Source organism: Brevundimonas sp. GW821-FHT10A07 (assembly GCF_059415785.1).
On record NZ_JBWKNX010000006.1, the window covers coordinates 54,458 to 109,394 of the forward strand.

General features: G+C 67.5%; 57 protein-coding genes and 4 tRNA genes (1 of these 61 only partly in view). 20 read left to right on the top strand and 41 right to left on the bottom strand.

What is annotated here, in order from left to right; translation table 11 throughout:
- Both AC07NC_RS06470 and AC07NC_RS06475 read left to right on the top strand, forming a co-directional pair.
- Positions 1 to 1,211, top strand: the 3' portion of a protein-coding gene (locus AC07NC_RS06470) for an alkaline phosphatase D family protein (protein ID WP_494568985.1). 376 nt of this gene lie to the left of the window's left edge; only the last 1,211 of its 1,587 coding nucleotides appear in the window; its start codon lies off the left edge, out of view; its stop codon occupies positions 1,209 to 1,211.
- Between the two features lie 30 nt (positions 1,212 to 1,241).
- Complete coding sequence (locus AC07NC_RS06475; RefSeq protein ID WP_494568986.1) at positions 1,242 to 2,009, top strand: acid phosphatase; 768 nt, start codon at positions 1,242 to 1,244, stop codon at positions 2,007 to 2,009.
- A gap of 7 nt (positions 2,010 to 2,016) precedes the next feature.
- Here the strand turns inward: AC07NC_RS06475 and AC07NC_RS06480 are convergent, their stop codons facing one another.
- The 15 genes from AC07NC_RS06480 to AC07NC_RS06550 all read right to left on the bottom strand — a co-directional run bounded on the left by AC07NC_RS06480 (position 2,017) and on the right by AC07NC_RS06550 (position 18,378).
- Positions 2,017 to 2,490: a type II secretion system protein M gene (locus tag AC07NC_RS06480; RefSeq protein ID WP_494568987.1), complete on the bottom strand. Its 474-nt coding sequence runs from the start codon at positions 2,488 to 2,490 to the stop codon at positions 2,017 to 2,019.
- A complete protein-coding gene (gene gspL, locus AC07NC_RS06485; protein ID WP_494568988.1) occupies positions 2,487 to 3,587 on the bottom strand; it encodes a type II secretion system protein GspL in 1,101 nt (366 codons plus the stop codon). Before gspL ends, AC07NC_RS06480 begins: the two co-directional genes overlap by 4 nt.
- Positions 3,584 to 4,570 (bottom strand): type II secretion system minor pseudopilin GspK, encoded by a 987-nt coding sequence (gene gspK, locus AC07NC_RS06490; protein WP_494568989.1) that lies wholly within the window; start codon positions 4,568 to 4,570, stop codon positions 3,584 to 3,586. The genes gspL and gspK overlap by 4 nt, the downstream gene beginning before the upstream one ends.
- Complete coding sequence (gene gspJ / locus AC07NC_RS06495) at positions 4,567 to 5,178, bottom strand: type II secretion system minor pseudopilin GspJ (RefSeq protein WP_291755183.1); 612 nt, start codon at positions 5,176 to 5,178, stop codon at positions 4,567 to 4,569. Before gspJ ends, gspK begins: the two co-directional genes overlap by 4 nt.
- Entirely contained in the window at positions 5,175 to 5,582 is a 408-nt protein-coding gene (gspI, locus tag AC07NC_RS06500; protein WP_494568990.1) for a type II secretion system minor pseudopilin GspI, read from the bottom strand. Before gspI ends, gspJ begins: the two co-directional genes overlap by 4 nt.
- Complete coding sequence (locus AC07NC_RS06505; protein WP_494568991.1) at positions 5,575 to 6,039, bottom strand: GspH/FimT family pseudopilin; 465 nt, start codon at positions 6,037 to 6,039, stop codon at positions 5,575 to 5,577. The genes gspI and AC07NC_RS06505 overlap by 8 nt, the downstream gene beginning before the upstream one ends.
- Complete coding sequence (gspG, locus tag AC07NC_RS06510) at positions 6,008 to 6,457, bottom strand: type II secretion system major pseudopilin GspG (protein ID WP_008263479.1); 450 nt, start codon at positions 6,455 to 6,457, stop codon at positions 6,008 to 6,010. The genes AC07NC_RS06505 and gspG overlap by 32 nt, the downstream gene beginning before the upstream one ends.
- Before the next feature lie 13 nt (positions 6,458 to 6,470).
- The gene (gspF, locus tag AC07NC_RS06515; RefSeq protein ID WP_494568992.1) at positions 6,471 to 7,688 is read right to left on the bottom strand and encodes a type II secretion system inner membrane protein GspF; all 1,218 of its coding nucleotides are present in this window, start codon (positions 7,686 to 7,688) and stop codon (positions 6,471 to 6,473) included.
- Positions 7,688 to 9,184 carry a type II secretion system ATPase GspE gene (gene gspE / locus AC07NC_RS06520; protein WP_494568993.1) on the bottom strand — a complete coding sequence of 499 codons (1,497 nt, stop codon included), beginning with the start codon at positions 9,182 to 9,184 and terminating at the stop codon, positions 7,688 to 7,690. Before gspE ends, gspF begins: the two co-directional genes overlap by 1 nt.
- A 4-nt stretch (positions 9,185 to 9,188) precedes the next feature.
- Positions 9,189 to 11,345: a type II secretion system secretin GspD gene (gene gspD, locus AC07NC_RS06525; RefSeq protein ID WP_494568994.1), complete on the bottom strand. Its 2,157-nt coding sequence runs from the start codon at positions 11,343 to 11,345 to the stop codon at positions 9,189 to 9,191.
- A complete protein-coding gene (locus tag AC07NC_RS06530; RefSeq protein WP_494568995.1) occupies positions 11,342 to 12,139 on the bottom strand; it encodes a type II secretion system protein N in 798 nt (265 codons plus the stop codon). Before AC07NC_RS06530 ends, gspD begins: the two co-directional genes overlap by 4 nt.
- 239 nt (positions 12,140 to 12,378) lie before the next feature.
- Positions 12,379 to 15,033, bottom strand: a complete 2,655-nt coding sequence (locus AC07NC_RS06535) for a TonB-dependent receptor domain-containing protein (RefSeq protein WP_494568996.1) — start codon at positions 15,031 to 15,033, stop codon at positions 12,379 to 12,381.
- Positions 15,034 to 15,108: 75 nt separating this feature from the next.
- Positions 15,109 to 16,635: a beta-helix domain-containing protein gene (locus AC07NC_RS06540; protein WP_494568997.1), complete on the bottom strand. Its 1,527-nt coding sequence runs from the start codon at positions 16,633 to 16,635 to the stop codon at positions 15,109 to 15,111.
- Between the two features lie 271 nt (positions 16,636 to 16,906).
- Entirely contained in the window at positions 16,907 to 17,416 is a 510-nt protein-coding gene (locus AC07NC_RS06545) for a hypothetical protein (protein ID WP_494568998.1), read from the bottom strand.
- Complete coding sequence (locus AC07NC_RS06550) at positions 17,416 to 18,378, bottom strand: M28 family peptidase (protein ID WP_494568999.1); 963 nt, start codon at positions 18,376 to 18,378, stop codon at positions 17,416 to 17,418. The genes AC07NC_RS06545 and AC07NC_RS06550 overlap by 1 nt, the downstream gene beginning before the upstream one ends.
- A 75-nt stretch (positions 18,379 to 18,453) precedes the next feature.
- Between AC07NC_RS06550 and ligA the strand changes: the two genes are divergently transcribed.
- A complete protein-coding gene (gene ligA / locus AC07NC_RS06555; RefSeq protein ID WP_494569000.1) occupies positions 18,454 to 20,787 on the top strand; it encodes an NAD-dependent DNA ligase LigA in 2,334 nt (777 codons plus the stop codon).
- 3 nt (positions 20,788 to 20,790) lie between these two features.
- Here ligA and AC07NC_RS06560 read toward each other — a convergent pair whose 3' ends face one another.
- Both AC07NC_RS06560 and AC07NC_RS06565 read right to left on the bottom strand, forming a co-directional pair.
- Positions 20,791 to 21,300, bottom strand: a complete 510-nt coding sequence (locus AC07NC_RS06560) for a hypothetical protein (RefSeq protein ID WP_494569001.1) — start codon at positions 21,298 to 21,300, stop codon at positions 20,791 to 20,793.
- 197 nt (positions 21,301 to 21,497) lie between these two features.
- A complete protein-coding gene (locus tag AC07NC_RS06565; protein ID WP_494569002.1) occupies positions 21,498 to 22,439 on the bottom strand; it encodes a LytTR family DNA-binding domain-containing protein in 942 nt (313 codons plus the stop codon).
- Positions 22,440 to 22,450: 11 nt separating this feature from the next.
- Here AC07NC_RS06565 and AC07NC_RS06570 point away from each other — a divergent pair, with 11 nt between their 5' ends.
- Positions 22,451 to 23,692 (top strand): acyltransferase family protein, encoded by a 1,242-nt coding sequence (locus tag AC07NC_RS06570; protein WP_494569003.1) that lies wholly within the window; start codon positions 22,451 to 22,453, stop codon positions 23,690 to 23,692.
- A gap of 230 nt (positions 23,693 to 23,922) precedes the next feature.
- Here AC07NC_RS06570 and adhP read toward each other — a convergent pair whose 3' ends face one another.
- From adhP to AC07NC_RS06585, 3 genes are all read right to left on the bottom strand, one after another.
- A complete protein-coding gene (adhP, locus tag AC07NC_RS06575) occupies positions 23,923 to 24,951 on the bottom strand; it encodes an alcohol dehydrogenase AdhP (RefSeq protein WP_008261496.1) in 1,029 nt (342 codons plus the stop codon).
- A gap of 142 nt (positions 24,952 to 25,093) precedes the next feature.
- Entirely contained in the window at positions 25,094 to 26,611 is a 1,518-nt protein-coding gene (gene exaC, locus AC07NC_RS06580) for an acetaldehyde dehydrogenase ExaC (RefSeq protein WP_008261774.1), read from the bottom strand.
- A gap of 135 nt (positions 26,612 to 26,746) precedes the next feature.
- Positions 26,747 to 27,721 (bottom strand): GAF domain-containing protein, encoded by a 975-nt coding sequence (locus AC07NC_RS06585; protein WP_494569004.1) that lies wholly within the window; start codon positions 27,719 to 27,721, stop codon positions 26,747 to 26,749.
- Positions 27,722 to 27,924: 203 nt separating this feature from the next.
- Between AC07NC_RS06585 and AC07NC_RS06590 the strand changes: the two genes are divergently transcribed.
- On the top strand, positions 27,925 to 28,347 hold the full coding sequence (locus AC07NC_RS06590; protein WP_008259611.1) for a DUF2147 domain-containing protein: 423 nt from the start codon (positions 27,925 to 27,927) through the stop codon (positions 28,345 to 28,347).
- A gap of 100 nt (positions 28,348 to 28,447) precedes the next feature.
- Here AC07NC_RS06590 and AC07NC_RS06595 read toward each other — a convergent pair whose 3' ends face one another.
- The 14 genes from AC07NC_RS06595 to AC07NC_RS06660 form a co-directional block, all read right to left on the bottom strand.
- Complete coding sequence (locus AC07NC_RS06595; protein WP_494569005.1) at positions 28,448 to 29,434, bottom strand: aldo/keto reductase; 987 nt, start codon at positions 29,432 to 29,434, stop codon at positions 28,448 to 28,450.
- Between the two features lie 100 nt (positions 29,435 to 29,534).
- A tRNA-His gene (locus AC07NC_RS06600) sits at positions 29,535 to 29,611 on the bottom strand.
- 141 nt (positions 29,612 to 29,752) lie between these two features.
- On the bottom strand, positions 29,753 to 30,472 hold the full coding sequence (locus AC07NC_RS06605; protein ID WP_494569006.1) for an energy transducer TonB: 720 nt from the start codon (positions 30,470 to 30,472) through the stop codon (positions 29,753 to 29,755).
- A gap of 14 nt (positions 30,473 to 30,486) precedes the next feature.
- Positions 30,487 to 30,921 (bottom strand): biopolymer transporter ExbD, encoded by a 435-nt coding sequence (locus tag AC07NC_RS06610; RefSeq protein WP_008259452.1) that lies wholly within the window; start codon positions 30,919 to 30,921, stop codon positions 30,487 to 30,489.
- Positions 30,922 to 30,926: 5 nt separating this feature from the next.
- Entirely contained in the window at positions 30,927 to 31,814 is an 888-nt protein-coding gene (locus AC07NC_RS06615; RefSeq protein WP_008258688.1) for a MotA/TolQ/ExbB proton channel family protein, read from the bottom strand.
- A 549-nt stretch (positions 31,815 to 32,363) separates the two neighbouring features.
- A tRNA-Phe gene (locus AC07NC_RS06620) sits at positions 32,364 to 32,439 on the bottom strand.
- Between the two features lie 63 nt (positions 32,440 to 32,502).
- Complete coding sequence (locus tag AC07NC_RS06625; RefSeq protein ID WP_008259215.1) at positions 32,503 to 32,667, bottom strand: DNA gyrase inhibitor YacG; 165 nt, start codon at positions 32,665 to 32,667, stop codon at positions 32,503 to 32,505.
- Complete coding sequence (locus AC07NC_RS06630) at positions 32,664 to 33,704, bottom strand: ribonuclease E/G (protein WP_494569007.1); 1,041 nt, start codon at positions 33,702 to 33,704, stop codon at positions 32,664 to 32,666. Before AC07NC_RS06630 ends, AC07NC_RS06625 begins: the two co-directional genes overlap by 4 nt.
- Positions 33,701 to 34,276, bottom strand: a complete 576-nt coding sequence (locus tag AC07NC_RS06635) for a Maf family protein (RefSeq protein WP_008264047.1) — start codon at positions 34,274 to 34,276, stop codon at positions 33,701 to 33,703. The genes AC07NC_RS06630 and AC07NC_RS06635 overlap by 4 nt, the downstream gene beginning before the upstream one ends.
- A 12-nt stretch (positions 34,277 to 34,288) precedes the next feature.
- A complete protein-coding gene (infA, locus tag AC07NC_RS06640; RefSeq protein WP_008261544.1) occupies positions 34,289 to 34,507 on the bottom strand; it encodes a translation initiation factor IF-1 in 219 nt (72 codons plus the stop codon).
- Positions 34,508 to 34,610: 103 nt separating this feature from the next.
- Positions 34,611 to 35,093 (bottom strand): UPF0262 family protein, encoded by a 483-nt coding sequence (locus tag AC07NC_RS06645; RefSeq protein WP_008260730.1) that lies wholly within the window; start codon positions 35,091 to 35,093, stop codon positions 34,611 to 34,613.
- Positions 35,090 to 35,590 (bottom strand): DUF2948 family protein, encoded by a 501-nt coding sequence (locus AC07NC_RS06650; protein WP_494569008.1) that lies wholly within the window; start codon positions 35,588 to 35,590, stop codon positions 35,090 to 35,092. Before AC07NC_RS06650 ends, AC07NC_RS06645 begins: the two co-directional genes overlap by 4 nt.
- Positions 35,580 to 36,869, bottom strand: a complete 1,290-nt coding sequence (gene murA, locus AC07NC_RS06655; RefSeq protein WP_154725605.1) for a UDP-N-acetylglucosamine 1-carboxyvinyltransferase — start codon at positions 36,867 to 36,869, stop codon at positions 35,580 to 35,582. Before murA ends, AC07NC_RS06650 begins: the two co-directional genes overlap by 11 nt.
- A 102-nt stretch (positions 36,870 to 36,971) precedes the next feature.
- Positions 36,972 to 37,166 (bottom strand): hypothetical protein, encoded by a 195-nt coding sequence (locus AC07NC_RS06660; RefSeq protein ID WP_008264028.1) that lies wholly within the window; start codon positions 37,164 to 37,166, stop codon positions 36,972 to 36,974.
- A 110-nt stretch (positions 37,167 to 37,276) separates the two neighbouring features.
- On the opposite strand from AC07NC_RS06660, the gene AC07NC_RS06665 reads away from it, so the two are divergent.
- Together AC07NC_RS06665 and AC07NC_RS06670 are read left to right on the top strand one after the other, a co-directional pair.
- Positions 37,277 to 37,351: transfer RNA gene (locus tag AC07NC_RS06665), tRNA-Thr, on the top strand.
- A gap of 66 nt (positions 37,352 to 37,417) precedes the next feature.
- Positions 37,418 to 38,716, top strand: coding sequence for an amino acid permease (locus AC07NC_RS06670; protein WP_494569009.1), 1,299 nt, complete (start codon positions 37,418 to 37,420; stop codon positions 38,714 to 38,716).
- 79 nt (positions 38,717 to 38,795) lie between these two features.
- On the opposite strand, the gene AC07NC_RS06675 is transcribed toward AC07NC_RS06670, so the two are convergent.
- The 5 genes from AC07NC_RS06675 to lipB all read right to left on the bottom strand — a co-directional run bounded on the left by AC07NC_RS06675 (position 38,796) and on the right by lipB (position 43,746).
- Entirely contained in the window at positions 38,796 to 40,013 is a 1,218-nt protein-coding gene (locus AC07NC_RS06675; RefSeq protein ID WP_494569010.1) for a S41 family peptidase, read from the bottom strand.
- 190 nt (positions 40,014 to 40,203) lie between these two features.
- Entirely contained in the window at positions 40,204 to 40,803 is a 600-nt protein-coding gene (locus AC07NC_RS06680; RefSeq protein ID WP_494569011.1) for a hypothetical protein, read from the bottom strand.
- A gap of 48 nt (positions 40,804 to 40,851) precedes the next feature.
- On the bottom strand, positions 40,852 to 41,346 hold the full coding sequence (msrB, locus tag AC07NC_RS06685; protein ID WP_035309738.1) for a peptide-methionine (R)-S-oxide reductase MsrB: 495 nt from the start codon (positions 41,344 to 41,346) through the stop codon (positions 40,852 to 40,854).
- 74 nt (positions 41,347 to 41,420) lie between these two features.
- On the bottom strand, positions 41,421 to 42,905 hold the full coding sequence (locus tag AC07NC_RS06690) for a hypothetical protein (RefSeq protein ID WP_494569012.1): 1,485 nt from the start codon (positions 42,903 to 42,905) through the stop codon (positions 41,421 to 41,423).
- A 124-nt stretch (positions 42,906 to 43,029) separates the two neighbouring features.
- Positions 43,030 to 43,746, bottom strand: a complete 717-nt coding sequence (gene lipB / locus AC07NC_RS06695; RefSeq protein WP_008260521.1) for a lipoyl(octanoyl) transferase LipB — start codon at positions 43,744 to 43,746, stop codon at positions 43,030 to 43,032.
- A gap of 65 nt (positions 43,747 to 43,811) precedes the next feature.
- Here lipB and AC07NC_RS06700 point away from each other — a divergent pair, with 65 nt between their 5' ends.
- The 7 genes from AC07NC_RS06700 to AC07NC_RS06730 all read left to right on the top strand — a co-directional run bounded on the left by AC07NC_RS06700 (position 43,812) and on the right by AC07NC_RS06730 (position 49,552).
- The gene (locus tag AC07NC_RS06700; RefSeq protein ID WP_008260376.1) at positions 43,812 to 44,063 is read left to right on the top strand and encodes a FliM/FliN family flagellar motor switch protein; all 252 of its coding nucleotides are present in this window, start codon (positions 43,812 to 43,814) and stop codon (positions 44,061 to 44,063) included.
- A gap of 97 nt (positions 44,064 to 44,160) precedes the next feature.
- A tRNA-Leu gene (locus AC07NC_RS06705) sits at positions 44,161 to 44,245 on the top strand.
- Between the two features lie 65 nt (positions 44,246 to 44,310).
- On the top strand, positions 44,311 to 45,729 hold the full coding sequence (mgtE, locus tag AC07NC_RS06710) for a magnesium transporter (protein ID WP_292148044.1): 1,419 nt from the start codon (positions 44,311 to 44,313) through the stop codon (positions 45,727 to 45,729).
- Positions 45,730 to 45,798: 69 nt separating this feature from the next.
- Positions 45,799 to 47,379, top strand: coding sequence for a lysozyme (locus AC07NC_RS06715; protein WP_494569013.1), 1,581 nt, complete (start codon positions 45,799 to 45,801; stop codon positions 47,377 to 47,379).
- Between the two features lie 43 nt (positions 47,380 to 47,422).
- Positions 47,423 to 48,592 (top strand): isovaleryl-CoA dehydrogenase, encoded by a 1,170-nt coding sequence (locus AC07NC_RS06720; protein ID WP_035305527.1) that lies wholly within the window; start codon positions 47,423 to 47,425, stop codon positions 48,590 to 48,592.
- A gap of 30 nt (positions 48,593 to 48,622) precedes the next feature.
- Entirely contained in the window at positions 48,623 to 48,811 is a 189-nt protein-coding gene (locus AC07NC_RS06725; protein ID WP_494569014.1) for a DUF3008 family protein, read from the top strand.
- Positions 48,812 to 48,913: 102 nt separating this feature from the next.
- Positions 48,914 to 49,552 carry an exopolysaccharide biosynthesis protein gene (locus AC07NC_RS06730; RefSeq protein WP_494569015.1) on the top strand — a complete coding sequence of 213 codons (639 nt, stop codon included), beginning with the start codon at positions 48,914 to 48,916 and terminating at the stop codon, positions 49,550 to 49,552.
- Between the two features lie 291 nt (positions 49,553 to 49,843).
- On the opposite strand, the gene flaF is transcribed toward AC07NC_RS06730, so the two are convergent.
- Positions 49,844 to 50,209 carry a flagellar biosynthesis regulator FlaF gene (gene flaF / locus AC07NC_RS06735; RefSeq protein ID WP_154725614.1) on the bottom strand — a complete coding sequence of 122 codons (366 nt, stop codon included), beginning with the start codon at positions 50,207 to 50,209 and terminating at the stop codon, positions 49,844 to 49,846.
- Entirely contained in the window at positions 50,169 to 50,591 is a 423-nt protein-coding gene (gene flbT, locus AC07NC_RS06740; RefSeq protein ID WP_035305521.1) for a flagellar biosynthesis repressor FlbT, read from the bottom strand. The genes flaF and flbT overlap by 41 nt, the downstream gene beginning before the upstream one ends.
- 155 nt (positions 50,592 to 50,746) lie before the next feature.
- On the opposite strand from flbT, the gene AC07NC_RS06745 reads away from it, so the two are divergent.
- The 6 genes from AC07NC_RS06745 (at position 50,747) to AC07NC_RS06770 (ending at position 54,903) form a co-directional block, all read left to right on the top strand.
- Complete coding sequence (locus AC07NC_RS06745) at positions 50,747 to 51,184, top strand: hypothetical protein (RefSeq protein WP_494569016.1); 438 nt, start codon at positions 50,747 to 50,749, stop codon at positions 51,182 to 51,184.
- Positions 51,185 to 51,209: 25 nt separating this feature from the next.
- Positions 51,210 to 51,407, top strand: coding sequence for a hypothetical protein (locus AC07NC_RS06750; RefSeq protein ID WP_008264396.1), 198 nt, complete (start codon positions 51,210 to 51,212; stop codon positions 51,405 to 51,407).
- 63 nt (positions 51,408 to 51,470) lie between these two features.
- On the top strand, positions 51,471 to 52,331 hold the full coding sequence (locus AC07NC_RS06755; protein WP_008261076.1) for an AAA family ATPase: 861 nt from the start codon (positions 51,471 to 51,473) through the stop codon (positions 52,329 to 52,331).
- 56 nt (positions 52,332 to 52,387) lie between these two features.
- The gene (locus tag AC07NC_RS06760; RefSeq protein WP_008264116.1) at positions 52,388 to 53,197 is read left to right on the top strand and encodes a hypothetical protein; all 810 of its coding nucleotides are present in this window, start codon (positions 52,388 to 52,390) and stop codon (positions 53,195 to 53,197) included.
- Positions 53,198 to 53,356: 159 nt separating this feature from the next.
- Positions 53,357 to 53,950 carry an HD family hydrolase gene (locus AC07NC_RS06765; RefSeq protein WP_292148061.1) on the top strand — a complete coding sequence of 198 codons (594 nt, stop codon included), beginning with the start codon at positions 53,357 to 53,359 and terminating at the stop codon, positions 53,948 to 53,950.
- Between the two features lie 2 nt (positions 53,951 to 53,952).
- Positions 53,953 to 54,903: an NUDIX hydrolase gene (locus AC07NC_RS06770; protein WP_426025262.1), complete on the top strand. Its 951-nt coding sequence runs from the start codon at positions 53,953 to 53,955 to the stop codon at positions 54,901 to 54,903.
- Positions 54,904 to 54,937: the final 34 nt, after the last annotated feature.

Here is a 54,937-nt window from a genome sequence, read left to right on the forward strand (position 1 = left end):
CCGCCCAGGGTCAGCAGAGCCCCGTCGGCCGCACCCGCACCGCCCCCGCCCCGAACGCCGACGTCGACCGCCTACGTCTGGCCGTCGCCTCCTGCTCGAACTGGGAGTCGGGCTATTTCAGCGCCTATGGCCATATGGCCGACGAGGCGCCGGACCTGACCCTGTTCCTGGGCGACTATATCTACGAATACACCCGCACCGGCGCACAGGCGGCCAATGTGGTGCGGCCCTACGGACTGGAAGAGGCGACGACCCTGGCGGGCTATCGCAACCGGTACGCCCTGCACCGGACGGACGCGGACCTGCAACGACTGCACGCCGTCGCCCCCTGTCTGGCGGTGTGGGACGACCACGAGATTCAGGACGACTATTCCGGCGTCTGGTCCAAGACACCCGGCGTCATGCCCAATGATTTCCTGCTGCGCCGCGCCGCCGGCTACAAGGCCTTCTACGAGGCCATGCCCATTCGCCGCACGCGGCTGGACGCCCGGCTGCAGATGCCGATCTATCGCGGCTTCCGCTATGGCCGGCTGGCCCAGTTCTTCATGCTGGACGGCCGGCAGTACCGCTCGAAACAGGCCTGCGCCGACGGCGTCAACGGCGGCAAGGGCCAGGTGGTCACCGACGCCGCCTGCCCCGACCGGCTGGACCCGGCCCGCACCTTCCTGGGCTTCGAGCAGGAACGCTGGCTGTACGACGGCCTGGCCCGGTCCCAGGCGCGCTGGAACATCCTGGGTCAGGATCTGGTGATGGCGGGGCTGAGGTTCGGGAACGGCGACGCCGAGACCCGCTACTGGACCGACACCTGGGACGGCTATCCCGTCGCCCGCGACCGGATGACCGACGCCCTGGCGACGCTGAAGCCCCGCAATCCGGTGGTGCTGAGCGGCGACTACCACTCGTTCTGGACCAATGACGTCAAGCGGGTCAGCGCCGATCCGTCATCCGCGACGGTGGCGACCGAATTCGTCGGCACCTCGATCTCGTCGTCCGGCCCGCCCTATGACGCCCTGATGGCGAATATGCCGAATAACCCGCAGATCAAATTCTTCGACAGCCGGGTGCGGGGCTATATGTCCATCGACATGGACCGCGACCGGATGAACACCCGTTATCGCGCCATCTCCGACGTGCGCGATCCCAAGGCTACGGTCTCGACCCTGAACAGCTGGGTGGTCGAGGACGGCCGTCCCGGCGCCGTCGCCGCCTGATTTCCCCACAGTCTGATAAGCGTAGTCTAAATGCCCCTTCTTTCCTCGGCCGGTCGCGGCCTGGCGGTCCTGTGTCTGGCCCTGAGCGGCTGCGCCGCGACACCGGACACGGCGCCGGTGTTCTGGACCGGGTTCCAGGATCATCCCCACGGTTATCTGTCCGCTGATGCAGCGCCCAACGCCGCCCGGTTCCTGCCGCCGCCGCCCGCCGCCGGATCCCTGCGTGAACAGGCCGATATCGAGACCTATCGCTCGACCCGCGCTCTCGAGGGCAGTGCGCGCTGGGCCATGGCCCAGGCGGACAATGAGATCGAGACCCCCTCGGCCCCGCGTGTCTTCGCCCCGGCCCTGGGCGTGACCTTCGACCCCGAGCGCGTGCCGACCCTGACCCGTCTGCTGGGCCGGATGCTGGGCGACCTGGAAACGATCCAGACCCCGGTCAAGAAGGGCGCCCGCCGCCCCCGGCCTTTCGTCGCCGAACCGGCGGCCACCTGTATCGCGCCCCAGCCCTGGCTGACGGCCAGCGGCTCCTATCCGTCGGGCCACGCCGCCCTGGGCTGGGCCTGGGCCCTGGTCCTGTCGGAAATGGCGCCGGACAAGGCCGACGAGATCCTGGCGCGCGGCCTGGCCTATGGCGACAGCCGGGTCATCTGCGGCGTCCACTACCCCAGCGACGTCGAGGCCGGCCGGGTCGTCGGCGCCGCCCTGGTGGCCAGCCTGAAGGCCGACCCTGACTTCCAGGCGGATTTCATCCAGGCCCAGCGCGAACTCCAGACCCTGCGCGCCGCCCGGCCCTGATCCGGCTTCAGGTCGAGGGCGCCAGCGCGCCCTCGACGCTGATCGTCGCATCGGCGTTTTCGACGACGTTCAGCGTCGTGGCCTCGACCTTGCGGTCATGCAGGGCCGCCAGCCAGCCGAAGGCCGCCGCGCTGGAGACATTGGTCAGGCTGAAGCCCAGGCCGCCGTCCGGCGACATGCCCATGACCGGCGTCACCCCGGTGATCGAACCGACCTCGGCGACCACCGCAGAGACATCGACGTCGCTGCTCGCGGCGTCTGTCCGCACCATGCGACCCGTCGCCGTCTGAACCAGGGCCAGATCGGCCTCGGCCACAGCCCGCGCCTCGGCCGCATCGGCCCGCCAGGCCCAGGCCGGACGAACGATCAGCAGCCAGACCAGAACGGCGGCGATCGCAAGCCCCATCACCGCCAGCATCCGCTGCTCGCGCAGGGTGCGACCGTCCCACCAGGCGGCGGCTTGAGACATCAGGCCGTTCATGCGGCGCCTCCCACGATGATTTCACTGACCACCCGCCCGCCGTCCTCGACGGTCGAGGCGTCGGACATGGCCAGGCCCGAGGCGGCCAGGGCGGTCCGCAAGGTCTCCAGATCCGAAAAGGCCGGATAGCTGACGGTCGCACGCACCCCCTGGCCGGGATCGGCGCTCAGACTGTCCAGCTCCGCGCCCTCGACCTGTTCCACGGCGGCGAACAGGGCGGCGCTGACCGAGGCCAGTCCGCCCGGCGGCGGGGCCACGGCGATCTGGCGACGCGCCGCCTCCATCGGATCGCTGGCGCGGGCGGCGTCGGGCAGGGTTTCGGTGATCAGGGCCAGGGTCCGGCGTTCGGCCCGGTCGGCGGCGACCTGATCGCGCGCGCCGGCGGCGAGGGTCAGGATCAGGGGCGACACCACCAGAGCCGCCGCCAAACCGGCCGCCAGCCGCCAGCCGCCCGCCCGAACCTCGCGTTTGCGCTCCAGGCCCGACAACAGATCGACGGCCGGCGCCGCCGCTGCGGCCGCCAGCAGCCGCTCCAGCGTCTCGGGATCGTCCATGCGGATCAGGGGGCGCCCGCCCGCCACCGCCTCGACCAGATCGGACTGGACCGTGGCCGCAAAATGCGCGCTGCGCAGCCCCATGTCGGCCCCGAAGACGGCGGCGCTCAGAGCGTCGTCGGCCGGCGCCGGCAGGATCAGACAGTCGGGCACTATGGCGACAGGGGTCACGCCCAGAGCGGCGAGATAGTCGATCCACGCCTCCAGCAGACCCGCGCCCACGGCGGCGACCAGACGCGGCCCCTCGCCCGCGACCGGCCCCAGGGCCACGACCGTGCGCTCGGGATCGCCGGCCAGATCGTCCTTCAAGGCCCAGCGCGCCGCCGCCCGCACCTGGGCCGTCCCGCCGACCGGCAGGTCCAGCCAACGCACCAGGACATCGGCGCCGGGAGCGACGGCCACCGTGCGGACATCGAGCGTCGGGGCCGAGTCTTCCAGCAGCAGGGAGCCGCGTTGGAGCACGCGTCCCCCGGCGTCGAACGTCAGGAAGGGCGCCGGCATCGAGGCCGCCGGGGGGATGATGACGATACGGGTCTGGCTCATTCTTCAGGGGTCCAGCGGCGAATGACAGTACGCACGCCGCCGTCCGGCGCGGCGTGAATCAGGGCGGTGCGGACGGCGTGGGCGCCGCCATAGTCGATATCGACCCGAAGATCGAAATAGCGCGTCGACAGTGAGACTCTCCCGCGCGTCTCATCATCGGGCGTGAAACCCTTGAGCGCCGGCTGGCTCCAGAAGGCGTCGACGCTGGACCAGCCCAGCGCCGGGCGGGCGGCGATGGCGGCGCGCGCGCCCTGAAGCCCCAGGGCGCCGCGCGTCAGCATGACCAGAAGGGGCGCCTCGGCCGGGCTCAGGGTGTTGATGTTCAGCGTCGTCTGGGTGGTCGCCGGCAGGGCGCAGACATAGGGGCGCAGCCGCCGATACAGGGCGTCGTCCATATTGGCGACCGCCCGCATCTCGCTGACGTCCGCCAGGATGACGCCGCCGGTGCGATACGGCGTGGACAGGCCGGCGTAACGGGCATCCTCGGCCCCGCCGGGTGAAGCCTCGGCGTCATTGTCCATCCAGTCGGTCAGGGCGGCGGCCGCAGCGGCCATCCGGGCGCGCGACAGGCCGAGGGCGGCGCCCAGGGCGACGAACTGTGTCATGGCTTCGGGGCGGGGAAACAGGTCCTCGTTCTGGCCGAAGACCAGGCTGTTCAGGTTGAAACAGGCCTGGCCGTCCGTGACGACGGCGCGGATCGCGCCCTCCTCCACCGGAAACTCCAGCACCCGGCCGTTCCAGCGCGGCTCCAGCGGGGTGCGGGCGGGATCGATCTTGACCAGGTCGGCGATCTGGCGCCGCGCCAGGCTTTCGGCGCCGGCGGCGTACCACTGGGCCTGGGCCTGGGTCTCGGCGTTGGTGGTGCGGCGCACCGAGAAGCGCACGTCGTCCAGAATGGCGACCGCCACGACCGCCATCACCGCCACCAGCAGCAACACCGTCAGCAGGGCCATGCCCTCGCGCGATCCCCGCAGCCGTCTCATGCGGCGGCGACCAGGAACAGTTGATCCAGGCGGCCGAAACCGTCCAGGGTCATGACGATCCGCACCGCGTCCGGCAGCGGCCGGTCGCTGGTCGAGATGAAGGCCGGCGCCTCCGACCCATTCTGGATGAAGGTGACGGTCGCGTCCTTGACCCCGCGGTACAACACCTGGGGCGGCCCCGCGCGGGCGCCGTCCAGATAGGGAGAGACGCGCCGCTCCAGCCGCCCCTCGACCACCCGGTATTCGACCCTTTGCAGCGACGGGCGCGGCGCCGCGTCCGGATTGGACCACCCGTTGCGAACCAGGACCAGAATGGGATCGCCGGGCGTCTCCTGCCCCATCAGGGCGCGCGGCAGGGGCCGGCCGGTCGGGCCGCGCGTGCGACGCGGCGACGCCTGGGCCAGATCGGCCTTCAGCAGGGCGCGCGTCCGTTGCAGATCGCCGATGCGGTCGGTCTCGGCGCGGATGGCGAATTTGGCGTCGATGGTCTGGCTCAGCACCAGGGCGCCGGCCCCGGCCAGCAGGGCGAAGATGGCCAGCGAGACCAGGACCTCGACCAGGGTGAACCCCGCCCGCCCCTCCCGTGACTTCGTGCGCGGCGCCCTCATGCCCCGGCCGCCCGGAACAGGACGCGGTCGGCCACCTGGCCCTCGTCGGTGAAGACCCGCACGTCAATCCGACCCATGCCGGGGACTTCGGTCCCGGTGACGACGCGACGCCAGCGCCAGACGCGGCCGGCCATCTGGGTTTCGCCGCTGACTTCGCCCACCGGCAGGCTGGGCGCGATCATGGCGTCGGCCGCGACATTCTCGGCCACCAGACCGCCCAGGGTGCGCGCCTCGACGCGCACGGCGGAACGGGTGCTCTCGCCGGACAGGTTCAACAGGGCCATGGCCGCCAGGGTGAACACCGCCAGGGCCACCAGCATTTCGATCAGCGTAAACCCGGCGCGGGCGTGTCGAGCCCTGCCGCCGGCCGGACGACCACGCGCTGCTGAGGCGGAATCAATCATGGATCGACACCTCGCCCGCGCCGTCGACCGTGACGGTGCGGGACTGGTTGTCGCGGGTCAGGCGGACCCGGGCGGGGTCAGCCACGCCGGTGGGATCGAAGACGATGCGCACAGGGTCCGCCGGCGCCGCGACGCCCTCGCCCCAGGTGCGGGCGATGAAGACGCCGTTCAGCGGCGTCCAGACGGCGCCGTCGAAACTGGAAAAACCATAGCCGGCCGTGTCCGCATCCGCCGCCACCGGCCGATTGGTCAGGATCGCCTCCTCGCGGGCGCGCGAGAGCCGGGCGGCGAACTGCTCCGCCTCCAGACCCACGGCCGGGCGGGGATCGGGCAAGGACAGGGCGACCGCCCCGGCCGCCAATCCGATGACGGCCACCGTGACCATCAGCTCGACCAGGGTGAATCCAGAACGGCGACGCTGAAGCCTAGCCCTGCCAGTTGCCGAGGTCCGCGTCATTGCCCTCGCCCCCTTCCTTGCCGTCCGCCCCCAGGGAGAAGACGTCGAACTGCTGGCCGTGCGCGCTCTGGCGACGATAGCGGTAGGGGTTGCCCCACGGATCTTCGGGCAGGCGACGCACATAGCCGCCCTGGCGATAGCGTTCCGGCTGGGCCAGGCCGGCCGGCGCGGACACCAGGGCCTCGAGCCCCTGCTGGTCGGTGGGGAAGTTCAGATTGTCCAGGCGATAGGTCTCGATCGCCTGCTCCAGAACCGAGATGTCCGCCTTGGCCTTGCCGACCATGGCCCGGTCCTGGCTGGGCAGGACATTCAGCGCCACCACGGTCGCCAGCAGGCCGATGATGACGATGACCACCATCAGTTCGACCAGGGTGAAACCCTGACGCTTCTTACGCTTGTTCTGATTTTCTGACGTCATCACTAAACTCTCCTCACCCCATCGCCAGGGTGTTGATCTGAAGTATGGGCAGCAGGATCGACAGGACGATCATCGCGACCACCCCGCCCATGACCACGATGATGGCCGGCTCCAGCAGGCTCAGCATCACGGCGGTGAAGGTCGCGAACTCACGTTCCAGATAGTCGGCGGCCCGTTCCAGCATCGGCTCCAGCCGTCCGCTGCTCTCGCCCGAGGCGGTCATATAGACCAGCAGCGGGGGAAAGACGTCGGCGCGGCGCATGGCCGCCGACAGGCCCCCGCCCTCGCGCACCGCCTCGCCCATGGATTCCGTCGCCTGACGCAGGGCCATGTTGGACACGGTGCGGGCGGTGATGGTCAGGCCCTCCAGCACCGGCAGGCCCGCGGCGATCATGGTCGACAGGGTGCGCGCCATCCTGGCCCCATGCAGGTCCCGCGTCAGACGGCCGATGACCGGCAGCCTCAGCATCGTCTGGTCGATCCGCAGGCGGATTTCGGGTCGGCGTCGCGCGACCACGCCCGCGACGATCAGCCCGGCCAGCAGCAGCAGGAACAGCCAGCCCCAGTTCCGCATCAGATCCGACACGCCGATCACCAGCCGCGTCAGCAGCGGCAGGGTCTGGTTCATGCTCTCGAACTGATCGACCACCTTGGGCACGACGAAGGTCATCAGAATGGCGATCACGCCCAGAGCGACCACGGCCAGGACGCTGGGATAGACCACGGCGGTGATCACCTTGCCGCGCACCTGCTGATCCCGCTCCAGCCCGTCGGCCAGACGTTCCAGGATCGGCTGAAGCGCGCCCGACTGTTCCCCGGCCGAAACCATGGCCCGGTACAGGGGCGGGAAGGCCTGGCCCTGCAAGGCCATGGCGTCGGACAGGCGACGCCCCTCCATGACCCCTGCATGCACGCCTTCCAGCACCCGCCGCACCACCGGCCGATCGGCCTGAAGCGCCAGGGTGCGCAGGGCCTCTTCGATCGGCGAGACCGAAATCAGCGTCGCCAGCTGGCGCGTCGTCAGGGCCAGGGTCTTGGCGTTCAGGCGGTCGCCCCGGCCGGCGCCGCTCGTCCGCTCGGCACGCGCCGCGATCCGGGCCGGCGTCAGCTCCAGCGGCATCAGCCGGCGCTTGGTCAGCCAGCCGCGCGCCGCCGCCTCGTCCGAAGCGGTGACGGCGCCGGAAACCGTCCGCCCCGCCGCATCGACGGCCACATAGTCGAAGGCCGCCATCAGGCCGCCTCCGCCGGATCGGTCGCCGTCTCCTGGCGGGCGACGCGCACCGCCTCCTCGACCGAGGTCACGCCGTCCAGCACCAGGGCGCGGGCGCGTTCCGTCAGGGTTCCGCCTCCGGCGAAGGCGGCGGCGACCACGGCGTCCTCGTCCGCCTCGGCCGCGATCAGACGCCGCACGCGGTCGTCGATCTTCAGCACCTCGTACAGGCCGATCCGACCGACATAGCCGGTATTGCCGCAATGGGCGCAGCCGTGCGGGCGCCAGACCTGCACACCCGCCTTGGCGCCGACCAGTTTCGCCGTCTTCTTGTCGGCGATCTCGGGCGTGCGGCAATGGTCGCACAGGCGCCGCACCAGCCGCTGGGCCACGATCAGCCGCAGGGTCGAGGCCAGCAGGAAGGGCTCCACCCCCATGTCGCGCAGCCGCGTCACCGCCCCCGCCGCGTCATTGGTGTGGACGGTGGACAGCACAAGGTGGCCGGTCAGGGCGGCCTGGACCGCGACCCCCGCCGTCTCCACGTCGCGGATCTCGCCCACCATGACCACGTCCGGGTCCTGGCGCAGGATGGCGCGCAGGCCCGCCGCGAAGGTCATGCCGACCTTGGTGTTGACCTGGGTCTGGCCGACGCCGTCGATGGCGTATTCGACCGGATCCTCGACCGTCAGGATGTTGCGCGTCTGGTCGTTCAGCAGGGCCAGGCCGGCGTACAGGCTGGTGGTCTTTCCCGAGCCCGTCGGCCCGGTGACCAGGATGATGCCGTTCGGCTCGGCCAGGGCGGCGCGGAAGGCGGCCAGGGCGTCGGGCGCCATGCCCAGACGGTCCAGGGTCAGGCCCGCCTGATCCTTGTCCAGAATCCGCATCACCACCCGCTCGCCGCCGCGCGACGGCAGGGTCGAGACCCGCACGTCCAGCGTCTTGCCGCCCAGGGCCAGGGGGATGCGCCCGTCCTGCGGCACGCGCTTCTCGGCGATGTCGAGCCGCGCCATGACCTTGATGCGCGACACCAGCAGCGGGGCGATGCGCGGGTTCAGGCTCAGGGCCTCGCGCAGCACACCGTCGATCCGCATTCGCACCAGCAGGGCGCTCTCATAGGTCTCCAGGTGGATGTCGGACGCGCCGGTCCGCACCGCCTCGGCGATGATCCCGTTGATCAGCCGGATCACCGGCGCATCGTCGGCCGTATCCAGCAGATCGGCCGCCGCCGGGATGTCGTCGATCAGACTGTCCAGCCCGGCCGGCATGTCCAGATCGTCGCCGTCGGTCGCCGCCAGATGGTCGCCGGCATAGACCTCGGACAGTTGGCGGTCGAAGGCCGCCTGGCTCAGGGCCTCGACCGCGAGGGGGCGCCCCAGGACGCGCCGCGCCTCAATCAGGGCCTTGGGATCCGCCCCCTCGCGCAGACCCACCCGCGCCACCTCGCCGGCGTCCAGCAGCAGGACGCCGTGTCGTTTGGCGAATCCATAGGGCAGGCTGGGGCTGACCAGGGTGATCATGGGATCAGTTTCCGGTCGGCGGCAGGGGCGCGGCCTCGACCGGGGCGACGGGGGCGCTCACTCCAGTCGGGGCGATCACCATCGGCTGGCCCGTCGCCGGGGCGGCCGGCGCCTGGGTCCGCATATAGTCCCGCACCAGGGCGTCCAGGCTGGGCTCGCGATCCGGCTGCACCGCCTGCTGCTGGTCGCGCATATAGCCCCAGCGATCGGCGGCCAGGCCTTGAGCCTCCTCGCGGGTGCGGACGATGGTGGGACGCAGGAAGACCATCAGATTGGTCCGCCCGCGCTGACGGCTGTTCGACCGGAACAGGGCGCCGACGCCCGGCAGGTCGCCCAGGCCGGGGATCTTGTCGGTCGAGATGATGTCGTTCTGGTCCAGCAGGCCGCCGGCGACCGCGATGTCGCCGTCATCGACCACCAGGGTCGTCTGCAGCTCGCGCTTGTCCAGCACCAGGTCCGTCGCGCCACGGGTCAGCCCGCCGTTGATCGCCGACACCTCCTGGCGCAGCGTCAGGGTGATGGAGCCGCCGGCGTTGATCTGCGGCTTGACCGTCAGCCGCACGCCGATGTCCTTGCGGTCGGTCGTGGTGAAGGGGTTGGAATTGCCGTCCAGCAGGGTCTGGCCGGTCGTGATCGGCACCTCCTGCCCGACCAGGAAGGTCGCCTCTTCGTTGTCCAGCGTCATGATCGACGGGGTCTGGAGCAGGTTGGAGCCCTTGTCGGTCTTGGCCGCATTGATGATGAAGCCGAACAGGCCGTCGCCGACCTCGACCCCGGCGCCGCCGATAAAGCCGTTGGCGCCCACCAGACTGTTCAGGGCCAGGGTCTGCAGCTGTTCCCGCAGCGGATCGTCCTTGTCCAGCTGCCCGGCATAGGCGCCGCCGGCCATGTTCACCAGCGGGGTGGCGTTGGCGGTGTAGTTGGTCAGACCGACGCCGTTCTCGCCGCCGTACAGCCACTGGACGCCCAGCTCGCGCACTGCGTTGTCGCTCAGCTCGACCACGATGGCCTCGATCAGCACCTGCTGGCGGCGCACGTCCAGCCGCCGAATGACGTCGGCCAGGGTCCGCTGCATGTCGGCCGGCCCGGCGATGACCAGGGCGTTGGCGCCGGGGAAGCGGGCGATGGTGGCGCGCTGTCCGGTCGCGGTGACAGTGGACGAACCGATGGCGCCGCGGTCCGCGTCCGCTCCGCCCAGGCTGGAGGCGGCGCGCGACAGGCCGCTCGACGCGCCGTTCGTCGATCCGGTCGGGGCGGTGCGCAAGCCCTGGCTCGCGCCCGTCGAGGCCGTGACCGGCTGGCCCACCACCTGCTGCAGCACCGGCAGAAGCTGCTCGGCGTTGGCGTGTTCCAGGAAGACGACGTTCACGTCCTGGCTGGCGCGCGAGCGGCCGTCCAGGTCATGGATCAGGCCGCGCACGCGGGCCAGGGCCTGGCCGTCGCCGCGCAGGACGATGGAGTTCGAGCTTTCCACCGCCGTGACGGTGACCATCCCCTGCCCGCCGCCGCTCGGCGCCGCCATCACCTGCTGCAACACCCCGGCGATCTCGCGCGCCGAGGCGTTTTCCAGCGCCACCACCTCATAGCTGGACCGGTCCACGTCGATCCGGCCGATCAGCGAACGGATACGGGCCAGATTGTCGGCGAAATCGGCGACAACCACGCTGTTGGCGCCGGGATTGGCCAGGACCTGGCCCTGGGCCCCGACCAGCGGCCGGATCGTCTCGGCGGCCGAGGCTGCGTCGATGTTGCGCAGCTGGAACACCTCGGTCGAGAAACGTTCGGCCCCGACCGTCGACGGCCCCTGGGCCGCGCCCTGGGCCGGGCTGATCCGATAGGCGCCCGACTGGGTCGGGGTGACGACCAGGCCGTTGGCCCGCAGGGTGGACAGGAAGACCTCGAACATCTGGGCGCGGCCCAGCGGCCGATCGCTGGTCACCGTCACCGTTCCTGTCACGGCCGGATCGACGATGAAGGTGCGGCCGGTGGTGCGGGCCACGTCCTGGATGAAGGCGCGGATGTCGGCGCCCTGGACGTTCAGGGTCTGGCGCGCCTCCTGGGCCATGACGGGCGCGGCGGCCAGAGGGGCCTGCAGGGCCAGGACGGCGGCGAGGGCGCCGACGCCGGAACGCTTCAGGCGATTGCGCAGAGAGGCGGTCATGGACGCGTCCTTATGGTGGTGGTGCGCGTCTCGCCCGCGCGCTCATATTGGATGTCGGCGGACGGGGCGCTGGCCAGCTGGCCGCGCAGGGCGCCGATGGCCTGGGGGCTGTTCAGCGCCACGCCATTGACGGACAGGATGACGTCGCCCGACTGGAGCCCGGCGCTGAGCAGCTCGGACGCATTGCCGGCTGACGAGACGGTGAAGCCGTTGACGCCCAGCCCCTGGATCCGGGGCCGCAGCGCGGCCTGGGCCATCAGCCTTTGAGGATCGACGATCGCGCCCTGAGACGAGGCGGGCGCGGCGGTCGGCGGGGCCACGACCTGGGGCGTCGACGGCGGCGGGGGCGGCGCAGCGGCCCCGGCGGGCGTGTCGGCGAATTCCAGACGGCTCAGGGACTGGCCCCGCGCCAGGGTGACGAAATCCGCCCCCACCGCCTGCAAGACCAGGCCGGGCTCGACCTCCTCGCCGACGCCGACAGACAGTTGACGCCCGTCCGCAAGACCGATGATGGCCGATCCGCCGCCGACGCCGCCCGCGCGCACGCCGAACAGCCGCATCTGGCTGGCGTCCGCGCCCGAGGCGCCGGCCAGGGCGCCCTGCCCGCCTGTGCGGAAGAAGGCGTCGAAACGCGACAGAATACTCATGTCCACCGGCCCCGCCGGGGCCGTGGCGCCGGCCGGTTCGGGCTTCGGCTGAGGTCCTGCGAACAGCCAGACAAGCCGCCCCGTCTGAACCAGCAGCAGCAGGATCAGCACGACCTCGACGATGCGACGCAGCGGCAGACGACGCATACGGTCGGTCACCGAAGAGACGTTAAAACTACGGATAGCCGCGATCACGACGCCATGCCTGTTCCGACCCCGACGGCCATCCCGCGATCTAGACTAATCGTCCGTATGCGGGCCGCACCGAAGTGTGAAGACACGAAGAACATCTGGTGACAGATGCGATCTATACGGATCATTCAAGAACGAAAACGACCGGAAGGCCAAGGCCTCCCGGTCGCAAACGCGTCAGTTGTTTTTCAAGATCAGAAGCGGGCGGTCAGGCTGACCGAGGCGCTCTGGCCCAGGTCGTAGTTGTTGACCCGGATCTTGTTGCCCAGTTCTTGGTATTCGTCGAACTCGGTTCCCAGCAGGTTCCGCAGTTCCAGGGCGAAGCCCATGTCGCGGGCCATGACGGTGAAGTCCTTGCGATAGACGAAGTCCAGGAACACGCCGGGCTCCTGGATGAAGTCAGGCTCGCGGCTCGCGCCGGTGCCAGCGCCGCGGGCGGTGATCCGGTCGCTGACATAGTTGACGATGATCGTCGCCTGCGAGCGGGCCGTATCGTCTTCCCAACCCAGTTGCAGGTTGGCGACATGGTCCGACTGGCCTTGCAGACGGCTGCCGTCCTGAATGAAGAAGGACGCCTGTTCCGGCGCACCTGCCCCACCCAGGGTCAGGACGGTGTCGCCCTCGCCCACCTTAACCTCGGAGTCCGAGTAGGTGTAGTTGGCCTGCACCAGCCAACGCTTGTTGGCGATGAAGCTCATGGTCTGGTCGGGGAACTCGAAGTACTTCTTCACCTCGACCTCGGCGCCCATGATGGTCGCCTTGGGCGCGTTCAGATACGACTGCTGGCGCTGGTTGCCCACTTCGACGATGACGGATTCAACCGGCTTGTCCATGTCCTTGTAGAAGACGCCGGCGGTGATGAACTGCTGGCGGGCGAAGTACCATTCGTACCGCGCGTCCAGGTTCAGCAGTTCGGTGTCCACCAGATAGGGGTTGCCGATGAAGATGCGGTCGCTTTCCGGATCGGTATAGGCCTGGGGCGCCAGTTCGCGGAACTGCGGACGGCCGATCGTCTGCGACACGCCGAAGCGCAGTTGCTGATCCTCGGCGAAGTTCCAGGTCGCGGTCAGCGAAGGCAGCCAATACTGTTCTTCGATCTCGGTGGCCTCGTAGGTCGAGGTTCCGCCGAACACGTCGCGCGGCGTGACGCTCTGCTGACCGTCTTCGAAGCGGACGCCGACCGTGGTGCGGACCAGCGGGATGATTTCCGCATCGACCATGGCGTAGGCGGCGTTGACCTTCAGCTCGGCGTCATAGGCGCTGGCGCCGTTGCTGCCGGCGATTTCACGCAGCTGCAGCGTCGTCGGATTGATATTGTAGTCCGAGAACAGATAGTCGATGCGCGACAGGCGCTGGCTATCGGTCAGGCCGTTGACGGCTTCGAACTGCAGATCGTGGCGGCTGGCTTCGCGGTTGTTGTCGAGGGTGGCGACGCCGGCGCTGATGACGGCTTCGCGCGCCGAGGACAGCGGCAGGGTGTAGGCCACGTCCACGCCGCCGGAGACGATATCGTCGTCCAGTTCGCTGAACGAGATCAGATTGCCCTGAACGTTGTGAATGTAGTCGCCGTTCGCATTGACGCCGTACTGGAAGCGCGACTCATAGGGCGCGTCCCGCGACGTCTTGGCATAGGCCGCGCGCCAGTCGATCTCCAGCGCGCCATCCATGAACTGATGTTCGCCGGCCAGCTGGCTGCTCCAAAGCTGGCGCACGAACCATTCCGTATAGTCGTTGCGGATGACGCTGCCGCCGGCGTCGAAGTCCGGACCGGCCACCGAGCGGGCTTCCTTGGTCGTGTTGCGGACGTACAGGTTGGTCCATTTGACCTCGTGGTCGGCGTTCGACAGCGACAGACCGCCGAGGAAGTTCAGGCGAATGTCGTTCTGGTTCGAGTCGACGTCATAGGTTGAAACCGGCACCAGGACTTCGCCCTGGAACTGGCCCTCTTCCTGGACGCCGCCACGGGCGCGCCAGCTGTTGTCGTATCCGGCGACGGCGATCAGGCCCAGGGTGCCGAAACCCGTGTCCTGCGAGAAGCCGCCCGCCAGTTCCACACCACCGTCGATCGGCGTCTTTTCGCGTTGCAGCAGGCGCAGCGGCGCATTGACCAGCGACTGCCCCATGGTCTGGAGTTGGTCGGCGGTGAAGTTGGCGCTGTTGATCTGCTTGCCCTGGTCGAAGGCGATGGCGATGGCGCCGGGCACTTCGCGGGTGTCGTCGTCAAAGCCGGTGAAGTCGGTGCGCGACCCGTAATAGATCAGGTTTTCCTTGCCGGTGGATTCGGTGTTTCCGCCCAGCGACAGCTTCATGTTGAAGAAGGGTTCGTTCGGGGCGTCGATGGTGTGCAGATCGATCACGCCGCCGCCGAACTCGCCGGGGAAGTTCGGCGAATAGGTTTTCTGAACCGTCACGCCGTCCAGGATGCTGGAGGGGAACAGGTCCAGGGGCACGACGCGCTGCAGCGGCTCGGGGCTGGGCAGGGGCGAACCGTTCAGCATGGCCGAGGAATAACGCTCGCCCAGTCCGCGGACGTAGATGAACCGGCCCTCGACGATCGACAGGCCGGTGACGCGGGTCAGGGCGGCGGCGGCGTTGCTGTCGCCGGTGCGCTCCAGATCCTCGGACATCAGGAAGGCCGCGACTTCGGAGCTCTCGCGGTTGGGTTCGGGAATATAACGGCCCAGGACGACGATCTCGCCGACTTCGGTCGCCTGCTCCTCGACCTGTTCGGCCGGGGTTTGCGCGGTCGGGGAAGTCGTCGGGGCCGTCTGGGCGAACGCCAGGCCGGGTGCGATCAGCGCACTGGTGGCGAGAAGGACCCCGCTCAGGGTCAGAGTAAGTCTATTCATGGTCTGCGCCTTGAAGGGGTCAGGAAACGCGAAGAACCGGCGGCGACCTCATGGTCGCCGCCGGAACTGTCATCGTCAGCAGGTCGAGCCGGAGGTCAGGCCGCAGGTCCAACCCTGCCACCAGGTGTCCTGAGCGTTCCGCACAGCGCCGATGTAGGTCACGCTGTCGAAGAAGCCGTAGACGGTCTTCGGATCGACCGCCGTCACGGCGTTTTCATTGGCGCCGTTGATGAACGCCAGGTTCTGGTTCGTGATGGTCGTGCCCGAGGCCGGAGCGGTCAGGGTCGAGGTCCCCAGCGCCGTCACATTGGTGTTGCGGGCGTTGGTGAAGACCGCCGTCGAGCGGGCGACGTGGGCCGGACGATACGAAACCGAGCAGGACATGAAGATCGAACGCAGCGACGGCGTCGAACCGCTATCGAAGCTGGTTTGGGTGTCGCCGTCGGCGATGTCGAAGCAGCCGGCGACCGAGCCCGTCGTCGAGGTGGCGACGATATTGATCAGGTTCGGGTTGGTGCCGGTGTCGAAGTGCATGACCGTGTGAGCGTCAGTCGGAGCGTTCCGGCCGACCAGGGTCCAGTTGGCGATCTTCGGCTGCGACAGATAACGCGAGGCGTAAGGCGTCGAGGTCGGGGCGGACGAGAACTCGAAGCCGGCCGAACGGCTGGTCGAGTTCGGGGCGCGCTGGGTCACGATGCCGAACTGGGCGCCGCCGCGCCAGCCGGTGTCGGTGTCCAGACCATCGTCGTCGGCGCCGTTGATGACGATATGCTTCAGGTTGGCGTTGCCGCCGAAGATTTCAATGCCGTCGTCCGAGCTGTTGTACGACTGGATGTGGTCCAGAGTCGTGCCCGAGCCGACACCGGCCAGGGTCAGGGCCTGAAGCTCGTTGCCGGTCGCGATTTCGAAGCCGGAGTACTTGATCTGGATGTAGCGCAGGCGGCCAGAGTTGTCGGCCGGGGTGTTGCCGCCGAAGAAGGCGTTGGTGCCCTCGACCTGACCGGTGCAGGTGACCGGCGCGGTCAGTTGGCAGTTAGCCGCAGGCGCGCGGCCCGCGAGAACGATGCCGCCCCACTGACCTTGCGAGGTCGGCGTGGTCGTGCCCTCGACGTCCTGGCGGCTGGTGAAAACGATCGGGTTGGTGGCGGTGCCTTCGGCGAAGATCTGCGAACCGCGATTGACCAGAAGATAGTCGCCGCCGTTGGAGGCGAAGACCTTCACGCCCGGATCGATCGTCAGGATGCCCTGCGTGCCCGTGGTCGAGGCCGGATCGACGCCGCGGTCGGTGCCGACTTCGGTACGGCCGCTGATCGCGTAGATGGTGCCTGCGCGAACCGACAGGGTCAGGTTGCCCAGAACCTGGGTCGGCAGTTGGCAGACGCGCAGAGTGCCGTTGGCGATGGTGCCGACGTTGGTCAGGCCGGTGGGGCAGTCGGCGGCGGGGGTGCCGGGCGTCGGCGTCGTCGGCGTGGTCGGCGTGCCGCCGCCGCCGTTGCCGAAATCGCCCTCGCCAGGCGAAGCCACCTCGGCGGAGCCGCAGGCGGCGAGCGCGAGGGCGCTGGCCGCCGTCACGAGAAGGGTCTTGAGCTGAAGGCCGGTCATCGTCAGTCCACCGTGTCTGGTCAAAGAGCTATGACAGGGGACGACCGAGCTCATGCCCGGCCGTGATGACGTGATCGTCCCTCCTGCCCGGCTCCAGTCATTAGGGATGCTGTGTGACGGCGCATGCGCCTCGGTATGAAGGTTCGGCGGAGATTTTGCGGAGAAATAGAATCTGTTTTACGACGATTGATCTGCCTTCCGATCAATACGTCACATCGAATACGTCCGATGTCGGAGGTTGCAGAGGCGCAGCCGCCGAGCTTCTGTCCGATCAGTCGCCGTTCCACCAGCCCAGGTTGAACGGGATACTGTGGCCCTTCACCGTCATGGCGCCGGTGATCACCGGGGTGCGGTCGCCCAGATTGCGGCGTGCGGTGGCCAGTGCGCCGGGATCGATGCGGGCGTCCAGAACGAGTTGTCTCCCATCGGGCATGACGCCGACGAAATGCAGGCGCTCGTCGGTCAGGTCATAGGCGCGCGGCGTGATCTGCACCGCGCCGTCCGGCCCCGACAGCGTCAGGATCAAGGGTGCGCCGCCCCTCTGCGCCGCTTCCCACGCCTCCAGGGCCGAGGCCTGGCCAATGAACAGGCTTTCGACCCGCCAGCCTTGTGTCGGTTCGGACACCGGCCGATAGTCGCCCGAGATGTCGCCTTCGAGCCGATGCTGGAAGGACGCCGTGGCGGCGGGCGCCGTCGCCGTGGACGCCGGGGCGGTGTCGCGCCGCTCACAAGCCGCAAGCGCCGCCAGACAGACCAGGGCTGGAACCAGAAGACGCCGCATCACCGATCCAGCGAACGGTCCAGGGCGCGGAAGCCGGCGATGGCCAGTTCGGTCGCCGCAGTGAAGACCTCAGGCCTGATCCGCTCGAAGTCATCGGTCGGGCGGTGATAATCGGGGTGATAGTCGATGCCCATATAGAGGAAGGGCACGCCCTTGTCGTGGAAGGCGCCCTGGTCCGACGCCGAGACCCAATTGTTCTCCCCCTCGTCCTGCGGCGTATCCTTGCCGAAGGCGAAACTGACCGGGCCGACCGCCGGCAGGGGCTCCAGGATCGGGCGCAGGTTCGGGTGCTGGTATGTGCCCGTGACCCACAGATGCCCGTCGGTCTCGGCCCGCGCCGTCATGTCGAAGTTCAGATTCAGGGCGATGGATGACAGGGGCACGGGCGGCGCCTTGACGAACTCGCGCGCGCCCAGCAGCCCCCGCTCCTCCCCGTCGAAGGCGACCAGCAGCACGCTGTGCTCCGGCGCCTGGGCCTTCAGCCGTTTGGCCAGCTCCAGCATCGTGGCGACCCCCGAGGCGTTGTCGTCGGCGCCGTTGTAGATCTGGCCGTCGTGCATGCCGACATGATCATAATGGGCGCTGACCACAATGTAGCGGTCGCCCACCCGGGTTCCGGGGATCAGGCCCAGCACATTGGCCCCGCGATAGGCAGCCGGCCCCTGCGGCGACGGCCCCGTCCCCTCGAACGGCTGCAGCCGCCCGAACGGCGCGGGCGCGACGCCCAGCGCCTCGAGTCGCGACACCACATAGGCCCGCGCCCGCTCCCCGCCCGGCGTGCCGGTTCCCCGCCCCTCCATATCGTCCGCCGCCAGGATCCGCACGTCGTCCAGCAGTTGGGCGTACTGGGCGGCAGGCACGGCGGGCGTGGGCGAAGGCGGACTGATCGGCTCGACGCAGCCGGCCAGGACCAGGGCGGCGCATCCGCCGAGCAGAAGGGATCGGGCGGCGGCGGACAGCATGGACGACTCCGTAAACGATGATTCAGCCTAGCGTGCGGATCGCCCGGCGTCAGCCCGTGGTAATGAGACGACGACATGTCCAGCGCGATTCCCCCCTTCCCGCCCGTCGAAGACCTGACCGCCGAAACCGCGGCGGAGGAGTTGGCCTGGCTGGCCGCCGAAATGGCCCGCCACGACGCCCTCTATAATGAGGCGACGCCCGAGATTTCCGACGCCGACTACGACGCCCTGCGCGCGCGGAACCTGGCGGTCGAGACCGCCTTCCCCGACCTGGTCCGCCCCGACTCCCCATCGCACAAGGTCGGCGCCGCCGTCTCCAGCCAGTTCGCCGAGGTCCGCCACGGCGTGCCCATGCTGTCGCTGGACAACGCCTTCGACGAGGGCGAGGTGCGCGACTTCGTCGCCCGGATCGCCCGTTTCCTGAAACTGCCGGCCGACGACCCCATCGCCTTCGTCGCCGAGCCCAAGATCGACGGCCTGTCCGCCAACCTCCTCTATGTCGACGGCCAACTGACCCTCGGCGCCACACGAGGGGATGGCCGCACCGGCGAGGACGTCACCGCCAATCTGAACACCATCGCCGATGTGAAACAGACCCTGGCCGGGGACGACTGGCCCGACCGGATCGAGATCCGGGGCGAGGTCTACGCCCCAAACGACGCCTTCGCCGCCTTCAACGCCGCCGCCGAGGCCGAGGGCCGCCGCACCTACGCCAACCCCCGAAACTTCGCCGCCGGCTCCCTGCGCCAGAAGGACGCTCGGATCACCGCCAAACGCCCGCTGAACTTCTTCGCCTACGCCTGGGGCGAACACTCCAGCGACTTCGCCGAGACCCAGTGGGAGGCCCTGCAAAAGCTCAAGGCCTGGGGCTTCCCGGTCAACGCCCGCTCGCGTCGGGTCGAGGGCGCGGAAGGCCTGATCGCCGTCTATCGCGAGCTGGAACGCGACCGCGCGACCCTGGGCTATGACATCGACGGCGTGGTCTACAAGGTCGACCGCCTCGACTGGCAGCGCCGCCTGGGCTTCGTCGCCCGCAGCCCCCGCTGGGCCATCGCCCACAAATTCCCCGCCCAACAGGCGACCACGGTGCTGGAAGACATCGACATCCAGGTCGGCCGCACCGGCTCCCTGACGCCTGTGGCCCGGCTCCACCCCGTCACCGTCGGCGGCGTCGTGGTCAGGAACGCCACCCTGCACAATGAAGACGAGATCGAACGTCTGGACGTCCGCATCGGCGACACCGTCCGCCTGCAACGCGCCGGCGACGTCATCCCCCAGATCCTGGGCGTGGTCCCCGACCTGCGTCCCGCCGACGCCGTCCCCTATGTCTTCCCCGACAAATGTCCGGTCTGCGGCTCCGAGGCGGTGCGCGAAGGCGACGAGGTCAAGCGCCGCTGCACCGGCGGCCTGATCTGCGACGCCCAGATCGTCGAACGGCTGAAGCATTTCGTCGGCCGCCGCGCCTTCGACATCGAGGGCCTGGGCGAGAAACAGCTGGCCGCCTTCAATGCGCGCGGCTGGATCAAGGAGCCGGCCGACATCTTCCGCCTGGCGCGCGACGAGGCGCGGCTGAAGGAACTGGAACGCGAAGACGGCTATGGCGAGACCAGCATCCGCAACCTGGTCGCCGGCATCGACGCCCGTCGCGTCATCTCGCTGGACCGATTCCTGTTCGGCCTGGGCATCCGCGACATCGGCGAACAGACCTCCATCGTCCTGGCCCGCGCCTTCGAAACCTGGCCCGCGCTGAAGGCCGCCTGTCTCCAGGCCGCCTCGGGCGTGCCGTCCGACGCCTGGACCGCCCTCGCCTCCGCCCACGCCATATCGCCCCGAGTCCTGACCCTGATGGCCGAGGCGACGCCCCCCGCCGCCGATCCCTGGCCCGAGGCGACCATGGACATGAAGATCAGCCAGGCCTTCCCCGGCATGGCCGCACCCGCTCGCCGTTCGCTGGCGACGATGACCAATGACTGGTCCGGCCTGGTCGAACTGGCCCGCATCGCGCACGAGGAAGGCCCGTCCGAAATCCTGAACCAGATCGCCGGCGTCACCGGCGTCGGCCCCGTCGCCGCCCTGGCCCTGGCCCACTTCTTCCACGAGCCCCACAATCTTCAGGTCGTCGCCGCGCTCGAGGCCGAGCTGACCCAGATCCTCGACGCCGAACGGCCCAAATCCGACACTCCGGTCGCGGGCAAGACCGTCGTCTTCACCGGCGCCCTGGAACGCTTCACCCGCGACGAGGCCAAGGCCCGCGCCGAAAGCCTGGGCGCCAAGGTCTCGGGTTCCGTCTCCAAAAAGACCGACTACCTCGTCGCCGGCCCCGGCGCCGGCTCCAAGCTGAAGGACGCCGAGAAGCACGGGGTTCAGGTGCTGACCGAGGATGAATGGCTGGCATTAATCGGCGGATAGGCGTCAGGGGATCGGGAAGCCCCAGGTTTTGGGGTCAAACGGATCATCTCCCGGCGCCAAGTCGTCAAGGCGTGTGGGACCTGCCGTGATCAAGACCGCCCGTAATTCACTCGAGAGCCGTCCCCGGGTAATATTTTCCTCAATCAACAGCAGGCCATCGGCGGTCACGCATTGCGCCTGGCCAATATCCTGCACGCCGGGCCTGCCGTCGATCCAGTGGCAGTCCCGACCGAGAACCGTTTCCGGCGTTCGTTCGATCCTTGGCTTCTCAGTCGGTGCTGAAGCCGTATTGTGGCTGGCCCACATCCTCGTGTGCCCCTCCTGCGCGTCCCATTGCGCTGACCAGACGACGCTTCGATCTGCGTTCTCAAGAGTTCTGCGGCGCTCGCCGTTGGAGACTTCCTCAAAAAAGCTCCAGTCGCCGCGATGCATGATGGTCCGACGAATTGAACCGACGACTAAAGATCGCCCCTCCATAACGACACGATAGTCGCTCTGCCCAGGCAGGATCACGGGATTACCCGCCCGCGCAGGCGCTCGGGCGGCGCACCCTGCTGCCAGGCCCAAAGCGACCAGAATAGAACCGTAGAGCATCCTCTTCATGCTGCCAGAATAACGCGTCTGGATTGCGCAATGCTTACCCTGTCCGCAAGCAAATCACCTCGACCGGCCCAGGTCCTGACCGAGGACGAATGGCTGGCCTTGATCGGCTAACCCCGCAGGGTCGCCAGGGCGGCGGGATAGCGGCGTGACAGGGGCGCGTTGACCGCCCCCAGTTCCACGGTCCAGTCGCCGGAGCCGTCGGGCTGCAGGCCGGTGACGCGCTCTGCATTCACCAGCCACGAACGATGGACGCGCACAAAGCCGAACCGCGACAGTTCGGCCTCGACCGCCGCCAGGGTCGCGCGCATCAGCGGACGCCGCCCGTCCGCCAGCAGGAACTCGACATAGTTCCCCGCCGAACTGACCGCCAGGATGTCGGCCAGGGGCGCGCGGATGATGCGGGCCCCGTCGCGGACGTCGAAACTGACCGGCCGCACCGGTTCATCGCGCCGCCGCCGCAGATAGGCGATCAGCACGAAGCCCCCGACCAGCAGGACATAGGTCACCAGGTCCTTGCGCAGCTCATAGCTGAACCGGTCGCCGAACTGATAGGCGCCCGCCCCCATGACGGCGTAGCCCAGCTTTCTCAGCGCCACGAAACCGCTGACGTGCACGGCCGAAAAGGTCAGAAGCGCCGCCAGATGAATCCCGGCGAACCGCGCCTTGGGCCGCCATCCCTCGCCCGCCGCCTCGTCCGGCGGCGCCAGACTGGCGGCCAGCCAGGGAATCCAGATCGCCGCCATCAGGGTGATGGCGCTGGACACCTCCCAGACCATGGGCTTCCAGGCCGATACATCCGGATTGTCCGCCTGGGCCGTCAGGACATTGACCGGCGTGTTGATCAGCGAAAAGGCCAGGACCGCCAGGGCGCCGCGCCACAGATCGCGACCGTTCAGGCGTCGCGCCATACGCGACCACCCGCTCGTCACGACACGCGCGCCGTTCGTCCCGACGCCCCCGGCGCCGTCCCCGCCCGACGACCGCACGGCCCCGGACGGTTGCCGACCCGCCCGTCGTTCCGCGACGACGGGGCCTGCATCATTCGCCATGGAGTTCTCGCATGTCTGTTACGCCCCCGCTCGTGTCGCCGTCCGCGATGACGGGCCGACGATACGATCTGGACTGGATTCGCGTCGGCGCCTTCATGCTGCTGATCCTCTATCACGTCGGCATGTTCTATGTGCCCTGGGACTGGCACGTGAAGAGTCCGCGTCAGATCGAGGCGCTCGAGCCGATCATGATGATGACGGGCCCGTGGCGGCTGACCCTGCTGTTTCTGGTCTCGGGTTGTGCGACCCGATTTCTGGCGGACGGGTTCGAGGCGCGCGGCCAAAGCGGATGGGCGCTGGCCGGATCGCGAACCCTGCGCCTTCTGCCGCCGCTCCTGTTCGGCATGTTCGTCATCGTGCCGCCCCAGAGCTATTACGAGATCGTCGAGGCGGCCAAGGGCCTGGGGATCGCCGACCCCGCGCACGGACCCGTACTCAAGGACTTCTGGGTCAGGTACGCCACCTCGACCGGCCACTGGTGCGACGCCGACGGCTGCCTGACCACGCCGACGTGGAACCACCTGTGGTTCATCGCCTATCTGCTGCCCTACAGTCTGTTGCTGGCGGTGATGATCGCCTTGCCGGCCGTCCGGCGCGCCCTTCAGGCGGCGGGGAATCGGGTCTTTCGGGGATGGGGGCTGCTGGTCTGGCCGGTGCTGTATCTGATCCTGATCCGCTGGTTCCTGGCCCCCCGGTTCGAGATCACCCACGCCCTGACCGACGACTGGTACAATCACGCCCTCAGCTTCGGCGCCTTCCTGTTCGGCTATCTGATCGCCCGGTCCGAGGAGGCGCGCCAGACCCTGATGCGGCTGCGCTGGCCCGCCCTGATCATCGCCCTGTGCTGCTGGGCGGCCTGGGCGACCTATGCCTGGGTCTATCGCGGCGACGTCAATCCGTCCGAGCCGCTCAGACAGGCGATGCGGATCGCCTATGCGCTGGATCAGGCGGGCTTCATCGCCGCCATCCTGGGCTTCGGCGCACGATGGCTGAACCGGGACGCTCCGGCTCTGCGCTATCTCTCGGCAGGGGTCTTCCCCTTCTATATCGTCCACCAGACGGTGACGGTCGTGGCGGCCTATAATCTGGCCACGCTCCACCTGCCGCTGGGCGTGGAGACCGGTCTGCTGATCCTCATCACCGCCCTGGGCTGCCTCCTCGCCTACGAGGTCGCGCGCCGGATCGGATGGCTGGGCCTGTTGCTGGGGGTGAAGCCGCAGAAGGCGGGGCGAACCGCGCGGTCGCCCGCCTGATGCGAGGGCTGGGACGGCCCAGCCCTCCTAATTCCGCAACAAAACCATCGCTGGATCAGCGGCTTGAAATTGATTCAAGCCGCCGACCCATCACGTTCGCAGACGGGCTTATGATCCCGCCCAGGTCTTTGACATCGCGATCGGACAGCCCCGACGCACCGGCCCTGAACGTCGGAATTAGACGAAATAGACGAAATAGACTCCATTTTTTGGAGTGGACCGCGTCTATCTCAGATCGTCATGACGATCCGGCCCTCGATCTGGCCGTCGCGCATCCGCTGGAAGATGCTGTTGATGTTCTCCAGCGGTTCGACCGAGACCGTGGCCTTGACCTTCTCGTCGGCGGCGAACTGAAGCGCCTCCTGAAGGTCCAGACGGGTGCCGACGATGGAGCCGCGCACCGTGGTGCCGTTCAGCACCATGTCGAAGATCGACAGGGGGAAGTCGCCGGGCGGCAGGCCGTTCAGGGCCACGGTCGCGCCGCGCGAGGTCATGTTGACCGCCTGTTCGAAGGCCTTGGGCGAGACGGCCGTAACCAGCACGCCCTGGGCGCCGCCGTCGGTCTGGGCCTTGATGTCGGCGGCGGGGTCGTTGGACGTCTTGGCGTTGACCGTCACGGTCGCGCCCAGCCGCCGCGCCAAGTCCAGCTTGGCGTCGTCCACGTCCACGGCGGCGACGTTCAGCCCCATGGCCTTGGCGTACTGAACCGCCACATGGCCCAGGCCGCCGATGCCCGAGATCACCACCCAGTCGCCCGGCTTGGTGTCGGTCATCTTCAGCCCCTTGTAGACCGTCACCCCGGCGCACAGGATCGGGGCGATGTCGGTGAAGCTGACATTGGCCGGCAGATGGCCGACGTAGTTGGGGTCGGCGATGGCGTATTCCGCAAACCCGCCGTTGACCGAATATCCGGTGTTCTGCTGGTCATGACACAGGGTCTCCCAGCCGCCCAGGCAGTGTTTGCAGTGGCCGCAGGCCGAGTAGAGCCACGGCACCCCGACCCGGTCGCCCTCCTTGACCAGAGTGACCCCCGCCCCCACAGCCGAGACATAGCCGACGCCCTCGTGGCCCGGAATGAAGGGCGGGTTCGGCTTGACCGGCCAGTCGCCCTCGGCGGCGTGCAGATCGGTATGACAGACGCCAGAGGCCTCGATCTTGACCTGAATCTGGCCCGGACCCGGCTCGGGGACCGCCACCTCTTCGATGGTCAGCGGCTGGCCGAATGCGCGCACGACTGCGGCCTTCATGGTTCTGGACATGGAACATCCTCATCGATTTGGGGGAACGGGCGGACCGGAAGCAGGACACCGGCCCGCCCGCCTGGGAGTTAGCTCTCCGGACAGACGGATCAGAGAGCGATCGGAGAATGGCCGATCCGGAACCGGCCATCCTTGATGCAGATCAGAAGAAGCCCAGTTTGTCGGGGCTGTAGCTGACCAGCAGGTTCTTGGTCTGCTGATAGTGGTCCAGCATCATCCGGTGGTTCTCTCGCCCGATGCCGGACTTCTTGTAGCCGCCAAAGGCCGCATGCGCCGGGTACTGATGATAGCAGTTGGTCCAGACCCGACCGGCCTGGATGGTACGACCCGCGCGATAGGCGGTGTTCATGTCGCGCGACCAAACCCCGGCGCCAAGGCCGTATTCGGTGTCGTTGGCGATCTCCATCGCCTCTTCGAAGGTCTTGAAGGTGGTCACGGCCAGGACGGGACCGAAGATCTCCTCCTGGAAGACCCGCATGTCGTTGGTGCCCTTGAACACGGTCGGCTTGACGTAATAGCCGCCCGACAGGTCGTCCGGCAGCAGCGACTGTTCGCCGCCCGTCAGCACTTCGGCCCCCTCGTCCTTGCCGATCTGCAGATAGCTGAGAATCTTCTTCAGCTGCTGTTCCGACGCCTGGGCGCCGACCATGGTGGCCGGGTCCAGCGGGTCGCCCTGGACGATGGCCTCGACCCGGGCGATGGCCTTGGCGATGAAGGCCTCATAGATGTCTTCATGGATCAGGGCACGGCTCGGGCAGGTGCAGACCTCGCCCTGGTTCAGGGCGAACATGGCGAAGCCTTCCAGGGCCTTGTCCAGGAAGGCGTCGTCGGCGTCCATCACGTCCTTGAAGAAGATGTTCGGCGACTTGCCGCCCAGCTCCAGCGTCACCGGAATGATGTTCTTGGTGGCATACTCCATGATCTTCTGACCCACGGCGGTCGAACCGGTGAAGGCGATCTTGGCGATGCGCGGATTGGTGGCCAGGGGCTCGCCCACCTCGGCGCCCGTGCCGGATACGATGTTCAGCACGCCTGCGGGCAACAGGTCCTGGATCAGTTCGATCAGCAGAAGGATCGAGGCCGGGGTCTGTTCCGCCGGCTTCATCACGATGCAATTGCCCGCCGCCAGGGCCGGGGCGATCTTCCACGTCGCCATCAGAATGGGGAAGTTCCACGGGATGATCTGGCCGACCACGCCCAGCGGCTCATGGAAATGATAGGCGACCGTGTCGTGATCCAGCTCCGAAATCCCGCCTTCCTGCGCGCGGATACAGCCGGCGAAATAGCGGAAATGGTCGATGGCCAGGGGAATGTCGGCGGCCAGGGTCTCGCGCACCGGCTTGCCGTTGTCCCAGGTCTCGGCCTCGGCCACGGCCTGGAGATTGGCTTCGATCCGGTCCGCGATCTTGTTCAGGATGACGGCGCGCTGAGCGACGCTGGTCTTGCCCCAGGCGTCCTTGGCCGCATGGGCGGCGTCCAGGGCCAGTTCGACGTCGGCCGCGTCCGAGCGTGCGACTTCGCACAGGACGCGGCCGTTCACCGGGGAGGTGTTCTCGAAATAGCGGCCGTTGACCGGCGGGACCCACTGGCCGCCAATGAAATTGTCATAGCGCGTCTTGAACTTGGGGGTCGCGGCGCGCGCGAATTCGGGTTTGGTCATGAAACACTCCTAACGTTCCCTCGGGCGTCGATTGCCGACGTCGTTGGGACGGGAAGCTCTGCCTGCCCCGGCCGATCCGCCAGACGGGCCGTTCATGGTGCAGCGCACACCTGTCGCACGCCTGCGACAGTCGGCTCAGTGAGGTTCGCGCGAAAGCCCCAGCCGGTGCAGCTTGCGATGCAGGGTCGCACGGCTGATCCCCAGGGCCCGCGCGGCGGCCGAGACATTGCCCCCGTTGCGCGCAAGGGCGCGACGCACCGCCCCGCGCTCGGCCTCCAGCAGCTCCGTCTCGACACAGCCCGCCCCCAGGACCTCGGACGCCGCCAGTTGGGCCGCGATCCGCTCGTCGGTGATGGACAGGGCCAGGCGGGCCGCGCGGGTGGCGCCGATCACCAGGTCGTCCCGATCGACCGCCAGCAGGGCCGCCGTATTCCGCTCGACCGGATCTCCGGCCAGGACGATCCGCGCCTGGGAGAAGGCCTGACGAAAGGTCTGGGCCTCGATGGCCCGCGCCGCATCCGCCACGGCCGCCGCGATCAGGCCCAGCACGCCCGCGGTCGCATCGGCCCGGCAGGACGAGACGTCCAGCAGACCGGCGAGGCGTCCCAGATGATCGTGGATCGGATGGCTGGTGCAGCTCAGGGCCGTGTTGCGGGTATGGAAATGCTGGTCCCGATGGATGGTCAGGGGCCGGTGTTCCGCCAGGGCCGTGCCGATGCCATTGGTGCCCTCGACCGCCTCGGACCATATGGCGCCGGGCCACAGCCCCCAGCGGCGAAAGATGTCGTCATCCGCCGCCGCGCCCCGGCGCTCCAGCGGCACCCCGTCGGCATTGGTCAGCAGGATGCAGCAGCCGGTGTCGCCGACGGCCAGGAACAGCCGATCCAGCACCCCTTGCGCCGCCCGCGTCATCGGCTCCATGGCCTGGCGCGCCTCATGCAGTTGCGCCTCGGTCAGGGTCTGGGGACGGCCGCCGTCCTCGGGATCCAGGCCGTACAGCGACATGGACCGACGCCAGGATGCGGCCAGGGCCGAACGCGCCGGCTCGGCGCCGTTGTCGAGCGCCTGTTTGATCAGGCTTCCGTGATCGTTTCCTGGCCGATCGCCCATGGTGTCTCCCAAGGCTTGTTTCGCCAGATCAGACGCTTGCCGCGCCACAAGGTCAAGGCGACCCGGCTAAACGCCACGAAAGCTTCCCTAAGGTCCGGTTTTCATTGGCGATAGGGGATCAGTTCAGCCTTGTTTTGAACCGAAACCCGGATCACCCTGCATATCAACGGGTCGCCGAACCGGCCCGAGAAAAGGGAACGACCATGAAGACCAAGATCATGCTGGCCGCCGCCGCCCTGGCGGCTGCGCTCGCCTCTCCCGCCCTGGCCGCGGATCCGACCGGCCTGTGGCAGACCCCGACCAACGGCGGCCAGGTGCGGATCGCCCGTTGCGGCCAGGCCCTGTGCGGAACCCTGGTGACGTCGAACCATATCCGGGCGGACGCCGACGTCCGGGACGAGCATAATCGCGACACCGCCTTGCGTAGCCGCACCCTGCGGAACCTGCCGATGCTGACCGGCTTCACCGGCGGCCCGACCGAATGGCGCAACGGCTCGGTCTATAACCCGGCCGACGGCCGCACCTATCGCGGCACCATCACCATGACCAATGACAACAGCCTGAACCTGCGCGGCTGTGTCGTCGCCCCCCTGTGCAAGACCCAGACCTGGACCCGCATCCAGTAGGCCCGCCCCAGACAGACGAAGGCCCGGCCGGATCGCTCCGGCCGGGCCTTTTCATGCCTGCCGTCAGGCTTGACGGATCGGCCTCGGGCGGCCTGCGCCCCTAGCGGTTCAGGGCCGCCCGCGCCGCCTCGGCGTAGCGGTGGCCCACGGCCGCGCCCTTGGGGAAGACCGCATCAATGCGCGCCAGGTCTTCCGGCGTCAGGACGATGTCGGTCGCGGCGGCGTTCTGTTCCAGAGTGGCGACGCGGCGGGTGCCGGGGATCGGAACCAGATCCTCGCCCTGGGCCAGGACCCAGGCCAGGGCCAGTTGGGCGGCGGTCACGCCCTTGTCGGCGGCGATGGCCTTCACCGCCTCGACCAGATCCAGGTTCTTCTGGAAATTCTCGCCCATGAAACGCGGATTGGTGCGGCGGAAGTCGTCCGCCTCCAGATCGTCGATGGACTTGATGTCGCCGGACAGGAAGCCCCGACCTAACGGGCTGTAGGGCACGAAGCCGATGCCCAGTTCCCGCACGACCGCGAACAGTTCGTCTTCCGGGTCCCGCGTCCACAGCGAATATTCGGTTTGCAGGGCGGTGATCGGATGGGTCGCATGGGCCTTGCGCAGGGTGTCCGGCGCGGCCTCGGACAGGCCCAGGAAGCGGACCTTGCCCTCCTTGACGAGTTCGGCCATGGCGCCGACCGTCTCCTCGATCGGCGTGTCGGGATCGACCCGGTGCAGGTAGTACAGATCGACGTGATCGACGCCGAGACGCTGAAGACTGCCCTCGATGGCGCGGCGGACATTGGCCGGACTGCCGTCGACCAGAAGCTTGGAGCGGTCGGCGTTGTAGTTGATGCCGAACTTGGTGGCGATGAAGGCCTGATCGCGCCGGTCCTTCAGCGCCTTGCCGACCAGGACCTCATTGGTGTGCGGGCCGTACATCTCGGCCGTGTCGAACAGGGTGACGCCCAGGTCGAGGGCGCGGTGGATGACGGATATGGACTGGCCCTCGTCCGCGCCGCCGTAGAAGGCGCTCATGCCCATGCAGCCCAGGCCTATGGCCGAAACCTCGGGACCGTTCAGGCCCAACTTGCGCATCTTCATTGCGCTCTCCTGTCGATGTGGGGGATCAGCGTTCAAAGACGCCGACGATCAGGAGATGGTCACTGCAGCGGCGGGCCGCAAGCCCGGCCGCGCTGCGCGATGGTACCGCCTCTCAGGCTTGAACTGAGGACCTCCGGTTCCACAAACCGGCGCTCTAACCAACTGAGCTAAGGCGGCCCGCGCGTCGCGAGGCGCGTTCTCTACCGGGACTGCGGCAGGGGATCAAGCGGCTTCATCAGATTTCGTCACCGCGCGGCATAAAAGAAAAACGCCCCGGAGATCGCTCTCCGAGGCGTCTGTTTTCTTCGACGGAGCGCCTTACCCGAGGGTGAAGGGCACCCGGACGCGGAAGGTGGCGTCCTGGGCCGCGCCATCGACGGTACGCGGGGACAGTTGTCCACGCTGAACCACGCGAACAGCGGCGCGACCGAAGCCCATACCCGCAGGCTCTTCCGACACCACGCGGCAGTTCGCCGGAGAGCCGTTAGACCGAGCGGTGCACTCGACCGTGGCTGATCCGCTGATTTCTCGTTCCAAAGCACGGGACGGGAAATCATCTGCGGTCGGACGCGGCTGGCGCGACCACTGCACGTTCGTGATCGTGGACGGACGCGGCGGAGCCGGCGGAGCCGGAGGCGGCGGCGGTCCAGGAATGTTCACGGGCGGACCGGTGTACTCGACCCGGTCTTCCTTCTTCGTCGGCGTGATGTTCACCGGCGGAGGAGGCGTCACGTTCGGAACCGGGGCCGGCACCCGCACCTGAAGCTTGGGCGGAGGCGGCGTATCCGTCGGCGGAGGCGGCGGGGGCGGAGGCGGCGGAGGCGGCGGAACCGGCTCGACCAACTCGACCTCGACGGACTCGTCGACGTAGTTGAACTCCTTGAGTTTGAACTTCGACTGCTGAAGGAAGAAGATCAGCAGGGCGAACAGGAGGGTGACGATCAGAAGGCAGACGATCAGGACGGGGTAGGAAACCCCCATGAAGCCCTTCTTCTTGGGTACGTCGTAACGACTGCGATGATATGCGACGTCTGTCATTCTATCTCCGCACTCTAGCTCGTCGCCTGGTCTTCGCCGACCAGTGCAACGCTGTAGAAGCCGTTATCCTGCAAAGCGTTCATGACCTGCATGAAATCACCATAGCGGGTGTTTTGGTCGCCCCGAATGAAGATCCGCTCATCGGCCGGGTTCCGGGATCCGATCTGCTTCAGCAGATCTTCGCCCAGAGAGCCGACGCTGGTCGGGAAGTCGCCCACAAAGACGTCGCCGTCGTTCTGGATCGAAATATAGACCGGCTTGGGCGGGTTCGGAGCCGCCTTAGCGACGGCGATTGGCAACTCGACCGGCACCGACACGGAAGCGAGCGGAGCCGCGACCATGAAGATGATGAGGAGGACCAACATGATGTCAACGAAAGGCGTGACGTTGATATCGCTGTTGGCCTCGACCTTGTTGCCGCCGCCGCCCGATTTAATCTTGGCGGCCATCCGTCTTACGCCCCCTTGTCGAGCTGACGCGAGATGCCGTTCAGCAGCTCGGCGGCGAAGCCATCGGCGCGGGTGCCGTAGGCGGCGATGCGCGTGTTGAAGTAGTTATAGAAGACAACGGCCGGGATAGCGGCGAACAGGCCGATACCGGTGGCCAGCAGGGCCTCGGCGATACCCGGAGCAACGACGGCCAGGTTGGTCGTGTTGGATTCCGCAATGCCGATGAAGGAGTTCATGATGCCGTAAACGGTGCCGAACAGACCGACGAACGGACCGATCGAGCCGACCGAAGCCAGGAACTGCTGGCCGCCCGACAGGCGCAGGGCCAGACCGGATTGAACGGCGGCGACGGCGGCCTGGGCGCGGCCCAGGGCCGAGTCGAGGTGATCGCCCGTGACCGAGAGACCGGCCTGACGCGACATTTCGACTTCTTCGGTCGCCGCAGCGGCCATGTCGGCCAGCGGGTTGCCGTCGAACTCTTCTTGCGTCGAGACGGCGCGCATGTCCGCGATGGTGCGGGCGCCGCGGAAGTTTTCGAGGAAGTTGTCGGTCTTGCGGTTCAGCGCGCCAAACTCGAACAGTTTGATGAGCAGCAGGGTCCAGGACAGGATCGAGGCCAGCAGCAGGCCGATCATGACGACCTTAACGATGACGGTCGCTTCCATGAACATGGAGATCGGGGTGATGCCGGCGCCGTGTCCGCCGCCGACGGACTCGTTCATGGTTTGCGGGTTGGCCGCGTCGGCGGCCGGAGCCATCGCCGTCGGGGCTGCTGCGGGTGCAGCGGCCGGGGTCGGCTCGGCCGGGGCCTGGGCCAGGACCGGCGAGCTCGCCATCAGCACGGCGGCGCCGGCCATGGCGAGAAGGATGTTCGTCTTTTTGCTGTTCAGCATAATTCGCCAGTTCCTGCTTGGTCTGACTCGTGGAACCAAAGGTGCGGCCGTGTCAAAGAGCCGCCCCCCAACCTGAAAATGTTTCCTTCAACGCCCCGCGTCCCATCGGGATCATCCAGGCGCTGAATTCTTTGATGGAGACGCGTCCGGTTTCCCGCACCGCCCCCGTATTCGAACCGCCGGAGAACACGTCTCCTAAGAATCCGTCTGACGCCTTTGTGGGAGGACGTCCTACCCCCTTTGGCGAACCCTTACCGGAGCGTCAAGGGAGAACAGCCGGATTTCACCCGCCGGGCGAAGTTCGAGCAAGTCTTGCTCCTTTCGACCGCCAGCAGGCCAGAAAGCGACACTTTTGTGATGATTTCGCCGCGATTAGCGCAAGCTTGTTCGAAAGCCATAATCCGGAGGAGTTTTTTACTCCTCTGAGAGCGTTTCTCAGATCATCCGCCCCCAAAGCAGTCGATCAGCATCGTTTCAGATGACGCCGTTCCACGGAACGAGGCGCTTAGGCTTGGTCATTTCAGGGAAGGTCGGCCCGCCGACGAAAGATGGTGCCTGGAGGCGGGTTCGAACCACCGACACGCGGATTTTCAATCCGCTGCTCTACCAGCTGAGCTATCCAGGCGCCGACGCGGCGTCGCGAGAGGCGGGTCTATAGGCGAGCCGTTTCCGCCTGTCCAGCGTCGTTTCAGTCCTTTTCGCCATCATCTTCGGCGCCCTCGTCCAGGGCGGCCGGGATGGCGTAGCCGCCCGTGAACCAGCGCTGCAGATCCACTTCCGAGCAGCGGCGCGAGCAGAACGGCTTGTACTTGGGATCGGCGTCGGCCTTGCGGCAGATCGGGCAGGTGCTCATCGATCAGGTCCTTCGATACGTCCACACCCGCGCCGCACATCGGCGTCGGCCCGCACCGAGGCGCGCGGCCCCATCCGGGCGGCCAGGGGGCCAAGAAGCGCGGCCTCGTCCGGCGCACAGCGCGCGACGACGCGCGCAGACCGGGTGTCGGACAACAGTCGTCGGCGCAGCGCCCGGGCCAGGGCCAGGACTTCGGTCTGGACCGACGGCCGGCGGCCGGCCTCGAACAGGATCTCTTCTATAGGGGTCCGCCGCCAGGGCAGCGACATCTGCAACAGTCCGAACCGGCTGATCGGACCGAACACGGCCTGGTGTTCATGGGAGAAGGCCGCGCGGGCCGCCTTGTCCCCGGCGGCCGCGTCCTCCGCATCGCCGACCAGGTCGACGACGATCAGCCCGCCCCAGTTCCGCAGGCTGATCAGCCGCGCGGCCTGGTTCAGCCCCAGGCGATTCGCCGCCGCCCGCGCCTGTTTCGGATCACGCCCCGTCCCGGCCGTATGATCAATGTCGACGGCGATCAGGGCGCGGGTGCGTTCGATGGCGAGGTCGACGCCGTGGGAGTTGAAGACATGGCGGGACGCCAGAGCCTCTTCCTCCGCCTCCGTCACCGCGTCGATGGCGGCGAGGCCCGTGGTCAAGCCCCCGCCCCCGGCGAGGTCCCGCAGCTGGGCGGCGATGCTGGGCGCGGCCTCCAGCAGGCGGGGCGCCCCCTCACCCGGCCCAAGGCGGCGCAGGACCGCGCCCTTGCCGGCGCGCGGCTCGGCGACGACCGTCGCCTCCAGCCGTTCGCCCTGGGTCAGACGTTCATTGCGATGGAAGGGCAGAAAGGCCGGCGCGCCGGCGCCCAGATCGACGAAGGCGCCGCGCAGGCCGGGATTGATCTCGGTCACCCGGCCGACGGACCGTGCGCCCAGGCGATGCTGGGGCAGATCGCCGTCACGATGGATCAGCAGATGAGTATAGCGGCCGTCACGCAGGACGGCGCCGCGGGTCTCGCCCGGCGCTTCATCGAGGAAGACCTCGATCTCGCCGCTCATGCCCGCCAGCCGACGCCATGCAGCAACTGCACCGCCTCATAGAGAGGCAGGCCCATGACGGCGGGATGGCTGCCGACGATTCGCTGAACAAAGGCCCCGGCCGGGCCCTGGATGCCATAGCCCCCGGCCTTGCCGCGCCAGTCGCCGGTGGCGACATAGGCGGCGATCTCGTGGTCCGACAGGGGCTTGAAGCTGACGCGGGTCTCATTGACCCGCGACGACAGCTTGCCGTCGCGCACGACGGCCACGCCGGTGAAGACCCGGTGATTGCGGCCGGACAGCAGCTTCAGGAACCGCGTCGCCTCAGCCTCGTCCGCCGCCTTCTCCAGGAAACGTCGTCCCACGGCGACCACCGTGTCGGCGGCGATGACCACCGCGTCGGGCCGTCGCGCCGCGACCACCTGGGCCTTGGACGTGGCCAGACGTTCGGCGAGGCGCGGCGGCGTCTCGCCCTTCAGCGGCGTCTCGTCGATGTCGGCGGGATCGATATGGTCGGGCGTGATCCCGACCTGCGCCAGCAGTTCGATGCGGCGCGGGCTGGCCGAGGCCAGCACCAGCTCAGGCCGGCTCATACGAGCCGTCCCTTACTTGAAGCGATAGGTGATGCGACCCTTGGTCAGGTCGTAGGGGGTCATTTCCACCAGAACCTTGTCGCCGGCCAGCACGCGGATGCGGTTCTTGCGCATCTTGCCCGCCGTGTGGGCGATGATCTCGTGGTCGTTCTCGAGCGTCACGCGAAAGGTGGCGTTCGGCAGCAATTCGCTGACGGTGCCGGGAAACTCGAGCAGTTCTTCCTTAGCCATGCGGCCTCTCACGCCCGTTGAATATGCGTTCGACCCCACGCCGGGCGGGCGCGAGGGGCGGAATGGAGGGGCCTAATGCCCGAAAATGCAGAGATAGTCGAGGTCAGCCGCGACGGTAGAGGGCGCACAAGAGCGTAAACAGCCGTCGCGCCGTCTCGTGATCGACGATGATCTTGCCATCCAGCCGCGTCTTCAGCTGTTCGGCCCCCTCGTTGTGCAGACCGCGCCGGCCCATGTCGACCGATTCGATCTGGCTGGCCGACGAGCCGCGCAGGGCCTCGTAATAGCTGTCGCAGATCATGAGATAGTCCCTCAGCACCCCCTTCAGGGGCGTCAGGCTGATGGCGTAGGTGCGGGTGAAACCTCCGCCGTCGATGTCGAACACCAACCGGTTGTCCTGCAGCGACAGTTTCAGCCGATATCGTCCGCCCCCCTCTGCATCGTCAGGCGCGCCGACGGGTTCGAAACTGTTCTTCTCGACCAGGTCGAAGATGGCGACGCGGCGTTCATGCTCGATCTCGGCGGTGGCGGCGGGAAGCGTGACCGTGTCCAGCTCAACCGAGACCAGCTTGTGGACGCCGCTCATGCCGCGCTCCCTTCATCGTTTTCAGGCGCGCTCAGAGGGACCGCATCCAGATGCGTCGGGGCGATCCGCGCCGGCCAGCGCTCGGAGATGTCGGTCACCACGGCGTCCAGGCATTCGACGTCGATCCTCAGATCGCCGCCGCCGGCGAACATCAGGATCACCCGTCCGCCCGGCGCCTCGGTCGGCATGAAATCCAGGGCCAGCAGTTCCAGCGAGGCGTCGGGGCTGCGCGACAGGCGCCGGCTCTTGACCGCCAGCACGTCCCCGAACTGCATGGCGCACATCACCCGCGTCCCGCCGCACTCCCAGCAGAAGCGGCTGAAGGCGATGGTCAGGGTGCGGGCGCCCTTTTCCCAGACGATGTCGACCGGCCGCAGGATGGCGTCCTGAAGCGCGGCGGAGATGATCTGCAGATCGTCGGCGTCCTCGGCCAGCAGGCGCAGCGGTTCGACCGGCGCCTTGGCTTCCGTGACGACGCCGTCGATCTCAGTGCTCATCACCTGTTCCTTTAATCCGTCGGATATCCGCCCCGCACGCGCCCAGCTTCTCCTCCAAACGCTCGAACCCGCGATCCAGATGATAAACCCGGCCGACCGTCGTCTCGCCCTCGGCGACCAGGCCGGCGATGACCAGGCACATGGAGGCCCGCAGGTCGGTGGCCATCACCTGGGCGCCGTGCAGCCCCTCGACCCCTTTGACCTGGGCCTCGCCGGCGTGAACCGAGATCTCGGCTCCCAGCCGGGCCAGTTCCGGCACATGCATGAACCGGTTCTCGAAAATGGTCTCGCGCACGGTGCTGACGCCGTCGGCCGTGGTCATGAGGGCCATGAACTGGGCCTGCAGGTCGGTGGCGAAGCCGGGATAGATGGCGGTCTCGATATCGACCGCCTGCAACCGCACCTTCGGATCGCGCTTGATCAACACGCCGTCGGCGGTGGGCGACACGTCGACGCCCGCCTCGATCATCTTGTCGGTCAGGGCCCCGATCAGCTCGGCCCGCGCCTTGGTCAGACGCACCTCGCCCCCCGCCATGGCGGCGGCGACGGCGTAGGAGCCCATTTCGATTCGGTCGGGAATCACCGACCAGGTCGTCCCGTTCAGCGACGAGACGCCGGTGATGGTCAGGACGTCGGTGTCGATCCCCTCGATCTTCGCCCCCATCGCCGTCAGGCAGCGGGCCAGGTCGCCGATCTCCGGCTCGCGCGCGGCGCGGCGCAGCACGGTCGTGCCCTGGGCCAGCACGGCGGCCAGCAGGGCGTGTTCGGTGGCGCCGACCGAGACGAAGGGAAACTCGATCTCCGCGCCCTTCAGACCGGACGGAGCCTTGGCGGTGACATAGCCTTCATCCAGCTCGATCTCGGCGCCGAGCGCGGTCAGGGCCTGGAGGTGCAGATCCACCGGACGGGCGCCGATGGTGCAGCCGCCGGGCAGCGACACCTTGGCCTCGCCCGTGCGGGCCAGCAGCGGGCCCAGCACGTTGAACGAGGCCCGCATCTGCCGCACCAGATCATAGGGGGCGAAGGTCGAAGTCAGGGCCTTGGCGTGGAACAGACTCTCCTGCCCGTCCGCGCCGTCACGCTCGGTCACTTCAATGCCGAACTGGCGCAACAGCTGGCCCAGGAAGCGGGTGTCCGCCAGACGCGGCATATTGGTCAGCAGCAAGGGCTGATCCGTCAGGATCGAGGCGGCCATCAGCTTGATGGCGGAATTCTTGGCGCCGCTGACGGGAATATCCCCGAAAAGCTGGGCGCCGCCCTGAATGGCGATGCTGTCCATGACGTCCTTAAGCGCGCCCGAAGTAAACGCCTCGGGGGGAGGGTTCTCTAGCAAGCCGGCGCGCGCTTGCCAAAGGGCGGAACGGGCGCGGGCCGATGACTTTCAGTTGCTGTCTTTCGGCGGGGCGGGCGTGCGGGCCGGCGCCTTGCGACGTCGCAGGTTGGCGCGCAGGGCAGAAGCCAGGCGGATGGCCCGGTCCGCCTTGGCCCGTTCGACCTCCGACGGCGCCGAAATCTCGGGGGGCGAGGCCGCTGCGGCGGCGGGCGGCGTGTCGGCGTCAGGCGGGGGACGAGTCATGTCCGGATCATGCCGCGATCAGGAGCCGTGTCCAAACTTTCTTTCAGATCGTCAAAAAGCCGCTTCCCTCCCCGGAAGGGTTTGGCTATACGGCCGCTTCCTCAGTCGGGGCCGCCGTAGCTCAGTGGTAGAGCGCATCCTTGGTAAGGCTGAGGTCGTGGGTTCGATTCCCCCCGGCGGCACCATCTGAGACTGAAAAGGCCCGGCGCAAGCCGGGCCTTTTTGTTATGCGCGATCAGGAGAAGACCGGCATGATCGACACGCGGAAGACGGAACCGCGCAAGCTGGGCTGGGCGCTGGCCGCCCTGCTCGTCACCGGAAACATGATCGGCTCGGGGGTCTATCTGCTGCCCGCCTCCCTGGCCTCGGTCGGCAGTTCCAGCATGGTCGGCTGGGTCGTGGCCGCAATCGGCGCCCTGCTGCTGGCCGGGGTCTTCGCGGGCCTGGGGCGCAGGCTGCCCGCCGCCGACGGCCTGTCGGGCTATGCCGAACAGGGACTGGGTCGGTTCTTCGGCTATCAGGCCTCGATCGGCTACTGGGTCGGCAACTGGCTGGGCAATGTCGCCATCGCCGTGGCCGCCACCGGCTATCTGGCGCATTTCTTCCCGGTGCTGGCGGAACGCTGGCCCAGCGCGATCTGCAATATCGCCCTGCTGTGGCTGACCACCTTCCTCTATATGGCCGGACCGCGCGCCGTGGCGCGTTTCGGCGGTCTGTCGCTGGGAATCGGCCTGATTCCCCTGGCCATAGCCGCCGTCGCCGGCGCCATGGCCTTCGATCCCCAGATTTTCGCCGCCTCCTGGTCGCCGGACGGCGCGGGGCTGGCGGCCAGCGTGCCCGCCTCGATGGCGTTGATCTTCTGGGCCTTCCTCGGCTTCGAGAGCGCCGGGGTCGTGGCCCAGCGCCTGAAGAACCCCGAGCGCGACGTCGGCCGCGCCACCTTCGCCGGGGTCGGCCTGGCGGCGGTCATCTATATCGCGGTCAGCGCGGCGATCTTCGGGGTGATTCCTGCGGCCGAACTGGCGAAATCCAGCAGCCCCTTCGCCGATGTCGCCGCACGGGTGATCGGCGGCGGTGCGGCGGGCTTCGTCGCCGTCTGCGCCATCGCCAAGACCCTGGGCACCCTGGGCGGCTGGATGATGCTGACCGGCGAGACCGCCCGCGCCGGGGCCCGCCAGGGCTTCCTGCCCCGCGTCTTCGGCCGGGGGGCCCTGACCCCGCCCGCCAATCCGCTGATCCACGGCGGCCTAATGACCCTGATGGTCCTGATCAGCGCCCAGCCGCGCCTGGCCGGCCAGTTCAGCCTGCTGATCGGCGCGACCACCGTGCTGTTCCTGATCGCCTACGGCCTCTGTTGCGCCGCCCTGTTCCGGTTCAGCGACCGCTGGCCCGCGCGCCTGGCCGCCCTGGGCGGCCTGGGCTTCTGCGGCTGGGCGGTCGTCATGTCGGGCTGGACCTTCCTGGGCATAGCCCTGGCCTTCTTCGCCGCGACGACCGTGGGATGGGCGTTCGTTCGTAAGATGGACGATCCGGCGGGTATGCCTGTCTAAAGATAGGAATGCCCGTCGAGAACTTCGGCTTGGAGTGGTGAACCGATACTCGTTTCGGTGCGGAGGGGGCTCAGGGCCGCTACCTACTGCCACACAAGAATTGTTGGGCGAGGATAAGCGGGTCCTGTCCATCCAGTGCCTCGATGTCCGGGCGTAGACGCCAGCGAGGATTGCCTTGTGCGTCGTACACGGGCTCGGCCGAATACTGGGCGTCGATCCCTGTCCTATCCAGGCGCAGCGGAAATACGGCGGCGCCGAGCCCCATCATGGGACTACCGACGATGACCCCGCGCCCTAGACTCTTCATGCCCATGGGGAAACCTTCCGCCATGCTGCCGCTCCAGCGGTCCACCACTACGGCCACGGGCCCGTCGAATGTGAATGGGCCTTCGGGGCCGACTGTCTCGACCCAAGGTTCGCTAAGGCCTTCGCCTGCGCGGCGCCGCATCATGGCGTAGGGCGCCGCCTTCCGGATGAAGCGTCCCATGATTGGACGAGCGACAGCTGTGTCGCCACCGCCGTTCCCCCGGACATCCAGAATCAGGGCGGGGCAATTGCGCAACTCGACAAGCGCCGCGTTGAATGCCTCAACCACGGCGTCGTTGGCGAAAGACCGAATGGTGATCAAGCCGATGCCATCCTCCAGCCTGCGCCATTCGACATCGGATGAAGACGATCGGGGTGTAGTCGGGATCACGAGATCAATCCGCTTTCCACCCGTTCGCTTGACGCGATAGCGCCGGGGTTCACCCCGTGTCCCGGCGACCGCGCGACCTGCAGCGAATGCGACGGCATGATCGTCCGCGTTCGTCAGACACCTGGGCATTCGGGACTGGACGGCGTCGGCGATGGAAACACCGTTCACAGCCTCAATGATATCGTTCCGCATCAGGCCTTGCGATGCGGCCGCGCCGCCGTCCTGCAGCGCCACGACCCGGGCCTCACCAGCGGCGTAGGCGACCAAGACGTCCGAAATCGCGCCACGCGGGGTCCCAGGCGGCATGTCGGAGACGCCCGTATGCGGATCGTAAAGTTCAAAAGCCGCCTCCGCGACAATCGCGGCGAAATCATCACGGCTGGCTGCCTCAAGCGCCAGCGGTCGGTAGACACGCCGAACCTGCTCCCAGTCCGTCTGCTTCTCGCTAAAGAAGCAATAACGATCACGCAGAGTGGTCCAGAACTCATCGAAGTCCTGGGTAAAGGTTATGTCACGATCGGTTGCGGCCAGGAGGCGCCCTGCGGGCAAGCTGGCTGCTGCCGTGCCCAGCGCGGCAAGCAACACGCGACGTCTGTTCATCTTTGCCCCTCGCTCTCTGCGAGGTTTTTGCCGCTCTGATCGGCTGCTGGCCAGTTAAACCTCGGTAATATCGCGGAACGAAGAATGCCTGTTCTCTGCCCAGGTGTAGAGAAGCGGACTCCCGCTATGTCCGCAACGGGTCGAACTGCGACCTCGGCGCAGCCTAAAACTGGAAGATGCGATAGCCGTCTCAATCGTGAGCCGACAACCCCCGCCGCCACGAATCGCGCTCATCGGCGTCCTTGTCCTTGCTCCAGCTGAACCCCATCGACAGCGACTTGCTGGTCGAATCGGCGCCGTAGCCGCGGCCGGACCAGCCGCCGTAGGGAGAATAGAAGCCCGGCCCGCGCAGGCCGTATCCGCCGCCGTAGCCGTAACCCCAGGGCTGGTTGCGGCCCTCGCGATAGGCCAGGTCCAGACGGCCGTTTTCGCCGACCGGCAGGGACACCGCCGCGCCATAGCTGCGGTAACCGCCTGTGCCGATGCCCGCCTCGACCATGCCGTGCATCTGGCGGTCGTCCTGAGGGCCGGGCGCGGGGGCTTCGTCGAAGCTGGCGCCGGGGGTGCGGCTGTCGATCCAGTGCTGGATCTGCTGTTCAGTGGTCAGGCCGTGGGGCGCGGCGTCCTGGGCCGTGGGGGCGGCGACGGCGGCCTCGGGCGCGGCGGCCATGGCCTGGGCCAGGGTCGGAGCGTTCAAGGGCGCGGTCGTGACCACGCCGTCGGGATCGCCGCCCGACATCGCGCCCGGCATCGTCAGAGCCATACCCGCCAAGAGTCCTGCGATCAGCATGCGCCGCCTCCGTTCGAAATCATCCTAGCACAGCGAATGCGGCCAAGGTCAGGCGTCCCCGTCGCCGCGATGCAACGGATCCGGCAAGGGTTCCCCCTCGGCCACGAAGCTCAGGGCCACCGAGTTGATGCAGTAGCGGTTTCCGGTCGGCGGCGGGCCGTCGGGGAAGACGTGGCCCTGGTGGCTGCCGCAGCGGGCGCACTGGGTCTCGATGCGGACCATGCCGTAGCTGGTGTCGCGGATTTCATGGACATGGGCCGGATCGACCGGCTCGGTGAAGCTGGGCCAGCCGGTGCCGCTCTCGAACTTGGTGCGGCTGCGGAACAGGGGCAGGCCGCATTCGCGGCAGCAGAAGACCCCGGCCCGCTTCTCGCCCAGTAGGGTGCCGCAGAAGGGCGCCTCGGTGCCGTGCGACAGCAGGACGCGCTTCTCCTCGGGGTTCAGGTCGGCTTCCAGCCGGGCGCGTTCGGTGTCGTCCGGCGGGGTCAGGTCATAGCCGGAGGGCGATCGCAGGCGGTCGGACGGGGGGGCGAGATCGGTCATGCCTCCCAAATAAGAAGGGGCGGGCCGAGGTTCCACCCCTGCCCGCCCCCGCAGTCCGTTCGATCCGGACGATTTTACTGGAACAGAGTTCCCACCCAGGCGCGGACAGCGGCCTCGTCGGTCGGATCGCCGGTGTAGGCCAGGCCCTGGGCCGGGGTGAAGGGCATGTCATTGCCGCGCTGGCGGGTCATCCAGGCCTTGTGACCATAGCTGAGGTCCGCATAGTTGGACGGCAGGCGCAGGACGGTGGGCTCGATGAAGATCGAGTCCTCGGCCGTCACCGATCCGGCCAGGCGCACGTTCGGCAGACGGGTCAGCAGGTCCAGCGTGTCCAGGCAGCCGCTGGTGCAGCCGCCGTCCACCAGAACGATCACCGGACCGGCGACCGGATTGGCCGTGCCGGCGTCCGGAACCGACGGGCGGCCCGGCAGGGTGAAGGTCGCCTGACCGGCGGCCAGGGCCGAGTCGAAGGCGGCGACGATGGCCTGGGTCTGTTCGATGACTGCGCCCGATTCCTGCACGAAGCGCGGATCGGCCTGCATGCGGTTCAGGGTGTCGACGAACCACTGACGGTTGGTCGGGGTGGCGCGATAGGTGATGGAGCCGGCCTCGGGCTGGCGGCTGACGGTGAACTCGGGCGTCCAGATCCGGTTGGCCAGGCCATAGCCCCGGCCCGTCGCGTTCAGCGACGCGCCATTGGCGCCGCGCAGGTCGATGACAAAGCCCTGTGGCCCGCGGAGGGCGGCCAACTGGCCTTCGACGGCGGCGTAGAAGGCGTCCCAGCCCGCTTCGTCGGCCAGACTATGGACATGGACCCAGGGACGGCCGTTGACCGTCTCGATCGCCAGGGGATTGGCCGGGGGCATATAGACGGTGGCGCGATAGGCGGTTTCCAGCGCTCCGGCCTCGACGGGTTGGGGCTGCATCTGGAACTCACGCTCCCGACGGCCGACCTTGAAGGTGCAGAGCGACGGCACGCCGCTGGTCAGCGGATTGTTGCGGTTCCACAGCAGATAGGGCGCCGTGCGGACGCGGCCGGCCTCGGTCGTCAGATCGCCTTCCCAACGGTCCAGACGTTCGTCGGCCAGTTGCGCCGCAGTCTTGTCGCCGCATTTCACCAGGGTCGAGCCGACCGGCGGAAGGCTGCGTACGCCGGGCTTCACATAGGAGACCACATATTCGCCGTTGCGCCACGCCGTCGTCAGACCCGGCCAACCGATGGCGAAATAGGGACCCAGACCTTCGTAGGTGGGGCGGGTCGCGATGTTCGAATCGCGGAAACCGTTGGCGTAATAGCGCAGCAGATAGGCGTGGCTGTCGCCGCTGTTGACGCGGCCCGCCTTGCTCTGGGCGTCGGCCAGGCCGGTGTCGATCCAGGCCCGGAAGGCCTCGCCCGGCGCGCCGGGCACGACGGCGGCGGGGTGGTTGGCGGCCAGGACGTCATGGACCGTCTGCAGGTCCTGCTGCGCAAGGGCGCGGAAATCCTGGGCGGAGGCGGCGCCGGCGGCCAGTGTCAGGGACACGACGGCGGCCGAGGCGGCGGCGATCAGGCGGTTCATGGAGGCTCCTGGGCTTGGGCGATAAGCTGGCGCCGTCGTTAAACCTTATGCCTCCCACGCTTGCCAACCCCCGCCGCCGTCCTTTCGCCCAAATGTCATACCGATTGCGGCGAAGCGGCGCAGGTCAAAGGGGGGAAGCCGTTTCGACGGTCGCGCCGAAAAGATGATGAAAACTGGTCTTCAGCGCCGCGTCCGCCTCGTCCATGGTGGCCAGAACGCCCAGATCGACCAGGCTGGTGACCCCGTGCTCCTGGATGCCGCAGGGCACGATGCCGCCGAAATGATCCAGATCCGGCTCCACGTTCAGGCTGACGCCGTGGAAGCTGACCCATTTGCGCACCTTGACGCCGATGGCGGCGATCTTGTCCTCACGGCTCCAGCCCGCGCCCTTGCGCTCGACCCAGACCCCGACCCGACCTTCGCGCACGTCGGCCGTCACGCCGAACTGGGCCAGGCCGCCGATCAGCCATTGCTCAAGCCCCCTGACGAAGGCGCGCACGTCCCGCCCGCGCCGGTTCAGGTCCAGCATGACATAGGCCACCCGCTGGCCCGGCCCATGATAGGTGAACTGCCCGCCCCGCCCCGTCCGGTGAACCGGGAAGCGGCCGGCGTCGAGCAGGTCCTCGTCCCGCGCCGACACCCCGGCGGTATAGAGGGGCGGATGTTCCAGCAGCCAGACCATCTCGCCCGCCTCGCCCGCCGCTATGGCGGCGACACGCGCCTCCATGAAGGCTTCGGCGGCGGCGTAATCGACAGGGCGGGTCGCCACCGCCCATTCGACGGGGCGGTCGTCGTCGCGACGCAGCTTCTGAAGTTCAGGACTTAACGGCTCGGCAAGCATAAGGCTTCAATGTGCAGCTTGAGGCGTTTCCGCAAGGGACGACCTCATAGTGAACGAGAGCGCCCGTGTCCCAGATCAACGCCGTCGACGTCGAAATCTCAGTGGTGCTGGGCCGTATGGTGCTGCCGATGTCGCAATTGCTGCGCATGGGTCGGGGCGCGGTGATTCCGCTGGACGCCTCCGAAGGCGACGAGGTCTGGATCCTGGCGAACAATCACCCGGTCGCGCGCGGCGAGATCGAGATTCGCGACGACCGGATCGCAATCACCGTGACCCGATCGGCCGACCTCTACGACTTCATGGCCGGTTCGGCCTGACGTATCCACAAGCTGAAACGCACAAAGCGCGACAGGGCTGAAAAGAGAGCCTTTCCTTTTCCGGCGGCTTCGTCTATTCGCCGCCGCTCCGATGCGAGCGGTCGTGGCGGAATTGGTAGACGCGCAGCGTTGAGGTCGCTGTGGGGCAACCCGTGGAAGTTCGAGTCTTCTCGACCGCACCATCTGGCTAAACAGGGCGATTCATCGGCTAACTACGGCTGGACATTCTACCAAGGGAGGCGACCACGTGAGCACCACGGACTCCGCCTTCGCTCCAGCCGAAGCGCCTGATAACGAAGACCACGCCGCCCTGGACGAGGACTATGTCCTCACCCCTCAATTCGTCGAGAAAGTCGTGGACGCCGCCGACGACGGCGACGGCATGCGGCTGCGCTCGCTGCTTGAGGATCTGCACCCCGCCGACGTCGCCGACCTGATGGGCTTCCTGACCTCGGAACACCGCGCCGTCGTGGTGCTGTGGCTGCCGCCGGAGCTGCTGGCCGAGACCCTGCCCGAACTGGACGACGGGATTCGGGAAGAGGTGCTGGAACGGGTGCCGCACGGCACCCTGGCCGAGGCCCTGCAGGAACTGGATTCCGACGACGCCGCCGCCGTGGTCGAGGACCTTGAGGACGACCAGCGCGAACGCGTTCTGGCGGCCATGCCCGACGTCGATCGCGCCGCGATCGAGAGCAGCCTGGGCTATGATGAGGAGTCCGCCGGCCGCCTGATGCAGCGCGAGGTGATGGCCGCACCCCAGTTCTGGAGCGTGGGCGACACCATCGACCACATCCGCAAACAGGGCGACGACCTGCCGGAGCTGTTCTTCGACATCTATGTGGTCGATCCGCTCAACCGCCCCGTCGGGGGGGTGCCGATCAGCGGCCTGTTGCGCGCGCCGCGCAGCGCGGCCCTGGCCGACCTGATGGAGCCGATCAACGAGATCGCCGTCGATCAGGACCAGGAAGAGGTCGCCTATATCTTCGAGAAATATCACCTGATCTCGGCCCCGGTCGTGGATGCGGCCGGTCGGCTGGTGGGCCAGATCACCGTCGATGACATCGTCAACATCATTCAGGAAGAAAACCGCGAGGACATCCTGCGTCTGGCCGGTGTCGCCGACGAGGATCGCGGCTCGTCGGTGTCCGAGATCGTGCGCGGTCGCGTGCCCTGGCTGGCGATCAACCTGGCGACGGCCGCGCTGGGCGCCAGCGTCATCGGTCTGTTCGAAGGCACCATCCAGCAGATCGTCGCCCTGGCCGTGCTGATGCCCATCGTCTCGGCCATCGGCGGCAACGCCGGGACCCAGGCCCTGACCGTCACCGTCCGCGCCCTGGCGACCCGCGAACTGAACTCGGCCAACGCCATGCGCACCTTCCTGCGCGAGCTGGCGGTCGGCGTCGCCAACGGACTGGTTCTGGCCCCCCTGATCGGGGTCGCGGCGGGGTTCTGGTTCCGCGACGAGGACTGGCGGATCGGTCTGGTCATCGGGGCGGCCATGATCCTGAACCTGCTGGTGGCCGCCTGTATCGGCGTGCTCACGCCTTTGACCCTGTCAAAGCTGAAGTTCGACCCGGCCGTCTCGTCGGCGGTGTTCGTCACGGCCACGACCGACTTCTTCGGTTTCCTGATTTTCCTCGGTCTGGCCACCATGGTTTTGCTGTAGAAGCCTGGCCCCATGTTTGCTGAGACGTGGCCCTGGGCCGCGCCGCCGTCTCGCTTTGGGGCAACACCTGTGTCTGACACGCCGAAACCGACCAAGATCTCTCGCGAAGGGGTCATTCTGATCAAGAGCTTCGAGGGGTTCCGCCCTCGAGCCGTTCAGCGCGCCGACGGCCGCTGGACGATCGGCTATGGCCATACCCGTTCCGCCCGCGAAGGGCTGAGCGTGTCCGAGAGCGACGCCGAACTGCTGTTGCAGTACGACCTGATCCCGGTGGTTCGCGCCATCGGCTCCGTCCAGGCGCCGCTGAACCAGCATCAGTTCGACGCCCTCGCCAGTTTCGCCTTCTCGGTGGGGGTTGATCGTTTCACGACGTCAGACGTCCTGGCCCGATTGAACGCGGGCGCGCCTGACGAAGCCGCCGAGGCCCTTGGCGGCTGGTCGGACGACACCGAGATCGTCACGCCGCCGCGACGCCGCGCCGCCGAACGCGCCCTGTTCGTCGCCAATCCCGACGCGCCGGTTTCACTGGCCGACCTTCTCGCCGCGCCCCTGCCGCCGGTGGCCGCCACCCTCGTGGAACGCACCGTCGAACCGGAGACGCCGGTTGAGGGGGGCACGTTCGAAAACACGGATGTCGCGCCCTTCCCGGCCTTGCCCTCGGCGCCCCTAACGAGAGCGGCGGCCGTCGCGGTTCTGCTGGGCGAAGACCAGGACGGTCTGCTTCCCGTCGCTGCCGACGAGACGCCTCCGGCGCTTGAAGTCGCGCCGGTCGAAGAGGAATCGACCCCGGACGTCCTGATCGAGACAGACGTCGCCGAAGAAGCCGAACCGGCGAAAGAACCGGAGCCGCGCCCTTCGCCGCCCGCACCTCAGATCGACAAGACGGCCGGCGTCGCCGCCTTCTACTCCCCCTACGCCGTGCGCGCCCACGGCCCGCTGCTCGGCTTTGGAGCGGGACGCGTGAACGCGAAGCCGGAGGCGACCGCCGCCGCCAATGACCTCGCTGCGCAAGACGTCGAGGTCGAGGCGACGGAAGACCGTGCGGTCGAGACTTCATTCACCCCGCCCGCGGCCCTGCCCGACCCCTCGCCAGGCGAAACAGCGGTCGCCGGCGAGGAGGTTTCAACGCCTGAGCCGGCTGTAGAACCTGCGACTTCAGAAGACGCGCCTGAGACGTTTGAACAACCGCAAATGATCGCCGAGCAGGCGGTCGAAGTCCCGGTGTTCGCCGCCGCCGCGCCGCCGCAGGATCCGATCCCGCTTGAACTGACGGCTGATCCTGTCGCGCCACAGGAATCGTCGAACGCCCGCCAGGCATGGCCCGAGAGCCGCGAGGCGGTCGATCCTGACCAGACGCCTCTGTTCGGGGCGGAAGAGAATTCCGCGATCGAGGAAGAGATCCAGGCCGACTATGCTCCGGTCGCGCCCACCGCTCAGCAGGGCAGTTGGAGCGAAACGGCGACCTTTCTGGTGATGGGCGGCATCGGCATGCTGTCGTTCGGCGCCGCCATGGCCGCCTTCCGGCAATCCTCCCGTTCGAGCGACGAAACGCTCCTGATCGGCTGGGTGCTGGCCGTCATCGCCCTCGCCTGCGTCGGGGTATCGGGCTACAATCTTTACAAACGCTGGGGCCGCGCCGACCGCGCCTAAGACTGTTTTGCGAAAGAGGATGCGCGATGCTACCCCTTTGCGCATGAGCATTCCCTTCGCGCCGCAATCCATGGAATTCAGCCTCGGCGAAAACGCCGACGCGATTCGCGAGACGACCGCCCGCTGGGCGGCAGATCGCTTGGCCCCCCTGGCGGCTGAGATCGACGCGACAAACACCTTCAGGCGCGAGCTCTGGCCCGAGATGGGCGAACTGGGCCTGCACGGGATCACGGTCGAAGAAGACTACGGCGGCCTGGGCCTGGGCTATCTGGAACATGTCGTGGCGATGGAAGAGGTGTCCCGCGCCTCGGCCTCCATCGGCCTGAGCTACGGCGCCCACTCCAACCTGTGCGTCAACCAGATCCGCCGCTGGGGCACGCCCGAGCAGAAGCGGAAATATCTGCCCAAACTCATCAGCGGTGAACATGTCGGCGCGCTCGCCATGTCCGAGGCCGGATCCGGCTCTGACGTGATGTCGATGCGGACGCGGGCCGACCGAAAGGGCGACCGCTATGTCCTGAACGGGACCAAGTTCTGGATCACCAACGCCCCCCACGCCGACACCCTGGTCGTTTACGCCAAGAGCGATCCCGACGCCGGATCAAAGGGCTGCACCGCCTTCCTGATCGAGAAGGGCATGAAGGGCTTCAGCGTCTCCAAGAAGCTGGACAAGATGGGCATGCGCGGCTCGGACACCGCGGAACTGGTGTTCGAGGACTGCGAGGTGCCCGAGGAGAACATCATGGGACCGGTGGGGGGCGGCGCCGGCGTTCTGATGAGCGGCCTGGACTATGAGCGCGCGGTCCTCGCCGCCGGCCCGCTGGGCATCATGCAGGCCGCCCTGGACGTCGTCCTGCCCTATGTTCGCGACCGCCAGCAGTTCGGCCGACCGATCGGATCATTCCAGCTGATGCAGGGCAAGGTGGCGGACATGTACGTCGCCCTGAACAGCGCCCGCGCCTATGTCTATTCGGTCGCCCGCGCCTGCGACGCAGGCCTGACCACCCGCTACGATGCGGCGGGCGCCATTCTGCTGGCTTCCGAAAATGCGGTGAAGGTCACGCTTGAAGCTGTCCAGGCCCTGGGCGGCGCGGGCTACACCAAGGAATGGCCGGTCGAACGCCTGGTCCGCGACGCCAAGCTGTATGACATCGGCGCCGGCACCAACGAAATCCGTCGCTTCCTGATCGGTCGGGAACTGCTGGGCGGCTGACGGCTTCTTCCGGGCGGAAGGAGACATCCCATGCCCGCAAAATCCGCAGCTCAGCAAAAGGCCGCCGGCGCCGCCCTGTCGGCCAAACGCGGCGACACGCCCAAGTCCGAACTCAAGGGCGCTTCGAAATCGATGGTGGAGTCCATGACCGAGAAACAGCTCGAGGAGTTCGCCCACACCAAACGGAAGGGCAAGCCCGAGCACGCGGCGAAGAAATAGGCGCCGCGGGTGCGATTATTCGGCTTTGTTGCCGTTCGGTAAGTGGCGGTGAAACCTCTGTGCGCCTAGATGGCGCGAACCCCCTTTCCCGAGCCGCGCCTGATGCCCGCCCAACCGCCTCCGAACGACGACCTGCGGCTCTTCTCGGACGTGATCGAGGAGCTAGGCGAAGGCGACGATCCCAAGCTGAAGCTCGAGGAGTTGGTCGCGGCCTTCGGCGAGCGCGGCTTCGGGGCGATGATCCTGATTCTCTCGATGCTGGCCCTGCTGCCTTGGCCGCCAGGCGGCAAGGCGGTGTTCGCGGTTCCCATCATACTGATGTCGCTGGAGCTTGCCTTCCAGCGCAGTTCGATCTGGCTCCCACGCTGGGCGCTCCGCACCTCCATCAGCCGTGCGGCCTATCGCGCGGGGGTGTCGCGAATCATGAAGACGGTCCGTTACGTCGAGAACCTGACCCGACCGCGCATCCCGTTCCTGACCGGCGAGGTGGCCGATACGGTCACCGGTCTGGTCTGCGTGATCCTGGCGCTGATCATGGCTCTGCCGATCCCGTTCGGCGACGCCCTGCCCGGCATCGCCCTGGTCTTCTTCGCCCTGGGCATGATGCAGAGGGACGGGATCGCCATCCTGCTGGGCGCGCTCGCGACCGGCGGCTGCGCCCTGTATCTGTTCCTGATCTGGCGCACGGTCTTCGAAGTCGCCCACCACGCGGCCGGCTGGTTCGCCCAGATCTTTCACTGAAGTCAGACAAAAGGGCCGCCGCGGTGCCGCGACGGCCCTTCATTGTCTGACCGCGAACGGCCGGACCGCAACACTCAGCCTGAACAGCGCCAAACAGCCCGACGGGCGTTAGCGCCAACCAAAAGGTCAGGCCCGGACCTCTCCGAGGACCAGGGTCGCGGCCACCGCACGCGATTGATGACAATGAGACACTGGATCACCTCCTTTCGACTGTTCAACAGAGATCTGAAAGGTAGGTCGGTTCAACAGCTTGCAGCAACAGGCTTCGCGATTTCGTGAAGAAGGGCGCGTTCAGGCCGCCTGCTGCGCTCCCGGCGCCAATCCCTGCATCATCATGCGGTTGATCTCGATCAGGTCCTGGAACGTCTCTTCGCCGCGCATGACAGCGGAGGAGTGGCGATTGACGAACAGGCTCAGGGAGATGATCTGCGCGCGCAGGGACGCCGGCAGCACATTGGCGGGATCGCCGCAGTCCGAAGCCAGGGTCGACCACAGACGCCGGTTCCAGTCCAGCGCGTCGATACGCGTGGCCAGATCCCGTTCATCGACCGTCGAGGCATGCACCAGCGCGCGCGTGACCTGGCCGAAGAGCCGGTACTCCAGGTCGCGCGGCGTCTCAGCCCGCGACGTCGCCGCTTTGTAAGCTTGAAGCGACATTCAGAACCTTTTCTTCGTATTCGACAATCTTACGGGCCGCCATCAGGGCCTTGTAGTATTCGCGCGCCAGAACGTGACGCGAGGCGGAGACGCATTCGGCGAGAATGGCGGGGTTCTTGGTCGCGCCCATGAACTCGGAGATCCGCAGCGCCAATTCGTCGTAGAATTTCGCTGCAGAGGCCTCTTCCAGATACATCATCATGATCGGGAAATAGATCCGGCGGGCGGGGGTGGTGACCTCCTCCGCCTGCATGATGTCCTTCTCGCGCAGCACGCTGGCGCGGTTCTGAAGAATCAGCACCCCGCGACGGTCGCCGTTCTGGACCACCGCGCCGTTCAACACGAACCGCTCGCCGGGTTTCAACGACAGCTTCAACGCCATGGACGACCGAACTCCCCAATAGGTCGGAACCGGTCAATCTTGGACCGCACCTGATGAGTCGAACCTTAATGCGAGAGGGTTAACCATCTCTTGTCCCCCCGTACGCTGGAACACCTAACCACGGCTGACGTTTCCTCTTCGCAGAGGAGGCGCACATGCCGGACAACGATTACCAGGACGACCAGGAGCAGTCGGAAGTCTTCGACGAAACCCATGTCGACGACGAGGGAGAAGGCGACATCCTGCTGGACGAGGCCGAACAGGTGCTGGACGTCACCCAGGCGGACGGCGACGCCGACGAGGATGAGTTCGACGAGGACGATCTCGACATCGACGATCAACTCGCTCTCGACGGGATCACGCGCGAAGCCGACGCCCTGCTGGGCATGGATGGCGAAACCCTGAGCCAGTCTGACGCGGACAGCAACAATCTGCGCGCGGACGATGAGGTCGAGCTGGTCTATTCCGGCCTGATGGAAAACGAGCGCGGGGCCCAGGCCAGCGCCGCCCACTGGGAATCCAAACGTCTCGACGACGACGACATTGAACAACTGGGCTACGCGCCCGATCAAACCCCTGATCCGGCCCCCTGAGCCGCCAATCCCTTAAGGAGACGACATGAACGATCCCCACGCCAAGGCCGACGCATCCACCGATACTCCCTATGCGAAACGAATCGTCGCCGAGGAGGGCAAGACGGACCAGCTGAAGGACAAGGTGCAGGAGGCCGAAAGCCGCGAAGAGGCTCTGGTGGACGAAGGCGTCGAAGAGACCTTCCCCGCCAGCGACCCGGTGTCAGCCAAACACATCACCTGATCGCTGTTCATACCCGATCCGATCCGCTAACCCGCTTCGTGACATTCACGGAGCGGGTTTTTCATGGGCCGGTTCGAAGGCACCGATCGCTACATCGCCACCGCTGACCTCAAGGTCGCGGTCAACGCCGCCGTGGCGCTGGAACGGCCTCTGCTGATCAAGGGCGAACCCGGGACGGGCAAGACGGTTCTGGCCTATGAGATCGCCAAGGCCTTCGACGCGCCCCTGATCACCTGGCACGTCAAATCGACGACCAAGGCGCACAACGGCCTGTATGAATACGACGCCGTCAGCCGCCTGCGCGACAGCCAGCTGGGCGATGAGCGGGTTCACGACGTCCGCAACTACCTGAAGAAGGGCAAGCTGTGGGAGGCCTTCACCGCCCCGGCCCGCCCCGTGCTGCTGATCGACGAGATCGACAAGGCCGACATCGAATTCCCCAACGACCTCCTGCAGGAGCTCGACCGGATGGAATTCTATGTCCAGGAGATCGACGAGACGATCCGGGCCGAAATCCGCCCCATCGTCATCATCACCTCAAACAACGAGAAGGAGTTGCCGGACGCCTTCCTGCGCCGCTGCTTCTTCCACTACATCCGCTTCCCGGACGCCGAGACCCTGTCGGCCATCGTCGATGTCCACTTCCCCGGCATCAAGCCCCGCCTGGTCGCTGAAGCCCTGAAGACCTTCTACGAGATCCGCGACACGCCGGGTCTGAAGAAGAAGCCGTCCACCTCGGAACTGCTGGACTGGCTGAAGCTGCTGCTGGTCGAGGATATCGACGCCGAGACCCTGAGGGAGAAGACGCCGAACAAGCTGATCCCGCCCCTGCACGGCGCCCTGTTGAAGAACGAGCAGGACATCCACCTGTTCGAACGGCTGGCCTTCCTGGGTCGGCGCGACGGCGGCCGCCCGGGCGGTTGATCGGCATTACCGCGATTTCACTGGATCGAAGCCGCCCAGCGCCCACAATAGCAAACATGAGCGTTACCGCCCCGTATCGTCTTCTGACCGCCGGCCTGATGGCCGCAAGCCTGAGCGCCGGCCTGGCGGCGTGCGACGGCGAAAACGCGGTTCGCATCACCACCACCACGACCACCTCGCCGGACGACACGCCCTTGGGCGTACTGAAGGTGGTGGATGGCCTGCAATGCCCGGACGCCCTGAACGTCCTGACCCGCAAGGGATCGGCCAGCCCCGGCGGCGGATCCTGCACCTATGGCGGGCCGCGCGGGTCCGAGGTGGTTCTCTATCTGGTCAAGCTGGACGGTCGTTCGGCCGATCAGGTGCTGCGGGACTACGAACGCCGCCTGTCCGATGAAATGCCGCAGGCGGCGGTGCGGATCGACGCCCGCGAGCGTCAGACGGGCGAAGACAAGACCTCGGTCGAGGCGCCGGGCGTCAACATCAGGACCAAAGGCGAAGACGCCACCGTCAGCCTGCCCGGCATCCACATAGAGACCCAGGGCGACAACGCCTCCGTCCGTATCGCCGGCATCAACATCCAGTCCAAGGACGGCCAGGGCGTGCGGACGGAGACCAGCAACGTCAGCGTCCAGTCCAACGGCGAAACCACCCAGGTCCGCACCCAGGCGCCCGGCGACGCCACCCGCATGACCTTCCTGCTCGCCGACGACAATGTCGAAGCCGGCGCCTGGCGTCAGGTGGGGTTCGTGGCGCGCGGTCCGGTCGGCGGCCCCCTGGTCATCGCCACTGTGCGGTCCAAGGCCACCAACGACCGGGTGTTCGAATCCGCCAAGGATCTGGTCGCTCTGAACGTCGGGAACTGACGGTTTTCCACGCTGGATGCGGCGCTGATCGATCCGATTCGCCCTTGCCGCCTTGATCCCCGCGCCGCTTTGCGTCACCTGACCAGCCCACAAGCCATCAGGATCGACGATTTGGCCGAGCGCCCCAAGAAGAAGACCGAAGTCCGCGCCTGGCAGCGCATGCTGTCGGGCCGACGCCTGGACCTGCTCGATCCCTCGCCCTTCGACATCGAGATCGAGGACATCGCCCACGGCCTGGCTCGCGTCGCGCGCTGGAACGGTCAGACGATCGGCGAACACGCCTTCTCGGTCGCCCAGCACAGTGTCGTGGTCGAGGAGATCGCCGCCCACATCAAGCCGGGCCTGGATCCCAAATGGCGCCTGGCCGCCCTGCTGCACGACGCCTCGGAATACGTCATCGGCGACATGATCTCGCCGTTCAAGGCGGCCCTGGGCGAAGGCTACAAGGATTTCGAGGCCCGGCTCGAGGCGGCCATTCACGTCCGCTACGGCCTGCCGCCCAAGACGCCGCAGACCATCAAGACCCTGATCAAGAAGGCCGACAAGGCCTGCGCCTTTTTCGAGGCGACGCAGTTGGCCGGATTCAACGAAAAGGAATCCCTGGGCATCTTCGGCTCGCCCCCGCCGGGCTACAGCCTGGTCATCGAACCCCAGCCGGCCTCCATCGCCCAGGCCCGTTATCTGGAACGCTATCAGGTCCTGGCCAAGGCGGTCGGTCTCCTGCCCGCCGACGACGCCTGGCATACGGAATAGGCATGGCGGGACCGGCGGATCAGGGCGTGCGCATCGGCCTGTCGGTCGTCGTCATGGCGCTGAAGGACCGTCGGGCCGTGGTCCTGACGACCCAGGCCGAGGACGGCGCCCGCGCCCTGCCCTTCGGCCCGTTCGATCCCGTGCGCGACCGCACGTTCGAACGGGCTCTGCGCGACTTCGTGACCGACCAGACGGGCTTCCGCCTGGGCTTCGTCGAACAGCTCTACACCTTCGGCGACGCCGGTCGCGCCACGCCCCGCGCCACCCCCACTCCAGACCAGAGGCGCGAGGTCTCGGTCGGCTATCTGGCCCTGACCCCGGACGCCGCCCAGGGCCAGACCCATGACGCGCACTGGGACGCCGTATTCGACTTCTTCCCGTGGGAGGATCGTCGCGCCGACAACCCCGCCCTGCACGCCGCCCTGGTCGAGGGACTGACCCGTTGGTCGGGCGCCGACGACCGCCGCACGGCCCGCGCCCGCGCCCTGTTCGCCCTGACGCCCGACCACCGTTGGAACGAGGAACGGGTGCTGGAACGCTATGAGCTCCTGTACGAGGCGCGACTGGTCGCCGAGGCCTGGCGCGACGCGCGCCAGACGCCGCCCGAGGCCTCGGCCCTGCTGCCCGGCGCGCCCATGGGATCGGACCACCGGCGCATCCTGGCGACAGGTCTCGGCCGGCTGCGCAGCAAGCTGAAATACCGCCCGGTCCTGTTCGACCTGACGCCCGGCCTCTTCACCCTGTCGGAACTCCAGGCCGCCGCCGAGGCCGTCTCGGGCCTGACGCTGCACAAGCAGAATTTCCGGCGCGGCGTCGAACGCACAGGCCTAGTCGAACCCACCGGACAACTGTCCTCGACCACCGGCGGACGCCCCGCCGAACTGTTTCGATTCAAGGGCGTCGACCCCCAGACGGGCGCCGCGCCGGGCCTGTCCCTGCCCGCGCAAAGATAGCGTCCGATTTCTTTCACAGACCGCTTGCGATGCG

Coding starts and splice junctions, on each gene's coding strand:
- AC07NC_RS06745 (WP_494569016.1), top strand. CDS start 50,747: ATGCCGGACAACGATTACCAGGACGACCAGGAGCAGTCGGAAGTCTTC.
- AC07NC_RS06680 (WP_494569011.1), bottom strand. CDS start 40,803: ATGCTGATCGCAGGACTCTTGGCGGGTATGGCTCTGACGATGCCGGGC.
- AC07NC_RS06750 (WP_008264396.1), top strand. CDS start 51,210: ATGAACGATCCCCACGCCAAGGCCGACGCATCCACCGATACTCCCTAT.
- gspD (WP_494568994.1), bottom strand. CDS start 11,345: ATGACCGCCTCTCTGCGCAATCGCCTGAAGCGTTCCGGCGTCGGCGCC.
- AC07NC_RS06730 (WP_494569015.1), top strand. CDS start 48,914: ATGCCCGCCCAACCGCCTCCGAACGACGACCTGCGGCTCTTCTCGGAC.
- AC07NC_RS06595 (WP_494569005.1), bottom strand. CDS start 29,434: ATGAAGATGCGCAAGTTGGGCCTGAACGGTCCCGAGGTTTCGGCCATA.
- ligA (WP_494569000.1), top strand. CDS start 18,454: ATGTCCAGCGCGATTCCCCCCTTCCCGCCCGTCGAAGACCTGACCGCC.
- flaF (WP_154725614.1), bottom strand. CDS start 50,209: ATGTCGCTTCAAGCTTACAAAGCGGCGACGTCGCGGGCTGAGACGCCG.
- AC07NC_RS06760 (WP_008264116.1), top strand. CDS start 52,388: ATGAGCGTTACCGCCCCGTATCGTCTTCTGACCGCCGGCCTGATGGCC.
- AC07NC_RS06480 (WP_494568987.1), bottom strand. CDS start 2,490: ATGAACGGCCTGATGTCTCAAGCCGCCGCCTGGTGGGACGGTCGCACC.
- AC07NC_RS06550 (WP_494568999.1), bottom strand. CDS start 18,378: ATGCTGTCCGCCGCCGCCCGATCCCTTCTGCTCGGCGGATGCGCCGCC.
- AC07NC_RS06615 (WP_008258688.1), bottom strand. CDS start 31,814: ATGCTGAACAGCAAAAAGACGAACATCCTTCTCGCCATGGCCGGCGCC.
- flbT (WP_035305521.1), bottom strand. CDS start 50,591: ATGGCGTTGAAGCTGTCGTTGAAACCCGGCGAGCGGTTCGTGTTGAAC.
- AC07NC_RS06720 (WP_035305527.1), top strand. CDS start 47,423: ATGAGCATTCCCTTCGCGCCGCAATCCATGGAATTCAGCCTCGGCGAA.
- AC07NC_RS06675 (WP_494569010.1), bottom strand. CDS start 40,013: ATGAACAGACGTCGCGTGTTGCTTGCCGCGCTGGGCACGGCAGCAGCC.
- gspE (WP_494568993.1), bottom strand. CDS start 9,184: ATGATCACCCTGGTCAGCCCCAGCCTGCCCTATGGATTCGCCAAACGA.
- gspL (WP_494568988.1), bottom strand. CDS start 3,587: ATGAGCCAGACCCGTATCGTCATCATCCCCCCGGCGGCCTCGATGCCG.
- AC07NC_RS06660 (WP_008264028.1), bottom strand. CDS start 37,166: ATGACTCGTCCCCCGCCTGACGCCGACACGCCGCCCGCCGCCGCAGCG.
- AC07NC_RS06630 (WP_494569007.1), bottom strand. CDS start 33,704: ATGAGCGGCGAGATCGAGGTCTTCCTCGATGAAGCGCCGGGCGAGACC.
- AC07NC_RS06540 (WP_494568997.1), bottom strand. CDS start 16,635: ATGACCGGCCTTCAGCTCAAGACCCTTCTCGTGACGGCGGCCAGCGCC.
- AC07NC_RS06565 (WP_494569002.1), bottom strand. CDS start 22,439: ATGGCGAATGATGCAGGCCCCGTCGTCGCGGAACGACGGGCGGGTCGG.
- AC07NC_RS06605 (WP_494569006.1), bottom strand. CDS start 30,472: ATGACAGACGTCGCATATCATCGCAGTCGTTACGACGTACCCAAGAAG.
- AC07NC_RS06725 (WP_494569014.1), top strand. CDS start 48,623: ATGCCCGCAAAATCCGCAGCTCAGCAAAAGGCCGCCGGCGCCGCCCTG.
- adhP (WP_008261496.1), bottom strand. CDS start 24,951: ATGTCCAGAACCATGAAGGCCGCAGTCGTGCGCGCATTCGGCCAGCCG.
- AC07NC_RS06670 (WP_494569009.1), top strand. CDS start 37,418: ATGATCGACACGCGGAAGACGGAACCGCGCAAGCTGGGCTGGGCGCTG.
- AC07NC_RS06585 (WP_494569004.1), bottom strand. CDS start 27,721: ATGGGCGATCGGCCAGGAAACGATCACGGAAGCCTGATCAAACAGGCG.
- AC07NC_RS06610 (WP_008259452.1), bottom strand. CDS start 30,921: ATGGCCGCCAAGATTAAATCGGGCGGCGGCGGCAACAAGGTCGAGGCC.
- AC07NC_RS06535 (WP_494568996.1), bottom strand. CDS start 15,033: ATGAATAGACTTACTCTGACCCTGAGCGGGGTCCTTCTCGCCACCAGT.
- gspK (WP_494568989.1), bottom strand. CDS start 4,570: ATGAGACGGCTGCGGGGATCGCGCGAGGGCATGGCCCTGCTGACGGTG.
- AC07NC_RS06505 (WP_494568991.1), bottom strand. CDS start 6,039: ATGACGCGGACCTCGGCAACTGGCAGGGCTAGGCTTCAGCGTCGCCGT.
- AC07NC_RS06770 (WP_426025262.1), top strand. CDS start 53,953: ATGGCGGGACCGGCGGATCAGGGCGTGCGCATCGGCCTGTCGGTCGTC.
- gspG (WP_008263479.1), bottom strand. CDS start 6,457: ATGACGTCAGAAAATCAGAACAAGCGTAAGAAGCGTCAGGGTTTCACC.
- murA (WP_154725605.1), bottom strand. CDS start 36,869: ATGGACAGCATCGCCATTCAGGGCGGCGCCCAGCTTTTCGGGGATATT.
- AC07NC_RS06635 (WP_008264047.1), bottom strand. CDS start 34,276: ATGAGCCGGCCTGAGCTGGTGCTGGCCTCGGCCAGCCCGCGCCGCATC.
- AC07NC_RS06755 (WP_008261076.1), top strand. CDS start 51,471: ATGGGCCGGTTCGAAGGCACCGATCGCTACATCGCCACCGCTGACCTC.
- AC07NC_RS06530 (WP_494568995.1), bottom strand. CDS start 12,139: ATGCGTCGTCTGCCGCTGCGTCGCATCGTCGAGGTCGTGCTGATCCTG.
- AC07NC_RS06765 (WP_292148061.1), top strand. CDS start 53,357: ATGCTGTCGGGCCGACGCCTGGACCTGCTCGATCCCTCGCCCTTCGAC.
- AC07NC_RS06645 (WP_008260730.1), bottom strand. CDS start 35,093: ATGAGCGGCGTCCACAAGCTGGTCTCGGTTGAGCTGGACACGGTCACG.
- gspI (WP_494568990.1), bottom strand. CDS start 5,582: ATGATTGATTCCGCCTCAGCAGCGCGTGGTCGTCCGGCCGGCGGCAGG.
- msrB (WP_035309738.1), bottom strand. CDS start 41,346: ATGACCGATCTCGCCCCCCCGTCCGACCGCCTGCGATCGCCCTCCGGC.
- AC07NC_RS06650 (WP_494569008.1), bottom strand. CDS start 35,590: ATGAGCACTGAGATCGACGGCGTCGTCACGGAAGCCAAGGCGCCGGTC.
- AC07NC_RS06625 (WP_008259215.1), bottom strand. CDS start 32,667: ATGAGCACCTGCCCGATCTGCCGCAAGGCCGACGCCGATCCCAAGTAC.
- AC07NC_RS06545 (WP_494568998.1), bottom strand. CDS start 17,416: ATGCGGCGTCTTCTGGTTCCAGCCCTGGTCTGTCTGGCGGCGCTTGCG.
- AC07NC_RS06570 (WP_494569003.1), top strand. CDS start 22,451: ATGTCTGTTACGCCCCCGCTCGTGTCGCCGTCCGCGATGACGGGCCGA.
- exaC (WP_008261774.1), bottom strand. CDS start 26,611: ATGACCAAACCCGAATTCGCGCGCGCCGCGACCCCCAAGTTCAAGACG.
- gspF (WP_494568992.1), bottom strand. CDS start 7,688: ATGGCGGCCTTCGACTATGTGGCCGTCGATGCGGCGGGGCGGACGGTT.
- lipB (WP_008260521.1), bottom strand. CDS start 43,746: ATGCTTGCCGAGCCGTTAAGTCCTGAACTTCAGAAGCTGCGTCGCGAC.
- AC07NC_RS06690 (WP_494569012.1), bottom strand. CDS start 42,905: ATGAACCGCCTGATCGCCGCCGCCTCGGCCGCCGTCGTGTCCCTGACA.
- AC07NC_RS06475 (WP_494568986.1), top strand. CDS start 1,242: ATGCCCCTTCTTTCCTCGGCCGGTCGCGGCCTGGCGGTCCTGTGTCTG.
- AC07NC_RS06590 (WP_008259611.1), top strand. CDS start 27,925: ATGAAGACCAAGATCATGCTGGCCGCCGCCGCCCTGGCGGCTGCGCTC.
- gspJ (WP_291755183.1), bottom strand. CDS start 5,178: ATGAGGGCGCCGCGCACGAAGTCACGGGAGGGGCGGGCGGGGTTCACC.
- infA (WP_008261544.1), bottom strand. CDS start 34,507: ATGGCTAAGGAAGAACTGCTCGAGTTTCCCGGCACCGTCAGCGAATTG.